We start from the raw sequence: 47,822 nt of genomic DNA on the forward strand, positions 1-47,822 counted from the left end.
CGCCTAAACCTTCCACAAATTCCAGCCCCGCTTTAGTTCCCATAGCATAAACCGAAGTGGACAACGCATCTCCGTCAATGGATTTATCAGTCACAATGGAAATGCCGGCAATGTCATTGTCAAAAGGATAACCGGTGCGAGAATCAAATAAATGGTGATATTTCTTGCCATCCACTTCCAAGAAACGTTCATAAATTCCGGAAGTTACCACGGTTTTATTGGCTTCTTTAATAGTCCCAACAGTGGTCCCCCGGGCTTGGTTAGGATCTTGAATCCCCACATTCCAAGGCTCATCTTCCCCACGTGGACTGTGCCCTAAGACAAAGACATTGCCTCCCAAATCTACAATAGCAGAAGTAACCCCTTCTTTTTTCAAGACTTTCACCGCTTCATCGGTAATATATCCCTTGGCGATGGCGCCTAGATCAATAATCATTCCTTTGTCTTGCAAAAATACCGTTTGCTCTTGGTCATCAAAAATCACTTTATGATAATCAATGTGTTGCAAAGCGTTGTCGATTTCAGATTGTTCTGGCTTTCTAGCATCATCAAAACCAATCCGCCACAATTGAGTAATTGCACCAATGGTCATATTGAAAGCTTCATTAGTTTCCTCACTGTAATCATAGGCCGTTTTCAATAGATGATAAACATCATCACTGACTTTGACCGGTTTGACCCCGGCTTGGGCATTTACTGCATCCACTTCAGAGCCTTCTTGGTTAATGGTAATTTTATCGGCTAAGGCTTTGATTCTGTCAAAAGCAGGCTTCAAAGCGTCCTCTTTTCCTTCATCATACACGCGAATCCGCACGTAAGTCCCCATTAAGAATTTTTCTTGGTAATAAGGATCTTCTCGCAAGGTGGTGGTTTCTTTTTGGCTTTGTTTGCAGCCAACTAACAAAAAGACCGAAGCCAAGGCGACTAGCAGCCAAATTTTTGCTTTTTTCATCATTTTCCTCATTTCTCATTTGCCTATTGCTTACTTATTTGCTAGTGGTATCATAGCTTGATTCAAATAAAAAGAAAAGGATGTTGCGTTCACCGCAACATCCCCGTTATTCATTTTAATACAAAATACATATTTTGCTTATTCAGTAACAAAGTTATCTACTGTAATTGGAGTAGTGTCACCTTTTTCAGCAGCGTTGATCAATTGTTCAGCATAAAGAATGAATGTGTGGTAGCTGTGAGTTGCCCCAGTTACAACGTCGATGTTAGCAGGAGAGCCTTCTTCTTCACCCATTGCTTTTACTAGACCTTCATTGAATTGTGCAATGTATTCTTTTGGTCCAATGCCAGCTTTGTCTTTCATGCTTGTTTCGTATTCAGTGTCGTCGGCTTTAGAGTTGCCGTCAGCATCTTTGTTGTCGTAGTTAGATTCAGTAATTTTACCACCAGCAACTGTGATTGAGAAGTCTACATGGTAGCCGTTTTTATCGTTCTTTTCAGTCAATGTGTATGTGCCATCTTTCAATTCAGCACCATTGTCGATTTGGATTTCTTCTGTGTTGCCAGCTTGAGCTGCTTGGATTAATTGTTGTGCGTAGTTTTGGAAAGCATCAAATGAATGAGTTGCCCCAGTTACCACATCAATAGAAGAAGGATTTTGTTTTGCTAACAATTCTTCGTTGAATTTGGCAATGTATTCTTTTGGTCCAATGCCAGCTTTTTCTTTCATGCTTGTTTCGTATTCTTCGTCGTCGGCTTTAGAGTTGCCATCAGCATCTTTGTAATCATAGTTAGATTCTGTGATTTTGCCGTCTTTTGTTGTGATTGAGAATTCTACATGGTAACCATTCTTATCATTTAATTCTTTCAAAGAGTAAGTACCATCTTGCATTGCTTCCCCAGCAACCACTTTTGCTTCAGATTCAGCAGTTGAAGATTCCGCTGTAGATGAGCTTGCAACTTCTGATGATGCTGCTGAAGAATCAGAAGAGCTACTGCTACCGTTATCTGAACTACATGCACCCAATACTAAGGCTGAAAAAGCCAAGGCTGTGAAGCCCGCAACAAATTTCTTTGCTTTCATTATTCTTTCCCCTTTTCATTCCAATAATTTCATTTCCGATGACAGAGCTTGTTAAAAAGTCTGTGATACAATTAACATTGTAGTTTTTTTTTGAAATAAGTCAACTAAAAACGATAACATTTTTCTTCCACAAATAATGGTCTATATATAGGACAAGGCATTTGGGCATTTTTTTGCGAACTGTTTTTTTCTAGTTAAAGAGTTAGCCTACTAACTTTATGGAAATTGTAAATTCTCAAACCTCCCTCTCATTGCCTTTTTATTCACAATATCAAAATGTTTTTTACTAAATTAAATAACTGATTTTAAAATCAAAGCAAAAGCAAACTTATCTGTCTTGTCATTTAATCTCTTGTTAAAAGAGCCTTTTTTTCTCATAGACAAGTTTTGCTTTCTGCTTTTTCCTATTTAGAAAAATAATTTACAAGTTTTCACGCACCAAATCTGTCGCGAAAATCCCTTTCTTTTTTCACAAATTCAACTATAAATAACAAATAATCAAATTCAATAATCAATTGTTTTTCACGAAAAAAGCGGTGAATCAATCTTTTTATTCAAGAAAAAGTGGTCTACCTGCTGCTTTAAAAGAACCGTCACAAACCGTTCATCCGGAAACCGAACCAATAGACAAATATTCAAAATGTCTGTATAATGGTGAAGATTGTGTAATCATTATCAATCCATATTTTATTTATTATTAAGGAGCGATTTACCATGGCAACCAAGAACATCGTCGTTGTCGGAGCTGGGTATGCCGGAGTGGCAGCTACCAAGTATATGTCAAAAAAATTGAAAAAGGATCACGATGTCAAGATTACGTTAATTGACCGTCATTCTTATCATACAATGATGACAGAATTACACGAAGTAGCTGGACATCGGGTAGACCCAACTGCGATCCAATACGATTTGAAACATCTGTTTAATCGTAATAAGAACGTGCAATTAGTGACAGATACAGTCACTGGCATTGACAAAGAAAAGAAAGTCATCAAAACCAAAGCAGGTAGCTACAACTTTGATTACCTACTTTTAGGGATGGGTGGCGAACCAAATGACTTCGGGACGCCCGGGGTAAAAGAACACGGCTTCACCATTTGGTCTTTTGAAGACGCTATGCGCATCAGAGAACACATTGAAGAAACCGTAGCAAAAGCAGCCCTTGAACCAGATGTAGCGGTTCGCAAAGCCATGTTGACCTTTGTCGTCTGTGGTGCCGGCTTTACCGGGATTGAAATGATTGGCGAATTAGTCGAATGGAAAGAGCGTCTTGCTAAAGACAATAAACTTGATCCAAATGAATTCAGCTTAAAAGTCGTGGAAGCAATGCCAACGATTTTGAATATGTTAAGCCGTAACGATGCTGATAAAGCCGTTCGTTACATGGAAAAGAAAAACGTCGAATTGGTCTTAAACTCACCAATCACTGAAGTAGCAAAAGACCATATCAACTTAAAAGACGGCAGCACCATTAACACCTACACTTTAATCTGGTCTGCTGGTGTGCGGGCAACAAGTGACGCTGCAGACTTTGGTTTGGAAAGCGCTCGGGGCCAACGTTTAGTTGCCAACGAATACATGGAAGCCAAAGGATATGAAGATAAAAATATCTACATCATCGGTGACCAATCCTACTACGAAGAAGAACCAAACAAACCAACTCCTCAAATCGTGCAAGCGGCCGAACAAACGGCGCACTGTGCCGCAGCCAATGTGGTTTCAGCGATTAAAGGCGACGGTCAAAAACACAAATTCAAGAGTAACTACCAAGGCTTCATGGTTTCCATCGGCTCTAAATGGGGCGTCGCTGAACTCTTCGGCAAAATCCATTTAAGCGGCTTTATGGCTATGATTATGAAACACATCGTCAACTTGAAATACTTCTTTGACATTCGTTCTGGTTACTATATGTTCCAATACATCATGCACGAATTCTTCCACATTAAAGACGACCGCAACGTGGCTCGTGGCCATTCTTCACGTTACGGCAACGTTTTGTGGAGCGTACCATTGCGAGTCTTCTACGGTTTGGTCTGGTTTGTAGAAGCCTTCAAGAAAATTGTCGGCAACGGCGAAGTCTTGAAACCTAGCACTTGGTTTGGGGAAGGTTCTTGGTTCACTGGTAACTCCGTTTTCCCATGGACTTGGGATTACGCTGCTAGTGCTACTGCCTCCACCGGCTCTTCTGCTGCCGATGCGGTAGGTGGCGCGTCTGCAACCGTAGCCTCCACAGTTGCTTCCACGGCCGATGTGGCTTCTGCCGCTTCTGGTGCTGGTGAAGCTGCTACGAATGGCGGTGGTGAAGCTGTTGCCCAAGCCGCTCACTTTGGTTTGAGCTATGCCTATGGTGAAGAACCAATGGCGGTCTTAGACAAAGCCCCTGATTGGTTCTCTAGCATTATGAAAGTCTTTATGCCAAATATGGACGTTGCCATGTTCTTCCAAAAATTCATGGTCTTCGTGGAAATCGGCATTGCCCTTTGTTTGATGGCTGGTTTGTTTACTTGGTTAATGAGCGGTACTACGATTATTCTCGTGGTCATGTTCTGTATGTCCGGGATGTTCTACTGGGTGAACATTTGGTTTATCCCTGTGGCCTTTGCCTTGATGAACGGCTCCGGTCGTGCCATTGGGCTTGACCGTTGGGTAATTCCTTGGATTCAAAAGAAACTGGGTAGATGGTGGTACGGCACACCGAAATCAATTTATGGCGATAAAAACGCCTAAGTAAAAAGTAATCAAAAATCCTAGGCCTCACGCCTAGGATTTTCTTTTGGTAAATAGTCAAGGTGAGTTGCTTCCTCAAGCTAGCCAACTACTTTTTATCTTATTCTATGCTAAAATAGCCTTTGAAATCGATGTAGAAAGGACAGTTATGAAATTTAAAGAGTTTGTCAAAAATAGTCGCTTACGCCCTTGGGATTTACCGATTATCCTCTTACTTTGTCTTCTCTCCTTTCTCCCTTTGGTGATTTTTGGGATTACAAGAAACACAAATGAGAACCAAAATGCCTCAGAAAAAGTGGCAGTCTTGCGGATTGACGGCAAAGAAATCAAGCGTTTTACATTAGCCTCAGACAAAAAAACTTACACTTATCGCTATGACGATGCCGATGGGGATTACAATATAATCGAAGTGGCCGGAGATAAAATCCGTATCAAGGAAGCCAACTGTGGCGACCAAGTCTGCGTGCGACGAGGCTGGGCAGAAAAAGATGGGGAAACAATCGTCTGTCTCCCCCATAAACTGGTAATCGAAATCCAAGACCAATCGACAGGAGGTGGAGATGACGGGCTGATTTATTAGCCAGTTTTCACTATGAATAAAAATCGTCGCTTAATCTTCATTTCCTTATTATGCGCTCAAGGCGTGGTCATTGGTCTATTGGAAAACATGATTCCCTATCCTTTTGCCTTTGCTCCTGGAGCCAAACTGGGCCTCGCCAACCTGATTACCATTATCGCCATCTTCACCATGCCCAAAAAAGAAAGCTTTCTCTTAGTTTGGATTCGCTTGATTCTCACCACTTTACTCGGTGGCACTACTTCTACTTTTTTATATAGTATGAGTGGCGCAATCTTAAGTTATTTTGGTATGCTTATAGTGAAATCTCTGGGACCGAAGCGGGTCAGCATTATCGGAATCAGTGCCACTGGCGGCTTTTTACACAATGTAGGCCAACTGGTCACCGCCTCGATGATCGCCGGTTCTTGGCAAGTCATGCTCTATTTGCCAATTCTTTCCTTTTTAGGCATTCTTTCTGGGATTGCCATTGGCATTGCCGCCAACTTCCTACTGGTGCGCGTGACCACTTTAGAAAAATTCCAACTGGATTATGAACGCCAGTCCCATCAAGAACACTGGCACATGAAATAAAGGAGTACACTTATGAAACTTCATCCTCTTTGGCAGGAATACCCCACCTTGCAAGGTGAGCTTTCAGAGACCCTTGCCTTAATGGAAAAAACCGTCAAATTAAAAAATAAACCGGTAGAAAAAGCCGTGCTAGATATGATTCACGCAGGAGGCAAACTGTTGCGCCCCGCTTATCAGCTACTTTTTTCTCGCTTCGGTCCCGAACAAGACCGACAAAAAGCCATCGCCCTGGCCGCTTCCATTGAGATGCTGCACACAGCGACTTTGATTCACGACGATATCGTAGACCAAGCCGACACTCGCCGTAATCTTCCCACTGTAGCTGCCCGCTTTGGGAACGATGTAGCTGTTTACGCCGGCGACTATCTCTTTGTCTGTTGTTTCAAACTCCTTGCAGACTACGCAGGTTCCCTTCGCAGTCTGCAACTGAACTCCCGTAGTATGGAAAAAATCTTGAACGGCGAACTGGGCCAAATGGACCGCCGTTATGATTTAGACATGACCGTCGCCGAATACTTGGACAATGTCTCCGGCAAAACCGCCGAACTCTTTGCCTTAAGTTGTACTGCCGGCGCTTTGGAAAGTGGCAATAGCGAAAAATTCGCCAAACAATGTGGGGAAATTGGCCTGAACATCGGCATTGCTTTCCAAATCATTGATGACATCTTGGATTATACCCAACCAGAAAGCCAAATCGGCAAGCCCGTCCTAGAAGACGTGCGCCAAGGAGTCTACTCCCTGCCACTGCTTTTGGCTATGGAAAAAAATCGCGCTGCTTTCACGCCCCTCTTAGAAAAAAGAGAAGCCATGACCGATGAGGACACCCAAGCAGTGTACCAGCTAGTCCAAGCACACGATGGCGTAACGCGCGCGCAAAAAGAAGCCAGCCGCTACACCCAAAAAGCCTTGAAAGCCATTGGCAAATTGCCCGATGATGAAGGGAATACCCGGGAGTTGTTGGAGCGGTTGACTAAGGAGATATTGGGGCGGAGGAATTAAAAAGGTGAGACTTACTTTCGGTGAATCACACATGTGGCAGTGGGAGCGATAAATGCCAAACAAAAAACGCGAAAATCTGTTGGTAGCTTTTAACAAGCTTGCCTTCAGATTTTCGCGTTTTCTTTATCTAGCTTACAGACCTAATTCTTGATCCAAAATTCCTTGAACCCGTTGCAGTTCTTCATCAGAGACGCGTTGGTAGCTGATATTGTCTTGCATGAAGCCTTCTCCTTGCATTTGTTCCGTCTTCACATTGGTAAAGGCATCCCGGTAATCCAAAGCGATGGTCTTCATGGTATCAAAGGTCATATCCGTCTTCATATTAGACTCCATGGCGTCTAAGACTTCTTGATACTTGGTGATTCCATCCAATGTTAACAACTTATTCACCACACCAAGCACAATTGTCCGTTGCCGCTCTTGACGCCCGTAGTCCCCTCGAGGATCATCATAGCGCATCCGAGAGTAAGACAAGGCCATATCGCCATCTAAGGTAATTTGCCCGTGCTTAAAGGTGTAATCATCTTGGGTAAACTCCATATCGTTGCCCACTGTGATGCCACCTACCGCATCCACCAGCTCTTTCAAGCCTTTCATATTAATGGCAACATAATGGTCAACAGGGATATCCAAGTAGCTAGCCACCGTATCCATGGACATTGCCGCCCCACCAAAAGCATAGGCATGGTTAATCTTGTCTTCCGTCCCATAGCCCACAATCGGCACATAAGTATCCCGAGGAATACTTACCAAAGTAGTCTTCTTGTCGCTAGGATTTACCGTAGCTACCATCATCGTATCCGAACGCCCTTGCTCCGTCCGACCTAAGTCTCCCGTATCAATCCCTAATAATAAAATCGAGAAAGCATCCTGATTTTTTAAGTCCACTTCTTTTTCCCGTCCGACTGATTCTGTCCGTTCTACCGATTCATAGGTATTGTCCACGGATCCTTTCACATCGAAGTACACCTTCAAGCCTAATCCCACTACAACCAAGGTGATGGCCACAATGATACCGATAATCCCTAAGATGATTTTCTTTCCTCTAGACAAGCAAACTCCTCTTTTCTCTATGGTAAATTGACTGTATTCGTCGCTACCGTTGTTTTTCTATTTTAAATGATAGCCATTGATAGATAAGTTGTCAAAGCATTCTTGCAAAAGGGAGTATCTGATTGGGCAATTACAAGGAAATGTTTACTTTTGACGAGGCGTTATTATTTTATCGCCACTTGCCGTAATCTTTCATGGATGTAAAGGACAAACAAAATGCCCAGATGTAAAAACCAAAAGAGAATGACCAACTCTAGTTTTTTCACAGACCATTGGAGTAAAATAATGTCCACTACTTGCCAAGGATCTGTAAGAAAATAAATCGAATGCAACCGAGGTGGAAAACGTCCAGCATAAATGCCCATAGAAGATAAGAAACAAATCCCTAGTAAAATCCCCCAAGATATCCAACTTTTTAAGCGATACTTTATTTGCAAAGCAGTCACCAAGGCTAATAACTGGGTAACCCCCCAAATAATATACGCAAACACTACGAGAAATAAAATAATCAACAACCCCCAAAGCCGCACACTAGGGACACTACCCACCGGGGAATAAATCGTCAGCATATCTGCGTGAATAATATCCGAAGCAAGGTAAGGGATATTAGGGAAAAACAAAAGCCAAAATGCTGCGAGAATCTTTTGTAGCCACGGACGATTGGTTCTTTGAATTTGAAAAGATAATTCAATCGGCACGTAGGCTAAAAAAGTATTTAAAGTTAAAAAGTAGAAAGTTGTTTGACTCATCAGTAGCATGATGAAGATGGTTAGTAGGCGGATGATGGTTTGTGGGGAGAGTTTTTGCAGTAGTTTCATCAAGCACGCTCCTTTGTAATAACTTTACGACGTAAATAAGCAAGCAAAATGAAAAAAATTTAAAATTAAGTCCTTCATCACTCTTAAAAACAAGATAATGAAGGACAATTCATTACACAGATTACTTTTGATATCTAATAATTTATTTATTTTGTTCTAGATCTTTCTTGATTTGAGTAGTAGAAATTTCAGGCGTACGTGGTAAGTAAACTACTTGCGCATCTGTTTCTTCTTCAATAAAGTCGAACTTTCCTGCCCAATCATCCCCCATAACGAAAGTGTCAATTTGATATAAAGAAATGTCTGGTACTTTTTGTTCCCACTCATTTTCTGGAATTACCAAATCAACATAGCGAATAGCTTCCAATAATTGCTTTCTTTTTTCATAAGAAAAATAGCATTTCTTTTGTTTTTTGGACCAGTTAAATTCATCCGTAGAAAGTGCAACTACAAGATAATCTCCTTGTTCTTTTGCTCTTTTCAATAAGTTGATGTGTCCATAATGTAATAAATCAAATGTTCCATAAGTAATAACTCTTTTCATTTTTTCTCCTTTAACCATTTTTTAAATTTGTTTTATTTAAGTGTAGATAATTTTCTACGCCATAAACTATATCCACAATAAGGTTACCATAAATAATAAATAAAGTGATGAACAATCTGCAGAAACGGAATGATTATTATTAATCCGGATTGTAAGATAGGTAAAAACTGCCGAATCCATTGTGGTACAAATATTGATGGCGATCCTAAGCAAGTTCCAATTATTGGTGACGACTGTTATATTGGACCTGGCGTAAAATTATTTGGACCCATTAAGATAGGAAATAACACAAAAATCGGAGCAATGCTGTGGTTAATTGTTAACGGTAACGATAAAATGTAGGAAAACCAACAATTTTAAATTGCCGTTTTCCTACATTTTTAGAATACAAGAATTCCAAAATAAAAGCTATCAATCCTTTATGTTTAATCTATAAATGACTTTCATTTTTCCCTTTGCTATATTTTAAATTTGGATAATAGCAAATTGTAGTGATAGCCACAGAGATACATCCATAAATAATGAAGCCCACTACAAATGAATTAATAATAAATATTTTTTTTATATTTACAATTATTAACATTACTCCTAATATAACAATAATAGAATAAATAATTTGAAATATTATTTGCTTTATTGGAATAACTATTCTGAGAAAATATAATATCGAAATCAAAAAAGATACTGATGATGCTAAATAGGCAAAAGAAGCTCCGGTGGCACCTAAATATTTTACAAGAAGTAGAGTTAAAACTATTAAAGTTAGCGAAGATATATATGTCGATTTTCTAAATTCTTTATCCTTCGACATAGAAAGTAGTAACCCTTTTCCCAATATATAACTAAGTGAGGTGCATATAAGAGATACTGAAGAAATTTTCATTATAATTATGACAGGCTCATATCCTCCCCCAAAAAAAATAGGTACAAAAAATTCAGTCACAGATAAAACTCCACAGATAAAAATAGTTGATATAAATGTGCCAATACTAGTTATTCTGCCTACCATATTTAGTGCTTCCTTATTTTTACCTTCTGAGATAAGATACGTTATTCTAGGCATGATAGCCGTTGTAACTGACTGTAATATTCCATTTAGCATTGTGACAATCTTCAAGCCTTGATCATATAATCCAGCTTGCGTGTAGCTACTAAAACTAGCTAGTATTACTCTTGAAACAACATTTTTTACCGAATCAACGGTTTGAGGTACAAGTAATCCAAAACTCTCTCTAAAATTTTCTTTTTTCATATTGACATTTTTTATTTGTTTAATGGATATGAAATTCTTCAATTGGAAAACCATTGTTAAATTTCCAACTAATACACCTAAAATATTTATTACCGTATATAATAAAAGATCAGCATTTGATTTCACAAACATAAAAATAAAAAGGATTGTAATTATTTTACTTATTGAATTTCTAAAAATATTCTTTTTAATTTCTTCTATGCCAATATAAAACCATGATATATCAAACAAACAAGATAGAATCAAAAAAGATTGATAAAAATAAACATTTTTATTACTTTTAATAAAAACAAATACAACTACAATGTATATAAAAAAGGATAATAACGTTGTCAGTGCCTGCATACACCATATATTAAAAAATTCAATCGATCTATCAATCATACTTTTCGTACGAGAGATTCTTCTAGATCCGAAGAAAGGGACACCAAAAGCAGCTATTTGCACAAAAAACATTGCTAAAGTATATGAAGTTCCGTACACTCCCAAACTATTAGGTGTAAATATTCTAGCTATATACGGAGTAGTGATTATTGGTCCAAGTAAGAACAGAAGTTGAAAAAGGCCACTAAAAACTACATTGCTCAAAAGTTTTTTATTACTTCTATCCATCGTATGCCTCCTGTGTCTATATATAGAACATTATCTAGCAATGCTCATAGGTCCTTCTGGATATGGATTCCACTCATCAGCAGACTCCTTACTATCAATAAAAGATAGGAGTCTTTCAACCGCAATTTTAGCCGACCACTCATCTTCTATTGATTTATAAGCAGCTAATTTCATTTCCCTAACCCTATCTTTTGACATAGTTAATGCTTCTTCAAGTGTTCGGGAAAACGAATCAACAGAATCATCATAAATAAAACCATTTCTTCTATCATTTATTAAAAATCCTGTACTCCCAGCTGTTTTGTTTGCAATCGGTATACATCCATTTCCCAAGCTTTCATTCAATACTGCACCCCAGCCTTCACCGATATCACTGGTAAACAAAAATAAATCTGATTTTCTCATTTCACGTTGTACTTCGTCTGAGCTTACTGTTTTCTTAAAAGTTATGAAATGATCCAATCCTTCCTCTATGACCTTACTCTTTAGACATTGGAGTTCTGGACCGTTTCCAATAGCAGTAATTTTCGCTGAAATGTTCCTTTTACGAAGTATTTTTGCAGTATATATAATATATTCTGGATGCTTCCACTCGATCATACGTCCTACCCAAAGTATATTCGTTATATATCCAGAGATATCCAGATTTCCTTCATTGAAAATTGTAGGGAAATATCCCCATTTATAAGATTTTCTAAAAAAAGATTTACATTTTCTCATGTCAGAAGCGGCATGTGAACTTGCAGATAATAAGTAAACTTCCCTATTACGTATTTTTAAATTCCTTAAAAAGTACTTTACTACTCTAATTAAATCCCATTTTCCGCCTTTTAAAATATGTTCTGATACCCTAAAAATTAATCCGTTTTGTCTTAATTTTGATTTTATATACTTATCCTTTGCAGCTCCTTGAATTATTACATCACACTCTTTTAAAAGGAAAAGCAATTTATCTTCTGATATTTTAGTATACGTATCGTTATACAATGAATATAAATACGGTAAGTCTACAAAATCTGACAATTCCCCTCCTTTAAGGGACTGGTTAGATCTTATCTGTTCGGTTTCTACAAACATAAAATCATCCCCAAGATGATAATATAACTCATCAGTGATAGATTTTACATGATGATTCATAAAATTTGAAATATAGATTAACTTCATTTTTTGACCTACTCATTTTCTATAATTGCTAGTTCTTTCAAAAGTAATTCAGAATTTTTGGGTGCATTATCATAGTTCTGAAATAATTCTTTTTGATTTATAATTACTTTTTTCATTTTAGCAATTTCATTTTCATTAGTTAAATCTGACAAAAAATGCATTAACTGAAACATATCTTTTATTTCATATCCATCTATCTTATCCTCTACCTCTTTAATAAACCCGCGAGTCTCCCCATATATAGCTTCATCCGCTAATACCAAGCCAATTGGCTTTTCGAGTAAAAGATAATCAAAATATATAGATGAATAGTCTGTAATTAATGCACATGTCTCTGATAAAACGGGATAAAAATTTTCAGGAAACAATTGATTATTAAACCCTGCAATTTTTATATTTTTACAAGTTATATTAACCGATTCAACAACCTCATCTTGATTCAAAGCATCCATTGGATGAAGTTTTATTAATAAATTAAGTTTGATTTCACTCAAAAAGTTATCTAAATTAGATATATCATCGATATTCACAATAGATAAGAAATCAGAAGGAGATCCATCTATGTTTTTACCAGAATAAATATTTTTTCGAAATGTTGGCATCCAAATCACAGTCTGATAATCATTAAAAAACAAATCATTAAAACTAAAAGTAGACTTTTGAAAAAGCAAATCATTTCGCGGAGAGCCTATTTTTAGTACTTTTTCTTTGCTTATACCAAAAGCTGTGGCAAGTGGTTCAATGAAAATCCCACTGTTTCCAATAGTAAAATCAAAATTAAAATTGACATTAGAATCGGTGAAATGCCCAATTTTTTTAAGGGGCATTCCATGCCATAAGTTAATTTTTTTTTGCCAAGGTAAACTAGGAATTTTTTCAAATAACCCATGAGTATAAAATATATAATCCGACAATAGATAACTCATCATACCTTTGATTGTATTTTTTTTTATAAAGTGAACGTTTTCTGGTTTATCCAAAATTTGAGCACATAAATTTTTTCCGATTTGAGCTTCTTCGTTATTTTTACATAACCATACATATTTGCCTTTTACTTCTTTTTTACCCAATTCACTCAAAATAGCAAATGTATTATCTGTAAGGAGCCCTCCACCGCAAAATACAAATTTTTTCATATTACACTATACTCCTTATTAATATTTGATTCTTCTTTTATAGAAATAAAAATTACGCAGAGAAAAAACAAAGAAAATAATGAAGTTGAAACTAACAAAGTATGTTCAAATAATGATGATGAAATCATCGTTACAAAACAAAAAATAGCCGTTCTATTGCTCCAACCAATTCTTGAAAAGAACCACGCTAGTATAGCAATTACTTGGGTCAAACCAACGATGCCAATAGTAGTAATAAAATATATCGGAGAATTATCCGTATCTAAAAATGTCCCAAGATACGTCGAATATAGAGCAGAAGAATTTAAATTCCCTACCCCCCACAAAATGTAACCATTCATAATCAAATAATTTATTGTAGAACGTTGTCTCTCTAACCTGGAGCTCGTTAATTTATTTAAACTATAATAATCAAATCCAATTCCAGATGAAGTTAATTTATAATAAATAAACAAAAGAGTTAGTGTCCCTGTAAAACATATTATTACTATAGAAAGTCTGGGTGGTATTTTGTGATAAATTGATAATAAAATTAATACCAAACCTCCTATTATTGGAGATAATAGTGCTGTTCGTGATCCTGAATTAATAATAACAAGCATATAAAAGAAAAAACAAACTATATCTGCAATTTTAAAAGAATAATGAAAAAACTTAATTACTATTATAACTAATCCTATCGTAGCTATTAAACCTGCTACATTTGGATTAGTAAATCCTAGATATGCACGATTAGTTCTGGTATTTTCAATCATATTAATAAGCATTTGATAAATATTTAAACTTAATTCATTCGAAATAACAACATTAATTAACAAAGATATCAAAACACCATAGTTCGTCACCCTGCAAAACTCTAATATATTAGGAAAAAATTCAATAATCGATATAGTCAAAAAAATAAATAATAAGAATGAAATACTATAGATAAATACTCCTCTCACATTTAATATATATTTTTCTGCCAATATTAAAATCAGTGGTATTAAAAAAAACGGAATTGAAATTGATAGTATTGGATAATAATTCTTCAGATTTATTTTTCTACCAATTAGAGAAGTAAGTAGCAAAAATGAAAATACATATTTGATTATACTACCTATTCCAGAAAAATTAGTAGATAAATCAAATATATAACCAGCTAACATAATTATATATACATAACGATAAAACTTTTTTACCATAACGTCTCCTCAATAGAATACACGGGCTATTTTCATTTAAAAATTATCGTGCTTAATAAACTATTCTCTTGACTATCCTCAGCCATATATTCTTTAGTTAAATCTAATTCTTTTGTGATTTTCTTCTCCATCAACGTCGCTAATTCCTCAGCATCTGATACATCAAAGAAAAAAGAATTTGGGTAATTTTCCAAAATTTCCTTGGAAAACTCAGTTTTAGAAGCAAAAATAGCACTTCCACACATTTTTGCTTCTTTTAAAGGTAATCCGTATGATTCAATATAGGATGGAAAAATCAATGTACTTTTCATATAATATTTCCAAACATCTTCCTTATCAATTTTTCCCAAAAACACATACTTATTTTTATTGTCGATGAAATTCTTTGGACTATTAATTGTAAGTATAACTTTAAAATTTTGAAATCCTTTTTTTTCTAAAATATCAACAGCCTGATATATAAGCTTATGATTTTTATACAAAAGATCACTGGCTGGATAGAAAAAATAATTATCGCCTTGATTATCTTCTCGTTTGATATTCCCTAGATGAGATATCTTTGGAGATACTGTAGTTGTATTGTTACTTGGAAATTCTTCAGCAAATATTCTTTTTAACCATTTTGATTGAACAATAATATCAGCTTTACTTTTCTTCACAGTATACCTGATAATACCTCCAATAAACTTTTGGTATATTGCATATATTCTCTCTGATTTTTTAAAAAAAGAAAAATTCTTTTCTTTTTGAAAAGGAAGTACTTGATGAATATACACAAATTTTTTGCAATTAACTCCTAACGTAACCGTATTCTGGAGTGACAAGTAGATATCTGGATCAAATTTATTTATAATATTTTTACCAGTAAACAGTTCAAATTTAAGTCGTTTACTCCAACTAGACTTAACATCAGGAAAAGTAATTATCCTTATATTACTTGTTTCTTTCAAATATTTATCTCCAAGCAAAAAAATCCATTCATTTTCATCACTAGTATTAAGAACTTCATGATAAAAATTATTCAAAACCGACATTGCACCTCCTGCTGAGGCAGCAATATCATTAACTACTATTCTCACTTACTCCACACCACTCTATTCACATAATCTGTATAACTCAAAATAATCCTCAACACTTTTTCTGAAACATTCGGCATTGAGTAATCAGAAACATGTCGCAAAGTTTCTCTTTCTTGGGTTTCTAAGACTTCTAATCCTTGCAAAATACGTTCTTTCTCTAACCCAACCATCATGACACTTGCTTCTTCCATCGCTTCTGGACGTTCATGTGCCTGACGGATGTTTAGAGCGCGAAATTGTAAAATAGATGATTCTTCACTAATGGTACCACTATCGCTTAAAACAGCTTTAGCATTGATTTGTAATTTATTATAATCATTAAAGCCCATTGGTTTCATAGTTTGAACTAAATCATGGAATTTAACACCTTTAGCCTCAATCATCTTCATTGTCCGAGGATGAGTACTGATAATAATTGGCAATTGAAAAATTTCAGCAACTGCATTCAGACTATCCACTAAATTCAAGAAATTTTCTTCAGAGCTAATATTTTCTTCACGGTGAGCAGAGACTACAAAGTATTGATCTTTTTGTAAACCCAGTCGAGTCAGAATATCAGAGCTTTCAATATCAGCTTTTCTTGAATTCAAGACTTCAAACATTGGACTCCCAGTTTTGATGATTCGATCTGCTGGAAGTCCTTCTCGGAGTAAGTATTCACGGGCAATATCACTGTACGTTAAGTTGATATCTGAAGTGTGGTCTACAATTTTACGGTTGGTTTCTTCTGGTACTCGTTGATCAAAACAACGATTGCCAGCTTCCATATGAAAAATTGGAATGTGACGACGTTTGGCAGCAATAGCGCATAAGCAACTATTAGTATCCCCTAAAACTAAGAAGGCATCTGGCTTTACTTCTTCTAAAATGGGATCAATCTTAATTAAAATATTTCCTACTGTTTCAATCGCTGTTCCTACCGCAGCATTCAAGAAGTAATCAGGTTTTTTTAATTTAAAATCTTCAAAAAACACTTCATTTAGTTCATAGTCATAGTTTTGACCAGTGTGCACTAAGATATGTTCGATAGCTTCAGATTCATCCAATTTATTGATTACTGCTGATAGTCGGATAATTTCAGGTCGAGTACCGACAACCGTCATCACTTTCAATTTTTTCACAATTAAACCTCCACGTAATAAGTATCAGGATTTTCAGGATCAAATGGTTCATTTACCCACATTAGGGTCACCATATCTGCGTCTCCTAAATTTTCAATATTATGAGTATATCCTACAGGAATATCCACAACTTCTAGTTTTTCACCAGAAACAAAATATTCAATTACTTCTTCACTATCAATCTTTCTGAATCGAATCACACCCGTACCACTAACAACTAAGAATTTTTCATTCTTTGTATGATGCCAATGATTTCCTTTGGTGATACCGTGTTTGGAAATATTGATTGAAACTTGTCCTCGATCAGGCGTCCGTAAGACTTCAGTAAATGAACCCCGTTGGTCAACATTCATTTTCAAAGGATAGCTAAACTCATCTTCTGGTAAAAAACTCAGATAAGTGCTATACAAATTTTTTTCAATTCGACGATCCAGTTTCGGCAAAGCTAATGTTTTCCGACTTTCTTTAAATGAAACAATTAAATCTCGAAGCTCGCCTACTGAAAGAGGATCGATTTCTGGAACTGTTCCATAACCAGCTTCAATAGTTGGCTTACCGTTGAGACAACGAATCAATTCTTTTACTACATCATCGATATAGCACAAATCAATCATTGAGGAAGAATCATTCACGGTAATTTCTTCCCCGCGAGCTACCTTATAACAGAATGTTGCCACGACTGTATTGTAGTTAGGTCGTGACCATTTCCCATAAAGATTGGCAAAACGGTAAATATAGACTGGTGAATCAGTTTCTTTTCCATAAGCTTGTAATAGTTCTTCTCCCGCCCGCTTACTTTCTCCATAAGGATTCTCTAAGGCTGCTTGAATGGAAGAAGATAGCATTACTGGACAAGAATTGCTGGATTTCTTTAAGAGACCCAACAATTCTGAAGTAAAGCCAAAGTTCCCTGTCATAAATTCTTCGTTATTTTCAGGACGATTTACTCCCGCCAAATGAAAAACAAACTCCGCCTTTTGGCAGTATTCTACTAATAAGTCTTTAGGAGTATCTAAATCAAATTCATAAAGTTCATGATTACCTTGGTTATTTAACTCGGCAATCAAATTTTTACCGACAAAACCTTTAGAACCAGTAACTAGTATTCTCATCGATTATTCCACGCCTTTAATTCTTCTTGAACTAAGTCTAATTCAAGCAATTTTTCTTTGATTTCTTCAACAGATAAACGGTAAGTATTATCTGAATTGTATTCTTCGTCTTGTGATAACGCTTGTTGACCATCAACAAAATATTTGTCATAGTTTAAGTCACGTTTATCAGCTGGTACACGATAGAAACCATCCATATCCTTCGCTACAAAAAATTCTTCACGAGTCATTAGCGTTTCAAACCGTTTTTCACCATGACGAGTACCAATGATATGAACTTCATTATCAGCATTGAATAATTCTTTCACCGCTTGAGCCAAGTCACGAATTGTAGAAGCCGGTGATTTTTGAACCATAATGTCACCAGGGTTCGCATTTTCAAATGCAAATTCTACTAATTCAACAGCTTCTTTTAAATTCATCAAGAAACGAGTCATATCAGGGTCAGTAACAGTTAGTGGCTTTCCTTCTTTGATTTGTTCGATAAACAATGGAATAACTGAGCCACGAGAAGCCATTACATTTCCGTAACGAGTACAGCAAATTGTTGTACCAGAATCTTCCACAGAGCGAGCTTTTGCAACGATAACTTTTTCCATCATTGCTTTGGAAATACCCATTGCATTGATTGGGTAAGCTGCTTTATCAGTTGATAAGCAAATTACTTTTTTTACGTCTGCTTCAACAGCCGCAGTTAAGACATTTTCAGTTCCAAGGATGTTGGTTTTAACAGCTTCAATCGGGAAAAATTCACAAGAAGGGACTTGTTTCAAAGCTGCTGCATGGAAGACATAATCTACACCACGCATAGCATTTCTCACACTATCAATATCACGAACATTCCCAATGTAGAATTTCAATTTATCGTTGTTGTAATGTTTTCGCATATCGTCTTGTTTCTTTTCATCACGAGAAAAGATACGAATCTCCTTAATTTCTGAATCAAGGAATTTTTCCATTACCGCATTTCCGAATGAACCTGTACCACCGGTGATTAATAAAGTTTTGTTTTCTAACATTTTCTTCGCTCTCCTCAACTAAAATGTTTCATAATTATATTATAACTATTTTGTACATGGAAATGATCTTTTAAAAATTCATAGGATTTATCCCCCATTTTTCTTCTAAGCTCTGAATTATAGAGCAATTCAATATTATCAGCCAGTTCGTCAACATCCCCATGTTCTGACCATTTTCCAAATCCACCTGACTCAATCATTTCTTTCAAATCTGTACTTCTATCAGTTGCTGCTATTACTGGTAATCCTTTTTCCATATATCCTAAAAGCCTTGATGGAATATTAGGTATTGAAAATCTCCTATCTAAAAAAATAAGTCCAACATCTGAACATACCTCAATTTCATTATATTCATCTCGTGAAACTCGATTGAGGAATAAAACGTTCGTTAAGTGATTATCCATTACAAAGTTAGAGACCTTTTTTGCCTCAGTTCCTGATCCCACAATCACAAAAAAACTTTTTTCTTTGTTAGTCTTCTTTAAGAACTCAAGTAAAAAATCTACTCCTTGAGGCTTGCCTAAATTTCCTCCATAAATGAAGATTGTCTGCTCATCTAATATTCTATACTTATTTCGAAACTGTTTTTTCCTATTATCTATTTCATTCGAGTTTCTATATTCTAAATTATTTAACTCTATTGAATTCGGATTGATTTCTACCTTTATTGGGTCAATCGAATTGTGATTTAGTAAATACTCGACATTTTTTGGGGACATACAACCTATATAATCAGAAATTTGATATAATTTTTTCTCCTTTCTTCTAAAAAAATGGTAAATAGGCCCATTATTTTTAATGAGGTTTAAATCAACAGCATTCTGAGGAAAAATATCTTTTAATAAGAGATAACTTTTTGCTAAATCCCTCTTTTTTACATAACGAATCACTTTTTCGAAAGTAATTGGAGGTGTAGCATATAAAACCATATCAAATTTTTCGTTTGAGAAATATTCTTTTATGGCTTCAATATATTGATATTCAAGTAACATTTGAGAAATACCCTTTTCTATTGGATTCGTTTTGGTAATATTTCCAGTTTTTACTCGAAGAATTTGAAGATTTTTCTCCTCAATGAATTCCGTTTTCCCACCTTCTCTTTTCTGTTTAGCAGTAATTACACTCACAGAATGATTATTTTCTATAAATTGTCTCAACAAATCGGTATAAATTCCTGGTTGGTTGATATCAGCAATCGTAGATATCGTTAAGAACAAGATTTTCATCTCTTAATTACCACCTTACACTAATGAAGACTTTTTATTGTAACTTCATTATATTTCATCATATAAATTCCAGATTTATAAGTTAGATATTGTTTTTTTTGAAGAGTCTCTCCAATATTTTTTATAGTGTAACTCATGAAGTTAACACCACATTCATATGCGTGAGGATACCCACCACCAAATCTCGGATTGATTTCAGAAACATAATAATGCCCGTTCTTTTCAAAAATATCTATATCAATAGGTCCAAAAAATCCTTGTGATTTACTAACAAATTGTTTTACTAAATCTGAAATTTCTTCATTTATAATAGAAACAGATTTATCGGTCTCCCCAGCTCTCATCTTAATTTTTTTCTTAATGAAAAAATCAATTAGATCACCGGTAACTAAATCAATATAGCAATCTACACCGTATTCAGCTCCATCCATGTTTTCTTGAATCATCAAATCTAAATTGGAAGTGTCAAAAAGATTCGATAAACTGTTGTACGTATCCACTTTACTAATACCAATACTAGCGCTACCTGATATAGGTTTAACAAAAACAGGAAAGCTTATTTTTTTATCATCATAGTCCCTTTTAAAAGAATCAATTGAAAAATAGCTTTTTTGTGTTGGAATATCTATCTCGTTAAAATATTGATACATGGCTTTTTTATTTAAGCACCTCTTTGCCATTTCAAAACTTGGTCCTATGACTTTGATTCCATTAGTTTCAAAAAGCTCTTTATTTTTTGCAATAATAGTGAGTTCTGTATCTATCAAGGATAGCAAAAAGGACACCTTTTTATTTTTACAAATATTCAAAAGAACATCAATATAATCTGGAGCTGTAAACTCCGGAATGATAAAGAATTCATCGCACTCATATAATGCTGGAGCTAACTTGCTTGCATCCGCGCCATAGATTTTTCCACCTATAGGTTCTAGCTCTTTTTTAAAGTATTGAATTATCTTATTTCTAGTTCCACAACTTAATATTAACCCATTCATGTCGATGTCCTCGCTTTACTATTCTAGTTATAGAAATTTTTCTCTAATTTCTAGATCACAGTATTTTCCATCAATATACCGCTCTTCTTTCATTGTTCCAACATAAGAATATTTTTGCTTATCCCAGAATTTTACAGCTGATTGGTTTTCAGCTACTACTGATAATGTAATTTTTCTCAAATTCAAATAATTTTTTGCGAATTGCTCTATAAGTTTTACTGCTATAGTAGCCGCTCCTTTTCCTTGGAACTTCCGATTTCCGATATATATACCAATATCACAAGTTCTATGAACAACATTTATATTATATAAACCTACTAATCCTATGGGTTCTTCATTCTGACAATTTACAATCATGAAACGTTTATTTTTTGATGATTGTTTGGACAATTGCGGCATAAACTCATTAACTTCAAATAAAGATTGAGGATTATATCCTCCTCCAAGGTATTTAAAAATTGTTGGATCCTTTTTCCAGGTATAAATAAATTTTCCATCTTCTATTTCAATAGGTCGAATATCAAATAATTTTTTATTCATTACGTTCTATCTTCCCTTCATCATATATATTAGAAGTCTTTATAACTCTAAGAAATGTTAAAAAGAAAATTTTCACATCTTTTAAAAAAGTAATTGAATCTACATAAGTTAAATCAATCTCTATTCTTTTATCCCACGAAACCGAATTTCTTACAGTGCACTGAGCCAAACCAGTTACTCCAGGTCGCACTGAAAACCTCTTTTTTGCCCAGTCAGGATAGTTACTATATCCATCATACGGAAAATAAGTAACCGGGGGGCGAGGACCAATTAGCGACATATCCCCCTTCAAAATATTTACTAATTGAGGAATTTCGTCGAGACTAGTTTTACGTAATAAATTACCGATATAAGTAATTCTACTATCCGAATCAGATTTTACAGTTAAGCCACTCCCCATTTTTTCAGCCCCTACACACATTGTTCGAAACTTATAAATTAAAAACGTCTTACCATCTTTGCCAATTCTTTCTTGAAGGAAGAATGCCGGGCCATTTGAAGTGACTTTCACCAGAAGACTTATCACAATAAATAAAGGCGATAATATGACTAACAATAAGAAAGAAATAACAATATCGATTATTCTTTTTATATTTTTCTGATAAATTTTTCTTTTACTTTTCATTGTCCAACGCCCGCTTGATTGTATTTGTGATGCGATACAATTCTTCATCAGTCATTTTCGTATCTGAAGGCAAGCAAACGCCTGTTTCAAATAAGGTTTGAGCGACATCGCTACCGATATAATCATATTTCTCAAATACTGGTTGGAGATGCATTGGTTTCCAGATTGGGCGAGATTCAATATTTTCTTTTTCCAATTCATCCATCAAATAATTCGGATTAACTCCATCCAATAAGATAGAGCTTAACCAGAAGTTTGATTCACTCCAGTCATTTTCTGGCATAAAGGAAACTTGTGGTAAATCAGCTAACTCTCGTTTATAAAAATCATGGATATACTGCTTTTTCGCAACTCGATCGTTTAAGACTTTTAATTGACCCCGACCAATTCCTGCCACAATATTACTCATACGATAGTTATAACCAATTTCACTGTGTTGGTAGTGACGAGCTTTATCACGGGCTTGGGTTGACCAAAATCGGACTTTTGCGATTCTTTCTTCGTCTTGGGAAACTAACATTCCTCCACCAGATGTGGTGATAATTTTATTGCCATTAAAAGAAAAAATACCATATTTTCCAAATGTACCAGTAGATTTGCCTTTATAAGTAGTCCCTAAAGATTCAGCAGCATCCTCAATCAAGGTAACATCGAATTCTTCACAGATTTCCATAATTTCATCTAACTGTGCTGCCAAGCCATAAAGATGGACGACTAAAACTGCTTTAGCATTGGGATATTTTTCTAAGGCTTCCCGCAAGGCTTTCGGATCCATATTCCAAGTTTCTAAATTACTATCCACAAAAACAGGAATAGCATCTTGATAAATAATTGGATTAGCTGTAGCTGAGAAAGTTAATGATTGACAGATGACGATATCACCGGCTCCGACGCCAGCAGCCTTTAAAGCCATGTGAATTGCTGAAGTGCCAGAAACTAACGCTGCGGCATGACCAGTGCCCACATACTCAGCTAGTTCATTTTCAAATCCAGTCACATTTGCCCCCAGTGGTGCAATCCAATTTGTATCAAAGGCTTCTTTGACAAATTCTTTTTCATAACCTTCATCACTCATATGAGGTGATGCTAACAAAATTCTTTCGTTTTCCAACTTTTCCACTCCTTATTTATTCGACTCATTCGCAAAGGCCAATACTTCTGTAGCCAGTTCATCATCATCATCTGATAAACCTTCCACAAAGTGCATCACTTCATCAATGGAGAATCCATGAATATTGCCTACAAAGATTTTTTCATAGACTTCTTCGTCATTACGTTCTTTGTCTAGCAACAATTCTTCATATAATTTTTCTCCAGGACGAATACCAGATTCCACGATTTCAATTTCATCTTCGGTATAGCCACTAAGACGAATCATATTTTTCGCAAGATCCACAATCTTCACAGGTTCACTCATATCTAAAATGAAGATTTCGCCACCTTTTGCTAAAGCGCCGGACTGGATAACTAGACGACTTGCTTCAGGGATAGTCATAAAGTACCGAGTCATGCGAAAATCAGTAACAGTGACTGGACCACCTTTGGCAATTTGCTTACGGAACAAAGGAATAACACTACCTCGAGAGCCTAAGACATTCCCAAAGCGTACTGCGGAGAATTTTGTTTTGCCTGATTCATTTAAACTAGTAACAATCATTTCAGCCATGCGTTTCGTAGAGCCCATCACGCTAGTTGGGTGATTGGCTTTATCAGTAGAGATCATCACGAAGTTTTTCACGTTGTTGGCTTTGGCAGCTTCTGCCACATTTTTTGTTCCGTAGACATTGTTTTTCACAGCTTCACGAGGATTGTATTCCATCAATGGCACATGTTTGTGTGCTGCTGCATGGTAAACAATATCCGGTTTGTATTCGGCCATTAATTCAAAGATTAATTTGCGGTCTTGCACATCCGCAATAATTGGCACAAATTCTGTTTGGTTACCTTTGTGAGTGGTTAACATTTCTTGGTGAATTTGGTAAATGGAGTTTTCGCCATGACCTAATAGTAATAATTGCTTAGGATTGAATTTCATTACTTGGCGGCATAGTTCTGATCCAATAGAACCTCCCGCACCAGTAACTAAAATCACTTTGCCGGTAATCTGATCTTTGATAGAATTCATATCCAGCTTAACTTCTTCACGACCTAAAAGATCCACTACGTCAATTTCTTTTAACCGACTGATACTGATTTTCCCAGAAGCCATGTCTTCCATAGAAGGCATTGCGTTAACTTTTACAGTGGTTTCCGCTAATTTACCAAAGATTTCTTGTAGGCGTGTCCTTGGCAATGAAGGAATAGCGATAGTCACCATGTCAATTTGATTGTCTTGAATCAATTGAGGTAAATCACTTAATGTGCCTAACACTTTTTTGCCAGAAAGATACGTTCCAACTTTATTTGGATCATCATCTACAAAGCCGATAATGTCGATTTCACCAGAAGTCGGCGTACCCACTAAGCTATTTTGTAAAATACGTCCACCTTCACCTGCGCCGATAATAATTGTCCGTTCGATTTTCGTCGGATTATCTTTGCGTTTGTTGCGATTTTCTACATACATCCGCCAAACTAATCGGCTGGCAATAATCAAACTAGTAGCTAACACATACGTCAATAACTCAAAGCGACGGCTGTAGCTATGATCCCAAAAAAAGGGCACAACAATTAAGCTCACCAAAAACTGACAGGTTGTGGCCGAAAAAATAGCCAAGATTTCCCGTAGATTGGTGTAGCGATTGATGCGAGTAAATACTTTGAAGACAAAGCCAAAGACCCAATATAACCCAATTGATAATAAGATTGTCATTAACATAAAATTCCAAGTGACTGCCACATATGGTTTCATAAAATAGTAACCAATAATCCCCGCAAAAGCGATTAGTAAACTATCCAAAACCACCAAAATCCCAATTTTCCTTTTTCTCGTCAATGCAAACACCACAAATTCCTCCTAAAAAATTCCAAATCGTTTCTTCTTAATCTCACTATATTCTGGAAATGTGACCGCATCCCCATTTAATAAGTCTTTTGCCACTTGTTTCATGGCAGTGACTTTTTCTAAACCAAAGTCATGCTGAATCTGTTCGTAAGCCTCTTTCATAACGAAAGTTCTTTTTTTGACCCCATGAGCATCTGAGGCCATCATTTGCACTAAGTTGTGCTCCACCATTTGTTTGGCCGTTTTTTGAATGCTTTTGCCAAAAACACCTACATAACTAGGAGCTGTTAATTGAGCCAGACAGCCCATATCGAGATAGGGAATCAAGCGATTAGGGTCTTCTCTAAATTTACCATTTCGTTCAGGATGAACGATGACGGGGATTTTTCCCATACTTCGCAGTTCAAATAATAACGTCTCTGCATAAGCAGGCACATCAGCTGTGGGAAATTCGATTAGAATATATGTATCTGACAAATCTGTAAATAAAATTCGGTCTTGTTGGATTTCACTTACCAAGTCTCCGGTAATACGCACTTCTTGTCCTTCTAACAAGATCAATGGAAGGTTGCGTTGATCAAGTTCTTTTTGTAATTCTTCTACCTTAAGGATGACTTGATCTTTCGGATTTACGTATTTGCCGTTATTGTGATGGGGTGTGCACAAGATATGGGTGATACCTTGGCTAATGGCGACTTCCGCCATTGCCAAGCTATCTGCTAAAGTATCTGCCCCGTCATCCACTCCTGGCAAAATATGACAATGTAAATCAATCATGTCCTTGCCTCCTTGTGGAATTCATCTCCACTAATAATTAATCGTTACTATAATAATAGTAGCTTTGGTCTTTCACATCTTTTGTACCATTGTAAACGACGCCTAATACGCGAGCTTGTACCATTTCCAATAGGTCTTTAGCTTTGGTTAACGCATCTTTGCGAGTGACGTTTTCTCGTACGACAAGTAAGGTACCATCAGCTTTAGAAGCCATAATTTGCGCATCGGTTACCGTAACGACTGGCGGCATATCGAAAATAATCACATCATAGAGATGACGAGCTTCATCGATTACTTGATTCATTCGAGTAGAACCTAGTAGTTCAGAAGGGTTAGGTGGTTTAGGACCACTGGTTAAAATCGAGAGATTGTCCACCATGGAAGGTTGCGCCATCTCTAATACGGAATTATTGCTACTAAGGACCTTACTCAAGCCTGCTTCATTAGATAGGGCAAAGGTCTTATGAACAGTTGGTTTGCGCATATCCGCATCGACTAATAGTACCCGTTGTCCAGCATTGGCAAAGACTACGGCGATATTAGCTGCTGTAGTCGATTTTCCTTCTGAAGGACCGGAGGAAGTAACCACGATAGTTTGGATTTTCCGATCTGCCGAGGCAAATTGGATATTCGTCCGAATGGTACGGTATTGTTCAGTAATTGGTGAAGTCTTATCTGCAATCGTAATTAAGCTAACCGCGCCTGTAGCTTGGGTAGCACGATGATTGTTTTGTTTTTTACTTTTTCCCATGATTTCTCTCCTAGACTCGTGAACGACTGCGACGAGATTGTTCTGCAGTAGTCGTAGTAGTAGTTGGTTGGACTGGTTTAGCAACAGTTGGTTTCGTAGTTTGTTTCAATTCTTTAACACTCATTTGTGGCACAGTACCTAAGATGGTGAAGTCCAAGGTTTCTGTAACAAAACGATTGTCTTTGACAGTACGGTCTAATAGCTCTAATAAGAAGGCTAGTCCCACACCTACCATCAAACCTAAAACTAAACCAATAGCTAAGTTTAATTTATTATTAGGAGATACTGGTGACATAGAAGCTTGAGCATTGGAGATAATGGAAATTTTATCCACGTCCATTACATCTTGGGCATTCTCTTGAAAGACTTGAGCCGTGGTATTAGCAATGTGCTCTGCGTCTAAGGCCTTGTCATCTGTTGCCACAATGGAAAACATTTGGGAATTTTGAGATTGTACTACTTGAATCGCACTTTTTAATTCACCAGTAGACATTTCTACATTGTACTCGGATTCTAAACGATCTTTTACCGTACTCATTACCAAGTCACCGGTGATTAAATCTTTATAAGTATTAATCATCAATAAGTTGGTGTTTACGTCTTGTGTATTGGAATTTTCAGCCCGAGGGAGTTTTACGATAAGTTGGGCTTGGGATTCGTATTTGGGGGTGATGATAAAGAAGGTTACAATTCCGGCGATGCCTAATCCCACAAACATGCTGATAATAATCGTCGCCAGATGCTTTTTCAAAATCTCAAAGATGTCTTTTAAACTGATTGTTTCTTCCATAATTGTCTTGTCTCCACTTTCTCTCTGTTTTTCCAATACAGTCACTATTAATAGTAGACTTGTGTGTCTTCTTGATACTCAGTACCCGTATTTGCATCTGTGCTAGTCCCGGCATCAGTAGCCGTACCTGTATCTACACCGGCATCAGTACTAGTTCCAGCATCGTAACCATAACTTGCATCTCCACCAGTTGTTGGATCGGAATACGTAGCATCCGCAGTACTTGCCGAATCGGAATAAGCAGGCTCCTCAACGGCTGGGGTAGTACTTTCTTCACTTGTTGCGGTACCACCGGCATTTAGTTGATTGCCAATGGTAGTTAAATCTGCGGTGAATTTATCTTTTAAAGCTGTATTTCGGACTTCACTGATACTAGCTGTCAAATTTAAATAGCTTTCATATGTCGCGGCTTCGGTAATTTGACCATCTTTTAGCATACTTGCCAGACTGGTTTGGATTTCTTTCACCCGAGTGACCTGCGCATTGGCAAAGTCTAGATACCCTTGCACTACGGTTGACCAAGTATCATCAATTTTAGAAAGTTTTAGACTTTCTCTGATCTGACCGATGGCATCGTCGCCAGTATCTTCTTTAATGATCACATCGTTAACCGCTTCTTTCCAAGAGCTTACGGGATTTTCAAATAAATCGTTGGTTTGGTTTTGAATCGATTGCCGATCTTGAACCTGATCCAATTCTGCAGCTAATTGTTTTTTACTTGTAGCAATCGTTGCTGCTTCCCCTTTTAAATCCGTTGACTGAATACCGTACTCTTGGGCGTTAGCTTTGATTCCATCCAGCTTTGTTCGAGCGGCAGCAATATCACTGTCTAATAAGTCCCCTCGTAAAAAGCCACTAGCTTTGTCTTCATAAAACTGATTGACGGTTTCGGTTAATGCTGCTAATTCGCTTTGACTTTTGTCGATGGCTTTGTTAGCATATTGAACACGCTGTTCATACTGCCGTTCTCCATTGACTTTATACCCTCCGTAACACACTGCAATTGCTCCAATACCGACTACTGCAATTGCCAAGCCTTTCACAAGTTGTTTACCCATCAAACACTCTCCTGATAAAATCATGACATTTTGTTCCCATTATACTGGAAAAGGCAATGGAATGAAAGTTTTCATTTTGTTCTAACAGCTTTCTCTCTGTTATTTTTATCAAAAAACCGAACAATAAATAAAATATCTGAAGTTTTTTAAAAATAATTTTATTTCATAAAAATTCTAGAAAGCGCTAGTCCCGATATATCAATCATTTCTATCTTTAGAAAAACTTAATAAGTTAAGCTTGGTTTAAGGTTATTTTCTCACAAAAAATAGCGTGCTGCTTTTGCCAGTAATAAATCTAGCTTAAGTACCACGCTTATTTTTCTTTTACCCTTCTTTTTTCTTCCGCATCATATCCCCCACGGCCACGGGTTGTTCTACTGGCATAGTGAGGATCATCATCGGATTTGGTGCTCGGTCGATGGATTCTCCTTCGTCGTTTTTCATTTCGGTGACTTTTTGAGTGAAATGTTGGAACCCAGGACCGTAAAATTCGACTTCATCCCCGACAGAAAAATGATTGCGTTGGCGGATGGTGGCGACTTTCGTTCCTTCGTCATAGGCCATCACTTCCCCGATAAAGGTATATTGAGGAATCTTCCGTCGTGGGCCAAAGAGTTGCTCTTGATCGGTAGGAGTGTGATAGTAAAACCCTGTAGAAAGTTCACGTTGGGCGACTTTCCATAGCTCGTCAATCCATTCTTGTTTAACTTCGTAGTGTTCTGGGTCTGCCATATAGCTATCCACCGCAGCTTTGTAGACGTTAGCTACCGTGGAAACATAGTGAATGGACTTCATGCGACCTTCGATTTTTAGGCTATCTACACCATTTTGTACCAAATCAGGAATATGCTCGATCATGGACATATCCACCGCACTCATGGAGAATGGTTCGGTGACTTGACCTTTTGAAGTCAGGCTTTCATGAGCTTCGGTCCCAAAAGGCATGTCGAATAAATCGTATTTCCAACGACAAGACTGAGAACAGCCGCCTCGATTGGCATCACGCATGGACATGTGGTTGGAAAGCACGCAGCGACCGGAATAAGAAATGCACATCGCCCCGTGGATAAAGGCTTCGATTTGAATATCTGTGTGCTTGCGGATTTCCGCTACTTCTGCCATGGAGACTTCCCGGGCTAGAACTACCCGCTCCAAGCCTTCTTCTTTCCAAAACTCCAACGTTTCATAATTGGTTGCGGAAGCTTGGGTAGAAAGATGTACCGGCAATCCTGGTGCTTCGGTGATACAAATTTCAATTAAGGCCGGATCTGACACAATCACCGCAGAAATCCCCACATCGCGGATTTGGCGGAAAAATTCGCCCGCTCCTTCTTGATTGCCTTCGTGGGTGACCATATTGGCCGCTACGTAGACCTTGGCATTGTGGGCCTTAGCATAAGCCACTCCTTCTGCCATTTCCTCAAGACTAAAGTTTCCCGCCCGACTGCGCAGTCCATAGGCGTTACCGCCAATATAAACCGCGTCTGCCCCATAATGGATAGCAGTTTTTAATTTTTCCAAAGTTCCGGCTGGTGCCAGCACTTCTGGTCGTTTTAATTTTGATTGTACAGGTGTTTCCATCAATAAGACTCCTTATCTAATCTTCTTAGGATCGATGTAATAAAAGCCAGTGTCCAAGCCCCGTTCTTTGGGATGATGACTAGCCACGTCGTTAGCTAATGTTTCCGCTAGTTCTGTACTCCACGTACCTGATTCAATGGCTGTTTTAGCTTGGGCAAACAACTGACAAATCGCCACAAAATCTTTCCCGCAAGTAAAGAGACCATCCAGTTTCCACGTGGTAAAGCCGGCGTTCGCCAAATCTCCTAATTCCTTCATTAATAAAAGGTCATTAGTAGCAAAAATATGGGTGCCGTGATCATCTTCATAAATGGAATAATGGGTATTTTCATCTTGAGGATCGGACAAAAACAGTCCTCGCTCTTTAGACGCCGCTTCTGTTTGTTGCGTATAATGGTAGTAATTTTCTAATAATGGCCGTTTGGATTGGTGGATGCAAGTAGCACCATAAACTTGAACTTCCACAGGAATATTCAACTCTGGTGCCATAACTTTCATTTCATCAAAGGGAACTTCCCGGGCCAAAACTGCACCCACCGCACCTTTTTTACTCCAGAAATTAATCTGGCGGGCATTGGTCACTAATGTTTCCGCAGCATAAATGAAAGGAATTGCCAAAGCCGGTTGTTTCATCACTTGAACAATCCCCGGATCACCAACTAGAATTTGATCCACGCCGATTTCTTTTAAAAATCCCAAATACTCCGGAACCAGTTTCATCTTTTCTGGATGCATAATGCCATTTACTGCAACTAGCGCTTTTTTGCCAGCCTTATGAATCAACTCTGTCAGCTGGCGTTGTTCTTCTCGGGAAAAACTTGCCGGCAAACGCAGGCCAAATGTTTCTTCCCCAAATACTAAAGTATCCGCTCCAGCTGCTAATAATTCTCTAGCTTGAGCCACACTTTCACAAGTGACAACGATCTCGATCATGTCTTCTCTCCTTATAAAAAACCTACCGCAACCGGTCAGGTGAATTTCAACTTTCCTATCGTAACACAGGATTTACGCAATTCAAAGTTCAAACCCTTTGGCAAAATAGCACAGAAAAAGCCTCGCTGTCACCAACGAGGCCTTGAAAAACCGCTGATATTTTAAAAAATTTAAACTACTGAGTGAAACACCAACGAGCTATACCTTTTGTAAGGCTTTCACATCTTCTTTCACCGTTAAAGTAATCTTGCCTTTTTTAGCTCCAATGGTCACTTGATCGCCTAAATGGATTTGACCGGAAAGAAGGGCTTCACTTAAGCGGTCTTCCACTTCTTTTTGCAAGGCGCGGCGTATTGGACGGGCTCCATATTCTGGATCGAAGCCGGCTTTGCCAATTACGTCAATGGCAGCAGGCGTAATCTTCAATTGAATATCTTGTTCCGCGAGACGTTTAATGATGGCTTTGCTCATGATTTTGACGATTTGATGAATTTCCCCTTCATCTAAGGAACGGAAGACCACCGTTTCGTCAATCCGGTTTAAGAATTCAGGACGGAAGGCTTTTTTCAACTCTTCCAAAATCCGTTTTTGCATCTTCTTGTGATCTTGGGTAATGTCTGTGGCATTGAAGCCGACATTTTTTTCTTCTCGAATTTGGGTCGCCCCAATATTAGAAGTCATAATCAAAATCGTATTGCGGAAATCAACTTTACGACCTTTGGAATCAGTCAAATAGCCGTCATCTAAAACTTGCAATAAGATATTAAAGACATCCGGATGGGCTTTTTCCACTTCGTCCAATAAAATCACCGAATAAGGCTTGGAACGGATTTTCTCCGTTAATTGCCCACCTTCATCATAACCGACATAACCTGGAGGAGAACCGATTAAACGACTAGTGCTGTATTTTTCCATAAACTCGGACATATCGACTCGCACTAAGGAGTCTTCAGAGCCAAACATCGCCTCAGCCAATGTTTTTGCCAGTTCTGTTTTCCCCACACCAGTCGGCCCTAAAAACATAAAGGAACCAATCGGCCGATCTGGGTCTTTTAAACCACTGCGCGCACGACGAATGGCCCGTGCCACGGCTTGCACCGCTTCGTCTTGGCCTACTACCCGTTGATGTAGGATATTTTCTAATTCCAACAAGCGTTCACTTTCTTTTTTCTCCATTTGTTGCAAAGGGACACCCGTCCATTGGGAAACCACGGTAGCCACGTCTTCCGCGGTGACTCGATCAGAAAATCCAGTGGCTTCTTTTGCTTCAGTAAAGGAAAGTTCCGCCAATTGTTGGCTGAGTTTCTTTTCTTTTTGGCGTAGGCGTGCAGCCATTTCAAAATCTTGGTCTTGAATGGCGGTTTCTTTTTCATGCATCAAATTGGTGATGGACTCTCTTAATTCTGCTATTTCAGAGGGCTCGTCGGCTTTATCCAAGCGCACTTTAGCTGCCGATTCATCCATTAAGTCGATAGCTTTATCCGGCAATTGACGGGAATTAATATAGCGGACAGAAAGCTGGACTGCAGATTTTAGCGCATCATCGGAAATTTCCACCCCGTGATGTTCTTCATAACGAGAACGCAAGCCATATAAAATTTCCAAGGCTTCTTCTGGTGTCGGTTCGTCCACTTGCACTCTGGCAAAGCGACGTTCCAAAGCAGAATCCTTTTCAATGTATTTTTGGTATTCATCTAAGGTAGTTGCCCCAATGGTTTGCAACTCTCCGCGAGCTAAGGCGGGTTTTAAAATATTGGAAGCATCGATTGCCCCTTCTGCTCCCCCAGCACCAATCAATGTATGGAGTTCGTCAATGAAGAGAATCACTTGGCCATCGTGATAAATTTCATCGATGACTTTTTTCATGCGGTCTTCAAATTCCCCACGATATTTAGTTCCTGCCACTAAAGCGCCCATATCTAACATCATTAAGCGTTTATCCAACATGTCTTCTGGGACTTCCCCTTTAATGATTCGTTGCGCTAATCCTTCCGCAATAGCGGTTTTTCCCACACCGGGTTCCCCCACTAAGACTGGGTTATTTTTGGTGCGACGGCTGAGAATTTGAATCAAGCGTTTGACTTCTTTACTACGGCCTACCACGGGATCCAGACGGTTTTCCCGGGCTAGTTTGGTCAAGTCTCGAGCTAAGTTGTCTAAAGTTGGGGTGCCTTGTTGCACACCGGATTTCGGTGCTTGTTGCCCTTGACGGCGGCGACCTAAGCCGGCTGCTTTTTGTTCGTTAACGCCCATTTTTTTCTTTACCAATTGGCGCATTTTGGCAAGACTCAAGCCTAAATTGGTCATAATCCGAGAAGCGAGAATTTCATCATCTCGCAATAAACCGAGCAAAAGATGTTCCGTGCCGATTTGCGGAGCATTCAAGCGTTTGGCTTCATCCCCCGCATAAGCAAAGATTTTTTTAGCCCGAGGAGAATAAGGCAAATAAACTCCCGCGGGATAGCTTTTAATCATGCCATAACCGGTAAGATTTTCAATTTCTTCTCGAACTTCATTTTCGGAGACATTCATTTCCCGCAATGTTTTGCCGGCAATCCCATTTTGTTCGATCACTAAAGCCAGTAGCAAGTGCTCTGAACCCACGGCTTGATGTTTAAAAGTTTTGGCTTCTTCTTGGGCGATGGCCAAGACCGCTTTGGCCCGTTCTGTAAATAATTCATTCATGGCTGTCACTTCCTATCTTCATAACTGAGGCGTTCCAAAATCGCATGTAAGAGTGTTGCCCGAATCTGATCTTCAGCAGCAAATTCTCGTAAGGTACTCTTAGCTAAAGTTGCCAATAACAGATTGCCTTCTTGTTTGGTTACAATTTGTTCTTCATAAAGCTTTTGCACGATACTCAACGCATCTTTTTCGGACAGATGATCGCCAAAAAGCTCGTCTACTTGTTCTAAAAAGCGATGTTTATCGGAAACTTTGATTTTCTCTATCCGAATATAACCACCGCCGCCACGCTTACTTTCCACTACATAGCCCCGCTGAATGGTAAAGCGAGTGTTAATGACATAATTGATTTGCGAAGGGACGCATTGAAATTGCTCAGCCATTTCCGTTCTTCTAATCTCAATTATCTCACTGTCTTCCAATATTTTCTTTAAGTATGCTTCTATAATATCAGAAGTATTATGATTACTCACGGCCAGCCCTCCCTTGACTAATACTGACCTTAATTATACCGAAAGTTTCCGAATAGGGAAAGAAGGAGGGCCTATCCTAAAACTTTCTGTAAGAAACCAATTTAATGACCGACAAAAGCTCGGTACCGATAATTTCTATACAGAATTACCTGAAAAAAATGAAACAGCCGCTAACTTTCCTCTCCTACTAATAAGTGGGCAGGAGTGGGCAGGGAAATTAGTGGCTGTTTCGTATGGTGAAACTGCGATGATCAGACTAATAAGTCTTATTTTCCAGATTAAAAGCAGCGATTTCTCCGTCGCTCGCTTCAGCAACAGGATGAACCCCACTCAGTTCTCCTTGAACCACTACCCGCTTGGTGCCGTAGTCATCGTTACAAGTAATCAAAGTCACCAGTTTTTTATCTGCCACAGGCTCAATGTACTGGGTCTCGGTTGGAGCTACGGTAATATTTAACGTTGCAGTATAGACATAAATATTCGTCAAATCCGTCAAATAAATAGGGTCACCGACTTTCGTCTGGTCTAAAGCTTCAAAAAGATAACCTGGGTCAGCACCTCGATGACTAGCTAATGAGTAATTTTTTTCACCCATCTTTTGGTCCGGCCACATGGTCCCTGCCCCCCACAACAAAGCTTCATTGGAAAGGCCTTTAAAAATTGGTAAGTTGATTTTCACTTGAGGCAAAGCCACGCCACCTACTAACGGTAACTTTTCTTTACTTAATAAAGTTTGGAAAACCGCTTGAGCGCTGGCACTTTCCACCGCTTCAAAATCAAAGGAAGCCTCTTGTTGTTCATTGGCCTTAATTTCTTCTGGCGTCACCGTAGCTACGGCATAACTTTCTGTATTGTGTTTCATGATCAAGGTTTTGATCTTATTATTGAAGACTAAAGCCAATCCTACAATTAGTAGAAGTAGCAAAAATAAGTTGAATAAATGGTCTCGTAATCGTCTTTTTTTCTTCATTTTTATGCCCCCATTTTACCAATTGGTAGCTATAGTTTACCATATTTGAAAAAGAGTCAAAAAATAGTTTCTCTTTCCTTATTCTTTTATTAAGATGAGACTTGTAAAAAGTGAAAAACGTTGCTACAATAACTTGAAAATTTCAATTTATTTCATAAATTAAGAGCAAATGTTGCAATATCAAGCATTTCCTGTAATACAATTTTAAAGGAAAAGAAACACCTTCAAGGTCTGGTTTATTGTATGATGGTACTATGAGAAAATGGGAGGTTTAGCGGGATGGCAAAAATGGTCTATGTACATATTGATACAACAAGTAACGCCGTGCTATCCCGGGGGATCACGCCAACTTCCTTTTACCAAGGAATTGTTCATCAGCCGAAAAATCTCCTGCTCTTGGACCCTTCCAGCGACTACGGCGAATACGAATCCCACACCGGTATGAAAATCCTAAAAGGAGAAGAAGCCGTAAAGCAATATTTTGAAGCTTTGTCCCGTCACCGAATTACAGAAACCGTAAAATGGATTGATTTTACCGATCCCGCCATGCTAAAAGAATTGACTCCCATGGAGATTTCCGAATTACTGTATTTCGGCCATATGAAAACTCAGCTTCATTCGCCATTCTTTTACAAACTCCAAAACAATTTCGTCTACTTTGACCTGCAAGACGACTTGTCCCGAGTGTATTATCGCTATTTAGATGAATACTATCGAATATTAGCAGATAAATTAACCCATTTGGTCTTAGAAAGAATCAATGATAAAAAATCCTTTTTCCGTAAATCTACACCAGTAGATAAATTAAAAGTCCAACTTTTACAAGAAATGAAAGGCATTTTTCAAGAGGGGATTCTCTTTTGTTTCGAAACTGCCACCAATGAAAACAACTTGCTGAAAATTCCCATTTACTTAGTGGAAGATGCCGGCCTCAGAAAAACTACTTTGTTACGGGATGAGGAACTGTTAGTAGCATATTTAATCTACAATCAAACCAGCCGACAATGGAGCTTGGATTACGTAGAAAAAGACTTACTCTTTTTCTCAAATTAAAACCCTAGTGCCTCAATTTGAATTGAGGCACCAGGGTTTCTTGCTTTTATTTAGGGTCATAGAGTTTAGGAACGGTGCGATAAATTAACAATGCTACAAACATGGAGACAATCCCGGTGGCAATTCCGCTGATACCGTTAGTGACTAGGGAATAAACAAAAGGTGACATTCCCCACACTGCATAGGCTCCCCAGAAAATCACACCGGCAACAAAATGCCAGAAATAACGAGCCCCTACCCCAATCAAAGTTCCTTGAATAATTGCCAAACGGGCCCTTTTATCATCCCCGTCTTTGATTGCTTGATGCAATTTGACTGCCGCCACACCAGCAAAGCCGGCAAAAGCAAAGGCAATAGGATATTCAATCAACACTTGACTCACTGCCAAATAATAAACCTTCCCCGCTGGAAAATGCAACAACCCCCAAAGAGCCGCCGCAAAAACTCCCGGCTTCCAACCTCGTCGCAACGCAAAAACCGTAAGCGGAATTTGCCCTAGCGAAATGGACAAGCTCGGTCCGATATCCAAGGGAATATAAGACAATGCCATAGCCATGGCCGCAATAATGGTTCCTTCTACCCAGACACGTAAATTTCGATTCATAAAAAAATACTCCTCCTTATAGAACCATCACAATCTACAAAGGAGAAGTATCGCTACTTCTAACTCGTCACAATTCCTACGTTCGCATGATCGAAACAGGTACAGAGGGTTTAGAGTAAACTCATTCTCAGCCAAATCAATGACTCCCCTTTGTGATCGGATTCTATTTAATTTTTTGTACTGCCCTATCATATCACAAATATTATCATTGAAAAGGAAAAAGTACTGGAAACTGAAATTTATGCTCAGGAGTCAAAAAACTAGTATCCCATGACTGTGAAGGCAAACTCTTTTGGAAGTAACTAATAAATGAAATATATCCTAGTTAGACAACTTTTGTGACTGTTTTTTTAATACAACCAGATTAGCTCTCTTTACCCGCCTAAGCTATGAAACGAATTCTCTAATTACTCTTTTTTATTCTCATATTCAGTACAGCGCTTAAAGTGGCGGCAATCGCTTCATTTAGGTGGTGGCCATCCAAGTAGGTTCTAAAATATTGCCATCCAAATCGACTACTTCAAAGCCTACCATGACTTCTTCTGGAATTCCTGATTCCACTTTATAATAAGAACCGCCGTTATCCGCAGCAGCTTGGGCAAAATCCCGTACTGCTTGGGCACTAGGCAGGCTAAAAGCCACCAACACCCCACTCATGCTATGAGGATCAATCACTTGCCGTTTGCCGATAAACTCTTGGTAATAATCCCGACTCAGTAGCATCACCCAAAAATTATCATCCCAAACCATACCGCTGGCTCGCTCATCCGAGTACTCTAAATTCTGCGTAAAACCTAACTTCGTATAAAACTCAGTTGCTTTTTTTAAATCCGTAACAGGGAAATTGGCAAATACCATTGTAGCCATTTTGCTCACCTCCACTTGCATCCTCTCACGAAACCGTTTTCTAGTCAAAAAGAGGACCTTCCAAGAAAAAAACTTTTCGAAAAAATAAGCTTTTGTGAAAGGACCGCTGCTAACAGCTTGAAACGATTGTTGTATAATGGAAGAAAAGGAGGCATAAAAATGAAAAAACCAATCGTTGCCTTTATGTATGATTTTGACCGCACGCTTTGCACTCGCGACATGCAAGAGTATTCTTTTATTCCAGAATTAGGTGTGGATGCCGCCACCTTTTGGCAAGAAGTGGCCCATCTAGCCGAAACCCAACATATGGATCACATTATTTCTTATTTATACCACATGATAAAATCAGCCAATGCCAAAGGGTTGCCTTTACATCGAGAAGATTTTGTAGCATTAGGCAAAGATGTGGAGCTTTTTCCGGGAGTAACTTCTTGGTTCTCGCGCATGAATGAGTTAGGAGAACAACTGGGTCTTGAAATCGAACACTACATCATCTCCAGTGGCTTAGCGGAAATCATCGAAGGCACTCCGATTCATCAAGAATTCAAAAAAATCTATGCCTGTGAATTTCACTATGACGAATTTGGCATTGCCGACTGGCCGGCACTAACGGTGAACTACACGAACAAAACCCAGTTTCTCTTCCGAATTAACAAAGGAGTCTTGCCTATGAATGATGACGAGGCTTTAAATGAATTTTTAGAAGATCGTGATCGTCGCATTCCTTTTCGCAATATGATTTATATCGGTGATGGTTTAACTGATGTTCCTTGTATGAAATTGGTAAAAATCAACGGTGGTCAATCCATTGCGGTTTATGAAAACAAAGAACGAGTAGTAGACCTTTTAACCGATCGTCGGGTAGACTTTATCACGCCGGCGAACTATGAAGCCGGCAGTGAATTGGATCAAATTTGCCAAATCATTTTGAAAAAAATGGCATTGGTGGATCAATTAGTGACCTTAAATCATCAACAACGAGATGCAGAAAGCGCTGAATCAAGGGAGTAAAAACCTTGATCCAGCGCTTTTTTCAGGAGAAATGTTTCACGGGAAACATTTTGAATTTAAGTACGTTCACAAATCGGTTTCGTCGCTGGATAAACCATCCGATAACGTCGATAAACTTCTTCATAGGCTTTTACTGTAGCTGGTTCCGGTAAATATTCTCCTTGATAAGAGACAAAATCTTTAGCACAACTAACCACATCTGAATACCAGCCACAACCAACTGCCGCTAACATGGCAGCTCCCATGCCGGGGCCTTGTTCGGTGGTCAAAGTAGTAATCGGCGTATTAAAGATATTGGCTTGCATTTGCAACCAATCTTTATTTTTTGCCCCTCCGCCTACCGAGACAATTCGAGATAGTTTTTCTTGGGTTACCTTTTCCATAATTTGCTGGGAATCCTTCAAAGAAAACGTAATTCCTTCTAAAACACTGCGGGCAAAGTGCTTTCTTTCATGGTGAATGTCCATTCCAATAAAGCTGCCGCGAATTTGACTGTCGCTATAAGGCGTGCGCTCTCCCACGATATAAGGAGTAAACAAAAGACCATCGCTACCAGGACTCACACTGTCAACCTCTCCTAACAACTCCTCAAAGGATAATTCAGCGGCAAAGGTATCCTTAAACCAGGAAAGACTACTTCCAGCTGCCAAAGTAACCCCCATGGAATAAGCTGCCTCTTTTGCCGCATGAGCAAAGACGTGCAGTTTGCCGTCATACTCTTTTTGAGTATTTTTCTCATAGCGTAAAAAGACGCCACTGGTTCCAATGGAGCACATCCCCACACCTTCTGAGACAATCCCCGCTCCCACAGCAGCACAAGCATTATCCGCTCCACCGGCAATCACTTGAACTGGCTGGGTAAAGCCATAGTCTTCTGCTAATTCAGCACGAACCTTGCCCACAACCCCAGTAGAAGCAATTAATGTAGGCATAATCGCTGGATCAATTTCCAGTTGCTTCATGATTTCTTGATCCCACTCTTGGGTATCTTGATTCAATAATAAGGTACCCGCAGCATCTGAATAATCCATATGAAACTCGCCGGTTAGCCAAAAACGCAAGTAGTCTTTTGGCAATTGGATTTTCTTCACTTGCTGCCAGATTTCAGGCTCATTTTCTTGTACCCAACGAATCTTCGGCAAGGTAAAGCCTTCTAAAATAACATTTTTTGTATGCTCTAAAACTAAGGGGCCTATTTTTTCCGTCAACTCTTGGCATTGCTTAGTCGTCCGCACATCATTCCACAAAATTGCTGGGCGCAACGGTTCATTATTTTCATCTAGTAAGACTAGACTGTGCATTTGTCCTGAAAAACTAATCCCTGCTAATTTTTCTTTTAAAGCTGGCAATTGGACAAGCAACTCTTTCATGACTTTATCTCCAGCTTCTAGCCAGTGCTTAGGATCTTGTTCACTAAAGCCAACTGCTGGAATGGATAAAGGATAACTGGCAGTAGCTTCGGCAACCAACTCTCCTTGTTGATCCACTACTAATCCCTTTAACGCACTAGTTCCTAAATCAAGTCCTAATACATACATTTTTTCCACCTCTTAAAAAAGGAGGATAAACCCAGGCTTACCCTCCTCGTTTCTATTCGTTCATTTGTTAATCATCTTAAACCAAGTAGTCATTCAAGCAAGATTTCACGTATTCAATATGGCTGGATTCTAACTTAATGTCTTTCAAGCCTAATGCGTATTCAGTCAAGCTTTCCAAATCTTCTTGGTCGTTAATGATTTTTTCGCCAATGCCTTCATGGAAGCTAGCATACCGTTTTTCTTTCAAATCATCGAAGAAACGGTCTTCTTTCAATTTCGCTGCAGCTTTCAAGCCCCGAGCGAAAGTATCCATCCCAGCAATATGCGCTAAGAACAAGTCTTCCATTTCAAAGCTAGAACGACGAACTTTTGAATCGAAGTTAATCCCACCAGGAGCGATACCGCCGTTTTCTAAAACGCCGTACATAGCTAAAGTCACATCATATACATTGGTTGGGAATTCGTCTGTATCCCAGCCTAAAAGCACGTCCCCTTGGTTGGCATCCAATGAACCTAGTGCATGGTTAATCCGAGCCACTTCGATTTCATGTTCGAAGGTATGACCGGCAAGCGTCGCATGGTTTGCTTCCAAGTTCAACTTGAAGTCGCCATCTAAACCATATTTTTGAATGAATTGCAAAGTAGTGGCTGCATCGAAATCGTATTGGTGTTTGCTTGGTTCTTTTGGTTTTGGTTCCAATAAGAATTGTGGTTTGTGACCGATTTTTTCTCCATAAGCAATTGCCATTTTGAATAAGCGCGCAATATTATCTTGTTCAAAGCCCATGTCGGTATTCAACAAAGTTTCGTACCCTTCACGGCCACCCCAGAAGACATAGTTTTCGCCGCCCAGTTTTTTAGAAATGTCCAAGCCTTTTTTCACTTGGGCTGCAGCATAAGCAAAGACATCCGCATTGTTTGTAGATGCAGCTCCATTGTTATAGCGAGGATGACTGAACATATTCGCGGTATTCCACAACAATTTAATACCGGTACGGTCCATGTTTTCTTTAATCAAATCCGTGATTTCATCAAGGTTTTGGTAAAATTCTTCTAAACTATCTCCTTCTGGTGCAATATCCACATCATGGAAGCAGAAGTATTCCGCCCCAAGTTTTTCCAAAATTTCAAAGAAAGCTTCCACTCGATTACGGGCTGTTTCCATTTCTGTCGCACCAAACCAAGTTCGTTGGTTCGTTGGACTACCAAATGGATCGCTGCCGTCTTGAGTCATGGTGTGCCAGTACGCTACCGCAAAACGCAAATGTTCTTTCATGGTTTTCCCGGCTACTACTTCTTCTGGATTATAGTGACGAAAAGCAAATGGATTCTTAGTTTTGGTTCCTTCATATTGAATTTTTGCTACCTCTGGAAAATAACTCATTGGTAATTCCTCCTAAATTTAAATGCTTTTTATTAGTTCGTTCTTTTTACGAACTAACTCTATGAGGTTATTGTATTCGTTTCCACAAGAAAGGTCAAGAGAAAAAAATAAAAAAATATTCTAATTCCACGTTAGCTGAATAAAACAATAGCCTATTAAGAATAGAGTGGATAAAAAAAGCTGGCAAAACCCAAGGAAAACGACTACAATGAAATAAGTAAATTAACCAACTAAATTAACGAAAAGGAATCATAGCCATATGAGCCAAAAAATATATACACCTCGCACAGCGAACGAAACACTATGCTTAGAATACATAATGAACCGCAGTAACCTTTCCCGGGCTGATTTAGCGAGTTTAACTGGCCTAACGAAGGCTACGGTTTCTGGCATTGTCAAAAAATTAATCGATGATCAGCTAGTAATTGAGACCGGTATTGGCGAATCCAGTAATGTCGGTGGCCGCAAACCAATCAATCTCCAATTTAATGAAAAAGCTGGACTTTCCATCTCCATTGATGTTGGCTATAACTACGTCAATGGTCTTTTAAGCTATTTAGATGGTAGCGAAATCGCAACTGTCAAAGAAAAACCCATCCCTTTAAACGAAGATACAATTAAAACCTATTTTTCAGAAATCTTCTCAACTTTTGAATCAGTAATTCCTAAAACCGTTTATGGGGTTATCGGTGTAGTAATTGCCGTCCACGGTCCTGTTTTCCAAGGAGACATTCTCTTTACCCCGCATTACAATTTAGATCAGATTCCGTTTCGTAAAATTGCCGAAAGCCTTACCAGCTACCCCATTTATTTTGAAAACGAAGCCAATCTTTCAGCTCTTGGAGAATATACCTTTACTTCCACTTCTTCTAGTCTCATCTGTGTTAATATGCACAGTGGGATTGGTGCTGGGATTGTCCAAAATGGCCGGCTGCAAGTAGGCTCCCATGGAACAGCCGGAGAAATCGGCCACCAAATTGTCGTTTTGGATGGAACTCCTTGTCGCTGCGGCAACCATGGCTGTTTGGAAATGTACGCGGCGAATATGGTCTGCTTTGATCATTTTGCTGAGATTAAATCCATGGACTACGTAAACGCCATTATCTTACGGGAATATTATCGCAATCAAGATGCAGATGCCTTAGCAGTAGTCGCTGAAAATGTCCGCTATTTAAGTATCGGCATTAACAATTTGATTGCCCATTACGATCCCGAAGTAATTGTTTTAAACAGCTCATTATATTGGGAAATCCCTGAAATGATTCCTTTATTAAAAGAATCTTTGCATAATCATTTCTCAAAAAAAGTTACGCTTCGTAATAGCCTTTTACAGGAAAAAGCCACTTTATTAGGAGGCTTAGTCTTAAACTTACAACATTTTCTGGCTATTAAACACTTGCAGCTAACGGAATCCAACTTATAACATACTTAAAAGCCAAAGGAGGTCAAATCATTCGGGGATGATTTGACCTCCTTTGGCTTTTCTTACGATAAAAAAGATCCCAACTTTTGTCAGGATCTTCATTAATTCATGGCAATCGGCTACTTACGCCAAGCTTTTTGCCAACTCTGCTACTTTTTGAAGTCCAGCTGTTACAATGGCTTCTGTTTTTGATGGGTCCGCATTATGGCCTTCAATGATGACTTCATCGGTAATATCCATCCCAAACATGCCGCCGAAGACTTTTTCCATATAAGTTACGGAATTTTCCATCACACTGGCATCACCAGAGTAAATGCCACCACGGGCGTTTAACAAAATAACTTTCTTATCTTTTAACAATTGGTTCATGGAGCCGTCTGCATTGTAAGAGAAAGTGAAACCAGCTTGGAAGATATAATCAATAAAAGTATGCAATGCTGCTGGAATCGATAAATTCCACATTGGGAAAGCAAAGACGATGGTATCAGCGGCTGCGACTTTATCCATAGCTTCTTGGCGAACTGCCATTAAAGTAGCTTCTTTTTCAGTTAATTCTTCGCTTTCTGTGCTTTTTGCAAAAGCATTAAATAAGTCTTGGCCGATATAGGGCATTTCTTGGGCAAAGACATCAAAAGTAGTTACATTATTTTTGGTTTGATCAATGTTTTCCATAAACACGTTGTACATTTCTGTAGAAACTCCGTCTGGGCGGTTATTGGCTTTTACGACTAAAATATTACTCATGGGTGTTGTGCTCCTTTTTCTATTCGTTAATTTGTTTTTACTTACAAAATGTAAGATACACTATTTACTCTTTTGTCTCAACTAATATGCTCACACTTTTTGATTAAGCAAAAAGCAGTGCTTGGATAGACTTATCCAAACACTGCTCAATAACAACGACTGACGTAAAGAAACTATTCCTCCTCTTCTGTAGAAATAGCGAAGCCATCAAACGTTTCTCCATCGTAGTATTTCAAAATATCTTCATAAGAAAGTAGCGCGGTGGTCTGTTCGGCTGCTTCTTGCTCTTCTTTTTCTGCCACTTGTTGTTCCCAGTAACGCTGATATGCTTCTGCTAGCTGACGATAGAGTTCTTGTAATGAATAACCAGAACCAGCCAAAAAAGGGAGCTCTCGAATAAAGCCGCGGTACACCGGCAGGCCTTCTTCCATTTCCACTGGCAATTCCACCACATTTAAGTGTAACGCTTCAAATTGTTCCTTGTACATGTTCCAAACTCCTTTTTGCAGATGAGTTAGGCAGCGGCAATACTTCTATGCCTACTTGGCAAGCTTCTAATAGATTGTGGCCTTTTTGGTAAACCCGCAAATCCGGTACGCTGATATCTAGCTTGTCCCCCTGATTGGGAACCATCACAAAGCTTTGGTTGGTGACCTTGCGAGCATTTTCAAAAGCTTGGGCTAACAGTTTGGTCCCAATGCCTTGATTGCGATAATGAAAAGCCACCGATAACGGAGCTAATAAACGATTTGCTGAGGACTCAGCTTCTCCTAAAGGTACTTTTGCCAATAAGACATGTCCTACAATTCGCCCGTCGCTTTCTGCCACTAGTTCTAGTTCTGGCTGAAAATCATCCCTTAGACGAAATTTTGCTACAAATTCTGCCTCACCACCATGGGAAATACGCGCGGTTTTAAAAGCCTGAGTGATCAAATCCCCAATTGCGGGATAATCTTGGGTAGTTGCCTGACGGATCTTCATTTTCCAGATTCCTCCTGTTCATCCCTTATTAACGCTCGGTTTAGCACTTCTTGCAAAATATCTTCTTGGGATAATTCTTTCATTGCTTGGGCGAGACGTTCTTCATCAATTTCCACAATGGCGCCTTCTGTCAAATGCAAAGTATCCACAAATTCTGCTGATAAAGGTAATAATAGACCTTGGTCGCCTTTTATTAAGCGACGTTTCCTTTTTTCCATGACTCTCTTCTCCTAGAAAAATAAGATTTGAATGCCGTTATACCCATTGATACATAAGACTAACAACAAGACCAACTGGTAAACCCGGCGCACACTGTCCTCTTTTAGCCGCCCGCTGGCAAAAGCTCCTAAAAAGCCACCAATAATCGCCGCCGGAATCACATAATAAAGCATGTGTAAATCATAGCGAGCAAAGCCCGTGGTGGTGCTAATGGTCAAAATCTTTGCCAACTGAGAAAAGAAAATCGTAATAATGGAATACACCGTAGCGGCTTTCATATCCATCCCAAAGCACAACAAAAGTAGCGCCACGTTAATCGGCCCACCACCGATACCGAGTAAACTGGCCAAAAAGCCTAAAAGTAAACCGACGACCACATACCAATGACGTCCTTTTAATCCTAAGCGCCACTGACTGCCAGAAACGATATAAGAAAAACCAATAGTCAAAATCGTCAACAAGATTTGAATCAACTGCACCGATTTTTCATTTGTAAAAAATTGCAACAACACCTCAAAGGTTACATTCCCACCGATGCCCCCCAGGACTGCTCCTAAAGAAACCAAACCCGCCACAGCATAATCAATGGTCATATTTTTTCGCTGGCGCAACGTGGAAACGATGGACATGGTAAAGACTGCCACCGTGGAATAAAACGTAATCGCCGGCACCGAATCTGCCCCAATGGCATCAAGTAAGGGCTTAATTAACACGCCCCCTCCCATACCAGAAATAGCGCCAATGGTATTGGCGAAAATAATAATGATAAAATAGAGCAATCCAATCATAATCTGCCTCGCTTTTTTCTTTACTGTCTCCCATTATACGAAAGCCAAGAGATTAAAGCTAGGGAAGGGGGAGACTGACCGTAAAAAACCACCTGGCAATTGCCAGATGGCTTTTCTTTATCCCAAATTAAGCTTTTACTTCTTCTTTAATATTCGCGCGATAGCCATGAGTGTTCAAAAACTCAACAATCTCATGTAACTCAGCTTTGGCGAATGCAGTTTTTTGACAAGTCGTTACAGATTTGAAGGGGAACCCTTTTTTCTGCGTTCGATAGACATAACACAAGTCGTGATCGATTTCGATCGGTACCTCTTTGTTACAGTTTTCTGCAACAAGGGCAAAAAGCGTCTGCCAATCCAACGTCTACACTTCCTTTCTCCAGACACGCTGTCTCCTCAAACAGTCATGCCTCATTACCAAAGGAGTATACTCACTTCCCACTTAAAAAGCTACCAAAATTCATCATTGTAAGAGAAATCTTACTTGGACTTTACAGATTCTTTAGTATTAGCAAAATCCCGCAATTTATCGCTTTCTTTCATCGGTTTTCCATAAATATTCAGAGCCTTTTTGATGAAATCTCCAACTATTGTTTTTTCGACTGAGGTAAAATTTGAAAGTTCTCATTTACCGTTGCTTGAATCACGGGATGACGGCGTAAATAATCAGCAATCAGCTCCGTCATGTCAATTTGGACTTCCCGCTCAATTTTTTCTGGAGTGAACATGGCGTAATTGCCCCCACCCACTGCTCGATATTGGTTAACAACCACTTCTAAGCTGTCCGTATCTGCTACTGGTTTGCCCGAAAATTCCAAACGAGTTACCCGAGCGCCCACAGGTTGGCGTAAGTCCAAGGTATAATCTACCCCTTCATACATATCGTAATTGTAATACTGAGGTTTCGGTTTGATAAAACGCGGGTTGAAGATGATCTGGTTCTCTTCATCCAAAGCTAGGTAATTGGCGGTCTGTTCTAGCGCTTGACGTAAATCAGCTCCGGTAATGCGGGAGACAGCCAAAGTATTCGGATAGATATAGTTGGTAATGATATTGCGCATGGTGATGGTTTCATCAAAGCCTTTGCCCTCGTTATTGAACAAAGCAGTGCCGGAAATTGGTGCCCCGCTAGCTTCCATTTGGACTTTATTAATAAATTCCACGTAAGGATGTTCCTTTAAGCGAGCTTGCATCGAATCCGCAATGCGCATATCCCCTTCCACTCGTCCCACTGGTTGATCTAGCCAAGTTTCTAAAGCCTGATTTAAATCGGCTACACTGGCTAAAATGGCAGTATCTGGTTGGCAATCTGCCACCGGATGAATGCTGGCACTGGCTCCAGTGACTTTCATCCCATCGTCAATTTTTTCCACATCTAAAACAATTTCCCCTACAAAACGGCCAAAAGATCCCGGCTGAATCACAGGGACACCGTTAACGATGCCAGCGATTTCTCGATGTTGATGCCCGGTAATCAAGGCATCAATGCCTGAAACACTCTGAAGGAGCTCATAAGCTTCATTTTCTCCCGTAAGCAATTCAGTAGGCTCTCCTGTTTTTAAGTCGCGCTCAAAACCGCCATGGTAAGCCACAATCACTACATCCGCTAGCTCCCGCAATTTTGGTACATACTGCTGTGCTGTTTCCACCAAACTTTGGAAATGAAGCCCTTCAATATGGGCGGGTTGTTCCCAATGAGGAATATACTGAGTGACAACGCCCAAAATCGCCACTTTTACTCCTGCTTTTTCAATAATCACATAGGGCTGGCCAAAGTATGGACGACCGTTTTCGCCCAAGACGTTGGCTGCTAAAATCGGATGTTCGTAGCTATTGATAGCCTTTTGCAAATAGTCT

The 47,822-nt window shown here is 38.7% G+C and carries 47 protein-coding genes and 1 riboswitch; of the genes, 8 read left to right on the forward strand and 39 right to left on the reverse strand.

Annotation, left to right across the window (positions count from 1 at the left end; all coding sequences use genetic code 11):
• On the reverse strand, positions 1–952 hold a 952-nt coding region (locus AB5754_RS06725; protein WP_368259521.1), incomplete at its 3' end, for an FAD:protein FMN transferase.
• A gap of 138 nt (positions 953–1,090) precedes the next feature.
• On the reverse strand, positions 1,091–2,035 hold the full coding sequence (gene pplA / locus AB5754_RS06730) for an extracellular electron transfer flavoprotein PplA (protein WP_368251047.1): 945 nt from the start codon (positions 2,033–2,035) through the stop codon (positions 1,091–1,093).
• A 714-nt stretch (positions 2,036–2,749) separates the two neighbouring features.
• Here pplA and AB5754_RS06735 point away from each other — a divergent pair.
• The 4 genes from AB5754_RS06735 (at position 2,750) to AB5754_RS06750 (ending at position 6,911) form a co-directional block, all read left to right on the forward strand.
• Positions 2,750–4,762 (forward strand): FAD-dependent oxidoreductase, encoded by a 2,013-nt coding sequence (locus tag AB5754_RS06735; RefSeq protein WP_368251046.1) that lies wholly within the window; start codon positions 2,750–2,752, stop codon positions 4,760–4,762.
• Positions 4,763–4,910: 148 nt separating this feature from the next.
• Positions 4,911–5,342 carry a NusG domain II-containing protein gene (locus tag AB5754_RS06740; RefSeq protein ID WP_368251045.1) on the forward strand — a complete coding sequence of 144 codons (432 nt, stop codon included), beginning with the start codon at positions 4,911–4,913 and terminating at the stop codon, positions 5,340–5,342.
• A gap of 12 nt (positions 5,343–5,354) precedes the next feature.
• A complete protein-coding gene (locus AB5754_RS06745) occupies positions 5,355–5,912 on the forward strand; it encodes a Gx transporter family protein (protein ID WP_368251044.1) in 558 nt (185 codons plus the stop codon).
• A gap of 12 nt (positions 5,913–5,924) precedes the next feature.
• Complete coding sequence (locus AB5754_RS06750) at positions 5,925–6,911, forward strand: polyprenyl synthetase family protein (protein ID WP_368251043.1); 987 nt, start codon at positions 5,925–5,927, stop codon at positions 6,909–6,911.
• Positions 6,912–7,043: 132 nt separating this feature from the next.
• On the opposite strand, the gene AB5754_RS06755 is transcribed toward AB5754_RS06750, so the two are convergent.
• From AB5754_RS06755 to tagD, 3 genes are all read right to left on the reverse strand, one after another.
• Positions 7,044–7,964, reverse strand: a complete 921-nt coding sequence (locus AB5754_RS06755) for an LCP family protein (RefSeq protein WP_368251042.1) — start codon at positions 7,962–7,964, stop codon at positions 7,044–7,046.
• A 164-nt stretch (positions 7,965–8,128) separates the two neighbouring features.
• Positions 8,129–8,782 (reverse strand): DUF1361 domain-containing protein, encoded by a 654-nt coding sequence (locus tag AB5754_RS06760; RefSeq protein ID WP_368251041.1) that lies wholly within the window; start codon positions 8,780–8,782, stop codon positions 8,129–8,131.
• 142 nt (positions 8,783–8,924) lie between these two features.
• A complete protein-coding gene (tagD, locus tag AB5754_RS06765) occupies positions 8,925–9,326 on the reverse strand; it encodes a glycerol-3-phosphate cytidylyltransferase (RefSeq protein ID WP_368251040.1) in 402 nt (133 codons plus the stop codon).
• 129 nt (positions 9,327–9,455) lie between these two features.
• On the opposite strand from tagD, the gene AB5754_RS06770 reads away from it, so the two are divergent.
• Positions 9,456–9,668 carry a hypothetical protein gene (locus AB5754_RS06770; RefSeq protein ID WP_368251039.1) on the forward strand — a complete coding sequence of 71 codons (213 nt, stop codon included), beginning with the start codon at positions 9,456–9,458 and terminating at the stop codon, positions 9,666–9,668.
• Positions 9,669–9,756: 88 nt separating this feature from the next.
• On the opposite strand, the gene AB5754_RS06775 is transcribed toward AB5754_RS06770, so the two are convergent.
• From AB5754_RS06775 to AB5754_RS06885, 23 genes are all read right to left on the reverse strand, one after another.
• Complete coding sequence (locus AB5754_RS06775) at positions 9,757–11,190, reverse strand: lipopolysaccharide biosynthesis protein (RefSeq protein ID WP_368251037.1); 1,434 nt, start codon at positions 11,188–11,190, stop codon at positions 9,757–9,759.
• Positions 11,191–11,220: 30 nt separating this feature from the next.
• A complete protein-coding gene (locus tag AB5754_RS06780; protein WP_368251035.1) occupies positions 11,221–12,354 on the reverse strand; it encodes a glycosyltransferase family 4 protein in 1,134 nt (377 codons plus the stop codon).
• Between the two features lie 8 nt (positions 12,355–12,362).
• On the reverse strand, positions 12,363–13,490 hold the full coding sequence (locus AB5754_RS06785) for a CDP-glycerol glycerophosphotransferase family protein (protein WP_368251034.1): 1,128 nt from the start codon (positions 13,488–13,490) through the stop codon (positions 12,363–12,365).
• On the reverse strand, positions 13,487–14,674 hold the full coding sequence (locus AB5754_RS06790) for an O-antigen ligase family protein (protein ID WP_368259522.1): 1,188 nt from the start codon (positions 14,672–14,674) through the stop codon (positions 13,487–13,489). The genes AB5754_RS06785 and AB5754_RS06790 overlap by 4 nt, the downstream gene beginning before the upstream one ends.
• 32 nt (positions 14,675–14,706) lie before the next feature.
• The gene (locus AB5754_RS06795) at positions 14,707–15,753 is read right to left on the reverse strand and encodes a glycosyltransferase (protein ID WP_368251032.1); all 1,047 of its coding nucleotides are present in this window, start codon (positions 15,751–15,753) and stop codon (positions 14,707–14,709) included.
• Complete coding sequence (gene wecB, locus AB5754_RS06800) at positions 15,750–16,874, reverse strand: non-hydrolyzing UDP-N-acetylglucosamine 2-epimerase (RefSeq protein ID WP_368251031.1); 1,125 nt, start codon at positions 16,872–16,874, stop codon at positions 15,750–15,752. Before wecB ends, AB5754_RS06795 begins: the two co-directional genes overlap by 4 nt.
• A 2-nt stretch (positions 16,875–16,876) precedes the next feature.
• The gene (locus AB5754_RS06805) at positions 16,877–17,986 is read right to left on the reverse strand and encodes a capsular polysaccharide biosynthesis protein CapF (protein ID WP_368251029.1); all 1,110 of its coding nucleotides are present in this window, start codon (positions 17,984–17,986) and stop codon (positions 16,877–16,879) included.
• Positions 17,983–19,005 carry a polysaccharide biosynthesis protein gene (locus AB5754_RS06810; RefSeq protein WP_368251028.1) on the reverse strand — a complete coding sequence of 341 codons (1,023 nt, stop codon included), beginning with the start codon at positions 19,003–19,005 and terminating at the stop codon, positions 17,983–17,985. The genes AB5754_RS06805 and AB5754_RS06810 overlap by 4 nt, the downstream gene beginning before the upstream one ends.
• Positions 19,006–19,019: 14 nt before the next feature.
• Positions 19,020–20,231, reverse strand: a complete 1,212-nt coding sequence (locus AB5754_RS06815) for a glycosyltransferase family 4 protein (protein WP_368259523.1) — start codon at positions 20,229–20,231, stop codon at positions 19,020–19,022.
• Positions 20,232–20,251: 20 nt separating this feature from the next.
• Positions 20,252–21,226: an ATP-grasp domain-containing protein gene (locus tag AB5754_RS06820; protein ID WP_368251834.1), complete on the reverse strand. Its 975-nt coding sequence runs from the start codon at positions 21,224–21,226 to the stop codon at positions 20,252–20,254.
• A 27-nt stretch (positions 21,227–21,253) separates the two neighbouring features.
• Positions 21,254–21,766 carry a GNAT family N-acetyltransferase gene (locus AB5754_RS06825; protein ID WP_368251835.1) on the reverse strand — a complete coding sequence of 171 codons (513 nt, stop codon included), beginning with the start codon at positions 21,764–21,766 and terminating at the stop codon, positions 21,254–21,256.
• Positions 21,759–22,391, reverse strand: a complete 633-nt coding sequence (locus AB5754_RS06830) for a sugar transferase (protein ID WP_368251836.1) — start codon at positions 22,389–22,391, stop codon at positions 21,759–21,761. Before AB5754_RS06830 ends, AB5754_RS06825 begins: the two co-directional genes overlap by 8 nt.
• Positions 22,381–23,502 (reverse strand): DegT/DnrJ/EryC1/StrS family aminotransferase, encoded by a 1,122-nt coding sequence (locus AB5754_RS06835; protein ID WP_368251837.1) that lies wholly within the window; start codon positions 23,500–23,502, stop codon positions 22,381–22,383. The genes AB5754_RS06830 and AB5754_RS06835 overlap by 11 nt, the downstream gene beginning before the upstream one ends.
• A gap of 12 nt (positions 23,503–23,514) precedes the next feature.
• Positions 23,515–25,335, reverse strand: coding sequence for a polysaccharide biosynthesis protein (locus AB5754_RS06840; protein ID WP_368251838.1), 1,821 nt, complete (start codon positions 25,333–25,335; stop codon positions 23,515–23,517).
• 12 nt (positions 25,336–25,347) lie between these two features.
• A complete protein-coding gene (locus AB5754_RS06845) occupies positions 25,348–26,112 on the reverse strand; it encodes a tyrosine-protein phosphatase (RefSeq protein WP_368251839.1) in 765 nt (254 codons plus the stop codon).
• 37 nt (positions 26,113–26,149) lie between these two features.
• On the reverse strand, positions 26,150–26,863 hold the full coding sequence (locus tag AB5754_RS06850; RefSeq protein ID WP_368251840.1) for a CpsD/CapB family tyrosine-protein kinase: 714 nt from the start codon (positions 26,861–26,863) through the stop codon (positions 26,150–26,152).
• Positions 26,864–26,873: 10 nt separating this feature from the next.
• On the reverse strand, positions 26,874–27,653 hold the full coding sequence (locus AB5754_RS06855) for a YveK family protein (RefSeq protein WP_368251841.1): 780 nt from the start codon (positions 27,651–27,653) through the stop codon (positions 26,874–26,876).
• A gap of 47 nt (positions 27,654–27,700) precedes the next feature.
• Positions 27,701–28,711 (reverse strand): hypothetical protein, encoded by a 1,011-nt coding sequence (locus tag AB5754_RS06860; RefSeq protein WP_368251842.1) that lies wholly within the window; start codon positions 28,709–28,711, stop codon positions 27,701–27,703.
• A gap of 324 nt (positions 28,712–29,035) precedes the next feature.
• Positions 29,036–30,292, reverse strand: a complete 1,257-nt coding sequence (locus AB5754_RS06865) for a U32 family peptidase (protein ID WP_368251843.1) — start codon at positions 30,290–30,292, stop codon at positions 29,036–29,038.
• 12 nt (positions 30,293–30,304) lie between these two features.
• Positions 30,305–31,225, reverse strand: coding sequence for a peptidase U32 family protein (locus tag AB5754_RS06870; RefSeq protein WP_368251844.1), 921 nt, complete (start codon positions 31,223–31,225; stop codon positions 30,305–30,307).
• Positions 31,226–31,423: 198 nt separating this feature from the next.
• Positions 31,424–33,910 carry an ATP-dependent Clp protease ATP-binding subunit gene (locus AB5754_RS06875; protein ID WP_368251845.1) on the reverse strand — a complete coding sequence of 829 codons (2,487 nt, stop codon included), beginning with the start codon at positions 33,908–33,910 and terminating at the stop codon, positions 31,424–31,426.
• Positions 33,911–33,915: 5 nt separating this feature from the next.
• Positions 33,916–34,383, reverse strand: coding sequence for a CtsR family transcriptional regulator (locus tag AB5754_RS06880; protein ID WP_311834140.1), 468 nt, complete (start codon positions 34,381–34,383; stop codon positions 33,916–33,918).
• A 256-nt stretch (positions 34,384–34,639) separates the two neighbouring features.
• Positions 34,640–35,353, reverse strand: a complete 714-nt coding sequence (locus tag AB5754_RS06885; RefSeq protein WP_368251846.1) for a class A sortase — start codon at positions 35,351–35,353, stop codon at positions 34,640–34,642.
• 279 nt (positions 35,354–35,632) lie between these two features.
• Between AB5754_RS06885 and AB5754_RS06890 the strand changes: the two genes are divergently transcribed.
• Positions 35,633–36,406 carry a hypothetical protein gene (locus AB5754_RS06890; RefSeq protein WP_368251847.1) on the forward strand — a complete coding sequence of 258 codons (774 nt, stop codon included), beginning with the start codon at positions 35,633–35,635 and terminating at the stop codon, positions 36,404–36,406.
• Positions 36,407–36,452: 46 nt separating this feature from the next.
• Here the strand turns inward: AB5754_RS06890 and thiT are convergent, their stop codons facing one another.
• A complete protein-coding gene (gene thiT, locus AB5754_RS06895) occupies positions 36,453–37,010 on the reverse strand; it encodes an energy-coupled thiamine transporter ThiT (RefSeq protein WP_368251848.1) in 558 nt (185 codons plus the stop codon).
• 56 nt (positions 37,011–37,066) lie between these two features.
• Positions 37,067–37,170, reverse strand: a riboswitch (TPP riboswitch).
• Between the two features lie 305 nt (positions 37,171–37,475).
• Positions 37,476–37,877, reverse strand: a complete 402-nt coding sequence (locus tag AB5754_RS06900; protein ID WP_368251849.1) for a glyoxalase — start codon at positions 37,875–37,877, stop codon at positions 37,476–37,478.
• Between the two features lie 159 nt (positions 37,878–38,036).
• Between AB5754_RS06900 and AB5754_RS06905 the strand changes: the two genes are divergently transcribed.
• Entirely contained in the window at positions 38,037–38,888 is an 852-nt protein-coding gene (locus tag AB5754_RS06905; protein ID WP_368251850.1) for an HAD family hydrolase, read from the forward strand.
• Positions 38,889–38,944: 56 nt separating this feature from the next.
• Here AB5754_RS06905 and xylB read toward each other — a convergent pair whose 3' ends face one another.
• A complete protein-coding gene (gene xylB, locus AB5754_RS06910; protein ID WP_368251851.1) occupies positions 38,945–40,426 on the reverse strand; it encodes a xylulokinase in 1,482 nt (493 codons plus the stop codon).
• Positions 40,427–40,502: 76 nt separating this feature from the next.
• Positions 40,503–41,810 (reverse strand): xylose isomerase, encoded by a 1,308-nt coding sequence (gene xylA, locus AB5754_RS06915; protein ID WP_311834129.1) that lies wholly within the window; start codon positions 41,808–41,810, stop codon positions 40,503–40,505.
• 259 nt (positions 41,811–42,069) lie between these two features.
• Between xylA and AB5754_RS06920 the strand changes: the two genes are divergently transcribed.
• On the forward strand, positions 42,070–43,233 hold the full coding sequence (locus AB5754_RS06920; RefSeq protein WP_368251852.1) for an ROK family protein: 1,164 nt from the start codon (positions 42,070–42,072) through the stop codon (positions 43,231–43,233).
• Between the two features lie 123 nt (positions 43,234–43,356).
• Here AB5754_RS06920 and AB5754_RS06925 read toward each other — a convergent pair whose 3' ends face one another.
• The 7 genes from AB5754_RS06925 to AB5754_RS06955 all read right to left on the reverse strand — a co-directional run.
• On the reverse strand, positions 43,357–43,977 hold the full coding sequence (locus tag AB5754_RS06925; protein ID WP_368251853.1) for an FMN-dependent NADH-azoreductase: 621 nt from the start codon (positions 43,975–43,977) through the stop codon (positions 43,357–43,359).
• 173 nt (positions 43,978–44,150) lie between these two features.
• Positions 44,151–44,465 carry a hypothetical protein gene (locus tag AB5754_RS06930; protein ID WP_368251854.1) on the reverse strand — a complete coding sequence of 105 codons (315 nt, stop codon included), beginning with the start codon at positions 44,463–44,465 and terminating at the stop codon, positions 44,151–44,153.
• Complete coding sequence (locus tag AB5754_RS06935; RefSeq protein ID WP_368251855.1) at positions 44,446–44,958, reverse strand: GNAT family N-acetyltransferase; 513 nt, start codon at positions 44,956–44,958, stop codon at positions 44,446–44,448. The genes AB5754_RS06930 and AB5754_RS06935 overlap by 20 nt, the downstream gene beginning before the upstream one ends.
• Positions 44,955–45,176: a hypothetical protein gene (locus AB5754_RS06940; RefSeq protein ID WP_368251856.1), complete on the reverse strand. Its 222-nt coding sequence runs from the start codon at positions 45,174–45,176 to the stop codon at positions 44,955–44,957. Before AB5754_RS06940 ends, AB5754_RS06935 begins: the two co-directional genes overlap by 4 nt.
• Positions 45,177–45,188: 12 nt before the next feature.
• On the reverse strand, positions 45,189–45,965 hold the full coding sequence (locus AB5754_RS06945; protein ID WP_368251857.1) for a sulfite exporter TauE/SafE family protein: 777 nt from the start codon (positions 45,963–45,965) through the stop codon (positions 45,189–45,191).
• Positions 45,966–46,092: 127 nt separating this feature from the next.
• Complete coding sequence (locus AB5754_RS06950; protein WP_368251858.1) at positions 46,093–46,326, reverse strand: hypothetical protein; 234 nt, start codon at positions 46,324–46,326, stop codon at positions 46,093–46,095.
• Between the two features lie 226 nt (positions 46,327–46,552).
• Positions 46,553–47,822, reverse strand: a 1,270-nt coding sequence (locus tag AB5754_RS06955) for a bifunctional UDP-sugar hydrolase/5'-nucleotidase (protein ID WP_368259524.1), incomplete at its 5' end; no start/stop codon positions are given.

Source organism: Enterococcus sp. 2201sp1_2201st1_C11_2201SCRN_220225 (genome assembly GCF_040925905.1).
Classification (GTDB): domain Bacteria; phylum Bacillota; class Bacilli; order Lactobacillales; family Enterococcaceae; genus Enterococcus_C; species Enterococcus_C asini_A.

Bases quoted from the DNA above. Each gene is read 5' to 3' on its own strand.
- AB5754_RS06805 (WP_368251029.1), bottom strand. From the start codon at position 17,986: ATGAGAATACTAGTTACTGGTTCTAAAGGTTTTGTCGGTAAAAATTTG.
- AB5754_RS06920 (WP_368251852.1), top strand. From the start codon at position 42,070: ATGAGCCAAAAAATATATACACCTCGCACAGCGAACGAAACACTATGC.
- AB5754_RS06810 (WP_368251028.1), bottom strand. From the start codon at position 19,005: ATGTTAGAAAACAAAACTTTATTAATCACCGGTGGTACAGGTTCATTC.
- AB5754_RS06855 (WP_368251841.1), bottom strand. From the start codon at position 27,653: ATGGAAGAAACAATCAGTTTAAAAGACATCTTTGAGATTTTGAAAAAG.
- AB5754_RS06885 (WP_368251846.1), bottom strand. From the start codon at position 35,353: ATGAAGAAAAAAAGACGATTACGAGACCATTTATTCAACTTATTTTTG.
- AB5754_RS06945 (WP_368251857.1), bottom strand. From the start codon at position 45,965: ATGATTGGATTGCTCTATTTTATCATTATTATTTTCGCCAATACCATT.
- AB5754_RS06865 (WP_368251843.1), bottom strand. From the start codon at position 30,292: ATGGAAACACCTGTACAATCAAAATTAAAACGACCAGAAGTGCTGGCA.
- AB5754_RS06830 (WP_368251836.1), bottom strand. From the start codon at position 22,391: ATGAAAAGTAAAAGAAAAATTTATCAGAAAAATATAAAAAGAATAATC.
- AB5754_RS06905 (WP_368251850.1), top strand. From the start codon at position 38,037: ATGAAAAAACCAATCGTTGCCTTTATGTATGATTTTGACCGCACGCTT.
- AB5754_RS06845 (WP_368251839.1), bottom strand. From the start codon at position 26,112: ATGATTGATTTACATTGTCATATTTTGCCAGGAGTGGATGACGGGGCA.
- AB5754_RS06925 (WP_368251853.1), bottom strand. From the start codon at position 43,977: ATGAGTAATATTTTAGTCGTAAAAGCCAATAACCGCCCAGACGGAGTT.
- AB5754_RS06815 (WP_368259523.1), bottom strand. From the start codon at position 20,231: ATGAAAATCTTGTTCTTAACGATATCTACGATTGCTGATATCAACCAA.
- tagD (WP_368251040.1), bottom strand. From the start codon at position 9,326: ATGAAAAGAGTTATTACTTATGGAACATTTGATTTATTACATTATGGA.
- AB5754_RS06940 (WP_368251856.1), bottom strand. From the start codon at position 45,176: ATGGAAAAAAGGAAACGTCGCTTAATAAAAGGCGACCAAGGTCTATTA.
- AB5754_RS06780 (WP_368251035.1), bottom strand. From the start codon at position 12,354: ATGAAGTTAATCTATATTTCAAATTTTATGAATCATCATGTAAAATCT.
- AB5754_RS06775 (WP_368251037.1), bottom strand. From the start codon at position 11,190: ATGGATAGAAGTAATAAAAAACTTTTGAGCAATGTAGTTTTTAGTGGC.
- AB5754_RS06735 (WP_368251046.1), top strand. From the start codon at position 2,750: ATGGCAACCAAGAACATCGTCGTTGTCGGAGCTGGGTATGCCGGAGTG.
- AB5754_RS06870 (WP_368251844.1), bottom strand. From the start codon at position 31,225: ATGATCGAGATCGTTGTCACTTGTGAAAGTGTGGCTCAAGCTAGAGAA.
- thiT (WP_368251848.1), bottom strand. From the start codon at position 37,010: ATGAATCGAAATTTACGTGTCTGGGTAGAAGGAACCATTATTGCGGCC.
- AB5754_RS06785 (WP_368251034.1), bottom strand. From the start codon at position 13,490: ATGAAAAAATTTGTATTTTGCGGTGGAGGGCTCCTTACAGATAATACA.
- AB5754_RS06745 (WP_368251044.1), top strand. From the start codon at position 5,355: ATGAATAAAAATCGTCGCTTAATCTTCATTTCCTTATTATGCGCTCAA.
- AB5754_RS06850 (WP_368251840.1), bottom strand. From the start codon at position 26,863: ATGGGAAAAAGTAAAAAACAAAACAATCATCGTGCTACCCAAGCTACA.
- xylA (WP_311834129.1), bottom strand. From the start codon at position 41,810: ATGAGTTATTTTCCAGAGGTAGCAAAAATTCAATATGAAGGAACCAAA.
- AB5754_RS06935 (WP_368251855.1), bottom strand. From the start codon at position 44,958: ATGAAGATCCGTCAGGCAACTACCCAAGATTATCCCGCAATTGGGGAT.
- AB5754_RS06890 (WP_368251847.1), top strand. From the start codon at position 35,633: ATGGCAAAAATGGTCTATGTACATATTGATACAACAAGTAACGCCGTG.
- xylB (WP_368251851.1), bottom strand. From the start codon at position 40,426: ATGTATGTATTAGGACTTGATTTAGGAACTAGTGCGTTAAAGGGATTA.
- AB5754_RS06930 (WP_368251854.1), bottom strand. From the start codon at position 44,465: ATGTACAAGGAACAATTTGAAGCGTTACACTTAAATGTGGTGGAATTG.
- AB5754_RS06900 (WP_368251849.1), bottom strand. From the start codon at position 37,877: ATGGCTACAATGGTATTTGCCAATTTCCCTGTTACGGATTTAAAAAAA.
- AB5754_RS06875 (WP_368251845.1), bottom strand. From the start codon at position 33,910: ATGAATGAATTATTTACAGAACGGGCCAAAGCGGTCTTGGCCATCGCC.
- AB5754_RS06770 (WP_368251039.1), top strand. From the start codon at position 9,456: ATGATTATTATTAATCCGGATTGTAAGATAGGTAAAAACTGCCGAATC.
- AB5754_RS06760 (WP_368251041.1), bottom strand. From the start codon at position 8,782: ATGAAACTACTGCAAAAACTCTCCCCACAAACCATCATCCGCCTACTA.
- AB5754_RS06750 (WP_368251043.1), top strand. From the start codon at position 5,925: ATGAAACTTCATCCTCTTTGGCAGGAATACCCCACCTTGCAAGGTGAG.
- AB5754_RS06860 (WP_368251842.1), bottom strand. From the start codon at position 28,711: ATGGGTAAACAACTTGTGAAAGGCTTGGCAATTGCAGTAGTCGGTATT.
- AB5754_RS06820 (WP_368251834.1), bottom strand. From the start codon at position 21,226: ATGAATGGGTTAATATTAAGTTGTGGAACTAGAAATAAGATAATTCAA.
- AB5754_RS06790 (WP_368259522.1), bottom strand. From the start codon at position 14,674: ATGGTAAAAAAGTTTTATCGTTATGTATATATAATTATGTTAGCTGGT.
- pplA (WP_368251047.1), bottom strand. From the start codon at position 2,035: ATGAAAGCAAAGAAATTTGTTGCGGGCTTCACAGCCTTGGCTTTTTCA.
- AB5754_RS06825 (WP_368251835.1), bottom strand. From the start codon at position 21,766: ATGAATAAAAAATTATTTGATATTCGACCTATTGAAATAGAAGATGGA.
- AB5754_RS06740 (WP_368251045.1), top strand. From the start codon at position 4,911: ATGAAATTTAAAGAGTTTGTCAAAAATAGTCGCTTACGCCCTTGGGAT.